The sequence below is a fragment of the Hymenobacter edaphi genome, from assembly GCF_003258365.1.
Taxonomy (GTDB): Bacteria; Bacteroidota; Bacteroidia; order Cytophagales; family Hymenobacteraceae; genus Solirubrum; species Solirubrum edaphi.
The window spans coordinates 55128-111008 of record NZ_QHKM01000006.1 but is presented as its reverse complement, the minus strand read 5'-3'; the positions used below and the strand labels follow the sequence as shown (position 1 = coordinate 111008).

50 protein-coding genes and 3 tRNA genes (2 of these 53 running past the window's edge) are annotated in these 55881 nt (G+C 66.4%); 15 read left to right on the top strand and 38 right to left on the bottom strand.

Annotated features, from left to right (window positions below):
- The 4 genes from DLM85_RS18010 to DLM85_RS17995 all read right to left on the bottom strand — a co-directional run.
- On the bottom strand, window positions 1–411 hold the 5' end (the start) of the coding sequence (locus DLM85_RS18010) for a copper chaperone (RefSeq protein WP_111479535.1). Its footprint begins 414 nt before the window's first position; the window shows 411 of its 825 coding nt (coding positions 1–411); it begins with the start codon at window positions 409–411; the stop codon falls past the left edge of the window.
- Window positions 412–434: 23 nt separating this feature from the next.
- Window positions 435–2054, bottom strand: a complete 1620-nt coding sequence (locus tag DLM85_RS18005) for a tyrosinase family protein (protein WP_111479533.1) — start codon at window positions 2052–2054, stop codon at window positions 435–437.
- A gap of 307 nt (window positions 2055–2361) precedes the next feature.
- Window positions 2362–5169, bottom strand: coding sequence for an RICIN domain-containing protein (locus tag DLM85_RS18000; protein ID WP_111479532.1), 2808 nt, complete (start codon window positions 5167–5169; stop codon window positions 2362–2364).
- A gap of 729 nt (window positions 5170–5898) precedes the next feature.
- Complete coding sequence (locus tag DLM85_RS17995; protein WP_133257127.1) at window positions 5899–7158, bottom strand: hypothetical protein; 1260 nt, start codon at window positions 7156–7158, stop codon at window positions 5899–5901.
- A 78-nt stretch (window positions 7159–7236) separates the two neighbouring features.
- Between DLM85_RS17995 and DLM85_RS17990 the strand changes: the two genes are divergently transcribed.
- Window positions 7237–8871, top strand: coding sequence for a hypothetical protein (locus tag DLM85_RS17990; RefSeq protein ID WP_111479529.1), 1635 nt, complete (start codon window positions 7237–7239; stop codon window positions 8869–8871).
- Here the strand turns inward: DLM85_RS17990 and coaE are convergent.
- The 8 genes from coaE to DLM85_RS17950 all read right to left on the bottom strand — a co-directional run bounded on the left by coaE (window position 8825) and on the right by DLM85_RS17950 (window position 15863).
- A complete protein-coding gene (gene coaE, locus DLM85_RS17985; protein ID WP_111479528.1) occupies window positions 8825–9466 on the bottom strand; it encodes a dephospho-CoA kinase in 642 nt (213 codons plus the stop codon). The two genes, DLM85_RS17990 and coaE, sit on opposite strands and share 47 nt — an antisense overlap.
- Before the next feature lie 138 nt (window positions 9467–9604).
- Window positions 9605–10585 carry a YbbR-like domain-containing protein gene (locus DLM85_RS17980; RefSeq protein ID WP_111479527.1) on the bottom strand — a complete coding sequence of 327 codons (981 nt, stop codon included), beginning with the start codon at window positions 10583–10585 and terminating at the stop codon, window positions 9605–9607.
- A 36-nt stretch (window positions 10586–10621) separates the two neighbouring features.
- Window positions 10622–10942, bottom strand: a complete 321-nt coding sequence (yajC, locus tag DLM85_RS17975; protein ID WP_111479526.1) for a preprotein translocase subunit YajC — start codon at window positions 10940–10942, stop codon at window positions 10622–10624.
- Between the two features lie 90 nt (window positions 10943–11032).
- A complete protein-coding gene (locus DLM85_RS17970) occupies window positions 11033–11554 on the bottom strand; it encodes a DUF1573 domain-containing protein (protein WP_243636027.1) in 522 nt (173 codons plus the stop codon).
- A gap of 233 nt (window positions 11555–11787) precedes the next feature.
- On the bottom strand, window positions 11788–12789 hold the full coding sequence (locus DLM85_RS17965; RefSeq protein WP_111479525.1) for an isocitrate/isopropylmalate dehydrogenase family protein: 1002 nt from the start codon (window positions 12787–12789) through the stop codon (window positions 11788–11790).
- A gap of 107 nt (window positions 12790–12896) precedes the next feature.
- Entirely contained in the window at window positions 12897–13211 is a 315-nt protein-coding gene (locus DLM85_RS17960; protein WP_111479524.1) for a YtxH domain-containing protein, read from the bottom strand.
- Window positions 13212–13476: 265 nt separating this feature from the next.
- Complete coding sequence (gene nusB / locus DLM85_RS17955; RefSeq protein ID WP_111479523.1) at window positions 13477–14667, bottom strand: transcription antitermination factor NusB; 1191 nt, start codon at window positions 14665–14667, stop codon at window positions 13477–13479.
- Window positions 14668–14771: 104 nt separating this feature from the next.
- Window positions 14772–15863, bottom strand: a complete 1092-nt coding sequence (locus DLM85_RS17950) for a Glu/Leu/Phe/Val dehydrogenase dimerization domain-containing protein (protein ID WP_111479522.1) — start codon at window positions 15861–15863, stop codon at window positions 14772–14774.
- Window positions 15864–16150: 287 nt separating this feature from the next.
- On the opposite strand from DLM85_RS17950, the gene DLM85_RS17945 reads away from it, so the two are divergent.
- Window positions 16151–17935 (top strand): ABC transporter ATP-binding protein, encoded by a 1785-nt coding sequence (locus tag DLM85_RS17945; protein ID WP_111479520.1) that lies wholly within the window; start codon window positions 16151–16153, stop codon window positions 17933–17935.
- 124 nt (window positions 17936–18059) lie between these two features.
- Here the strand turns inward: DLM85_RS17945 and DLM85_RS17940 are convergent, their stop codons facing one another.
- Both DLM85_RS17940 and DLM85_RS17935 read right to left on the bottom strand, forming a co-directional pair.
- Window positions 18060–19199 carry an NAD(P)/FAD-dependent oxidoreductase gene (locus tag DLM85_RS17940; protein WP_111479519.1) on the bottom strand — a complete coding sequence of 380 codons (1140 nt, stop codon included), beginning with the start codon at window positions 19197–19199 and terminating at the stop codon, window positions 18060–18062.
- A gap of 81 nt (window positions 19200–19280) precedes the next feature.
- Window positions 19281–19652 (bottom strand): T9SS type A sorting domain-containing protein, encoded by a 372-nt coding sequence (locus DLM85_RS17935; protein WP_111479517.1) that lies wholly within the window; start codon window positions 19650–19652, stop codon window positions 19281–19283.
- Between the two features lie 216 nt (window positions 19653–19868).
- Between DLM85_RS17935 and DLM85_RS17930 the strand changes: the two genes are divergently transcribed.
- Both DLM85_RS17930 and DLM85_RS17925 read left to right on the top strand, forming a co-directional pair.
- Window positions 19869–19942: transfer RNA gene (locus DLM85_RS17930), tRNA-Pro, on the top strand.
- Window positions 19943–20024: 82 nt separating this feature from the next.
- A tRNA-Pro gene (locus DLM85_RS17925) sits at window positions 20025–20098 on the top strand.
- Between the two features lie 189 nt (window positions 20099–20287).
- Here the strand turns inward: DLM85_RS17925 and thrC are convergent.
- The 3 genes from thrC to DLM85_RS17910 all read right to left on the bottom strand — a co-directional run bounded on the left by thrC (window position 20288) and on the right by DLM85_RS17910 (window position 23668).
- The gene (gene thrC, locus DLM85_RS17920) at window positions 20288–21601 is read right to left on the bottom strand and encodes a threonine synthase (protein ID WP_111479516.1); all 1314 of its coding nucleotides are present in this window, start codon (window positions 21599–21601) and stop codon (window positions 20288–20290) included.
- Window positions 21602–21668: 67 nt separating this feature from the next.
- Window positions 21669–22604, bottom strand: coding sequence for a homoserine kinase (locus DLM85_RS17915; protein ID WP_111479514.1), 936 nt, complete (start codon window positions 22602–22604; stop codon window positions 21669–21671).
- A 95-nt stretch (window positions 22605–22699) separates the two neighbouring features.
- Window positions 22700–23668 carry an HNH endonuclease gene (locus DLM85_RS17910; RefSeq protein ID WP_165822191.1) on the bottom strand — a complete coding sequence of 323 codons (969 nt, stop codon included), beginning with the start codon at window positions 23666–23668 and terminating at the stop codon, window positions 22700–22702.
- 173 nt (window positions 23669–23841) lie between these two features.
- Between DLM85_RS17910 and DLM85_RS17905 the strand changes: the two genes are divergently transcribed.
- Window positions 23842–27060 carry a reprolysin-like metallopeptidase gene (locus DLM85_RS17905; RefSeq protein ID WP_165822190.1) on the top strand — a complete coding sequence of 1073 codons (3219 nt, stop codon included), beginning with the start codon at window positions 23842–23844 and terminating at the stop codon, window positions 27058–27060.
- 118 nt (window positions 27061–27178) lie between these two features.
- On the opposite strand, the gene DLM85_RS17900 is transcribed toward DLM85_RS17905, so the two are convergent.
- Complete coding sequence (locus tag DLM85_RS17900) at window positions 27179–27571, bottom strand: hypothetical protein (protein ID WP_111479510.1); 393 nt, start codon at window positions 27569–27571, stop codon at window positions 27179–27181.
- Window positions 27572–27686: 115 nt separating this feature from the next.
- Window positions 27687–30140, bottom strand: coding sequence for a bifunctional aspartate kinase/homoserine dehydrogenase I (gene thrA, locus DLM85_RS17895; RefSeq protein WP_111479509.1), 2454 nt, complete (start codon window positions 30138–30140; stop codon window positions 27687–27689).
- A 347-nt stretch (window positions 30141–30487) separates the two neighbouring features.
- On the opposite strand from thrA, the gene DLM85_RS17890 reads away from it, so the two are divergent.
- Window positions 30488–31216: a hypothetical protein gene (locus DLM85_RS17890; protein ID WP_111479507.1), complete on the top strand. Its 729-nt coding sequence runs from the start codon at window positions 30488–30490 to the stop codon at window positions 31214–31216.
- 66 nt (window positions 31217–31282) lie between these two features.
- Here the strand turns inward: DLM85_RS17890 and DLM85_RS17885 are convergent, their stop codons facing one another.
- The 5 genes from DLM85_RS17885 to DLM85_RS17865 all read right to left on the bottom strand — a co-directional run bounded on the left by DLM85_RS17885 (window position 31283) and on the right by DLM85_RS17865 (window position 36677).
- Window positions 31283–31813, bottom strand: coding sequence for a hypothetical protein (locus DLM85_RS17885; protein ID WP_111479506.1), 531 nt, complete (start codon window positions 31811–31813; stop codon window positions 31283–31285).
- Between the two features lie 122 nt (window positions 31814–31935).
- Window positions 31936–33639, bottom strand: a complete 1704-nt coding sequence (locus tag DLM85_RS17880; RefSeq protein ID WP_111479694.1) for an ABC transporter ATP-binding protein — start codon at window positions 33637–33639, stop codon at window positions 31936–31938.
- A 341-nt stretch (window positions 33640–33980) separates the two neighbouring features.
- Window positions 33981–34805 (bottom strand): tRNA pseudouridine(38-40) synthase TruA, encoded by an 825-nt coding sequence (gene truA / locus DLM85_RS17875; RefSeq protein WP_111479504.1) that lies wholly within the window; start codon window positions 34803–34805, stop codon window positions 33981–33983.
- Between the two features lie 109 nt (window positions 34806–34914).
- A complete protein-coding gene (locus DLM85_RS17870; RefSeq protein ID WP_111479503.1) occupies window positions 34915–35478 on the bottom strand; it encodes a GNAT family N-acetyltransferase in 564 nt (187 codons plus the stop codon).
- Window positions 35478–36677 (bottom strand): thiolase family protein, encoded by a 1200-nt coding sequence (locus tag DLM85_RS17865; RefSeq protein WP_111479501.1) that lies wholly within the window; start codon window positions 36675–36677, stop codon window positions 35478–35480. Before DLM85_RS17865 ends, DLM85_RS17870 begins: the two co-directional genes overlap by 1 nt.
- 80 nt (window positions 36678–36757) lie before the next feature.
- Between DLM85_RS17865 and DLM85_RS17860 the strand changes: the two genes are divergently transcribed.
- Entirely contained in the window at window positions 36758–37228 is a 471-nt protein-coding gene (locus DLM85_RS17860; RefSeq protein ID WP_111479500.1) for a DUF4293 domain-containing protein, read from the top strand.
- Between the two features lie 114 nt (window positions 37229–37342).
- On the opposite strand, the gene DLM85_RS17855 is transcribed toward DLM85_RS17860, so the two are convergent.
- The 5 genes from DLM85_RS17855 to DLM85_RS17835 form a co-directional block, all read right to left on the bottom strand.
- Window positions 37343–38320, bottom strand: coding sequence for a proline and serine-rich protein 1 family protein (locus DLM85_RS17855; RefSeq protein ID WP_111479499.1), 978 nt, complete (start codon window positions 38318–38320; stop codon window positions 37343–37345).
- Between the two features lie 279 nt (window positions 38321–38599).
- Window positions 38600–40648, bottom strand: a complete 2049-nt coding sequence (locus DLM85_RS17850) for an OmpA family protein (RefSeq protein WP_243636024.1) — start codon at window positions 40646–40648, stop codon at window positions 38600–38602.
- Window positions 40649–40773: 125 nt separating this feature from the next.
- On the bottom strand, window positions 40774–41268 hold the full coding sequence (locus DLM85_RS17845; protein ID WP_111479497.1) for a hypothetical protein: 495 nt from the start codon (window positions 41266–41268) through the stop codon (window positions 40774–40776).
- Between the two features lie 144 nt (window positions 41269–41412).
- Window positions 41413–42270 (bottom strand): (Fe-S)-binding protein, encoded by an 858-nt coding sequence (locus DLM85_RS17840; protein WP_111479495.1) that lies wholly within the window; start codon window positions 42268–42270, stop codon window positions 41413–41415.
- A 117-nt stretch (window positions 42271–42387) separates the two neighbouring features.
- Window positions 42388–43773, bottom strand: a complete 1386-nt coding sequence (locus tag DLM85_RS17835) for a 4Fe-4S dicluster domain-containing protein (protein ID WP_111479494.1) — start codon at window positions 43771–43773, stop codon at window positions 42388–42390.
- 165 nt (window positions 43774–43938) lie between these two features.
- Here DLM85_RS17835 and DLM85_RS17830 point away from each other — a divergent pair.
- A tRNA-Phe gene (locus tag DLM85_RS17830) sits at window positions 43939–44011 on the top strand.
- A gap of 365 nt (window positions 44012–44376) precedes the next feature.
- On the opposite strand, the gene DLM85_RS17825 is transcribed toward DLM85_RS17830, so the two are convergent.
- A complete protein-coding gene (locus DLM85_RS17825; protein WP_111479493.1) occupies window positions 44377–44907 on the bottom strand; it encodes a GNAT family N-acetyltransferase in 531 nt (176 codons plus the stop codon).
- Window positions 44908–45000: 93 nt separating this feature from the next.
- Here DLM85_RS17825 and DLM85_RS17820 point away from each other — a divergent pair, with 93 nt between their 5' ends.
- Entirely contained in the window at window positions 45001–45579 is a 579-nt protein-coding gene (locus DLM85_RS17820; protein WP_111479492.1) for a Crp/Fnr family transcriptional regulator, read from the top strand.
- Here DLM85_RS17820 and DLM85_RS17815 read toward each other — a convergent pair.
- A complete protein-coding gene (locus DLM85_RS17815; RefSeq protein WP_111479491.1) occupies window positions 45576–45902 on the bottom strand; it encodes a DMT family transporter in 327 nt (108 codons plus the stop codon). The two genes, DLM85_RS17820 and DLM85_RS17815, sit on opposite strands and share 4 nt — an antisense overlap.
- A gap of 194 nt (window positions 45903–46096) precedes the next feature.
- Between DLM85_RS17815 and DLM85_RS17810 the strand changes: the two genes are divergently transcribed.
- On the top strand, window positions 46097–47137 hold the full coding sequence (locus DLM85_RS17810) for an NAD(P)-dependent alcohol dehydrogenase (RefSeq protein WP_111479490.1): 1041 nt from the start codon (window positions 46097–46099) through the stop codon (window positions 47135–47137).
- A gap of 98 nt (window positions 47138–47235) precedes the next feature.
- On the opposite strand, the gene DLM85_RS17805 is transcribed toward DLM85_RS17810, so the two are convergent.
- The 5 genes from DLM85_RS17805 to DLM85_RS17785 all read right to left on the bottom strand — a co-directional run bounded on the left by DLM85_RS17805 (window position 47236) and on the right by DLM85_RS17785 (window position 49187).
- Complete coding sequence (locus DLM85_RS17805) at window positions 47236–47577, bottom strand: hypothetical protein (protein ID WP_111479489.1); 342 nt, start codon at window positions 47575–47577, stop codon at window positions 47236–47238.
- An 8-nt stretch (window positions 47578–47585) separates the two neighbouring features.
- On the bottom strand, window positions 47586–47864 hold the full coding sequence (locus tag DLM85_RS17800) for a hypothetical protein (protein ID WP_111479488.1): 279 nt from the start codon (window positions 47862–47864) through the stop codon (window positions 47586–47588).
- Between the two features lie 66 nt (window positions 47865–47930).
- The gene (locus DLM85_RS17795; RefSeq protein ID WP_133257126.1) at window positions 47931–48305 is read right to left on the bottom strand and encodes a hypothetical protein; all 375 of its coding nucleotides are present in this window, start codon (window positions 48303–48305) and stop codon (window positions 47931–47933) included.
- A gap of 269 nt (window positions 48306–48574) precedes the next feature.
- Window positions 48575–48802, bottom strand: coding sequence for a hypothetical protein (locus DLM85_RS17790; RefSeq protein WP_111479486.1), 228 nt, complete (start codon window positions 48800–48802; stop codon window positions 48575–48577).
- A 175-nt stretch (window positions 48803–48977) separates the two neighbouring features.
- Window positions 48978–49187: a hypothetical protein gene (locus tag DLM85_RS17785; protein ID WP_111479484.1), complete on the bottom strand. Its 210-nt coding sequence runs from the start codon at window positions 49185–49187 to the stop codon at window positions 48978–48980.
- 334 nt (window positions 49188–49521) lie between these two features.
- Here DLM85_RS17785 and DLM85_RS17780 point away from each other — a divergent pair, with 334 nt between their 5' ends.
- Window positions 49522–50754, top strand: coding sequence for a sensor histidine kinase (locus DLM85_RS17780; protein ID WP_111479482.1), 1233 nt, complete (start codon window positions 49522–49524; stop codon window positions 50752–50754).
- Window positions 50732–51769 (top strand): response regulator, encoded by a 1038-nt coding sequence (locus DLM85_RS17775; RefSeq protein WP_111479481.1) that lies wholly within the window; start codon window positions 50732–50734, stop codon window positions 51767–51769. Before DLM85_RS17780 ends, DLM85_RS17775 begins: the two co-directional genes overlap by 23 nt.
- Window positions 51770–51784: 15 nt before the next feature.
- On the opposite strand, the gene DLM85_RS17770 is transcribed toward DLM85_RS17775, so the two are convergent.
- Complete coding sequence (locus tag DLM85_RS17770; RefSeq protein ID WP_111479480.1) at window positions 51785–52816, bottom strand: LLM class flavin-dependent oxidoreductase; 1032 nt, start codon at window positions 52814–52816, stop codon at window positions 51785–51787.
- Window positions 52817–52893: 77 nt separating this feature from the next.
- Window positions 52894–54036 carry a J domain-containing protein gene (locus DLM85_RS17765; protein ID WP_165822189.1) on the bottom strand — a complete coding sequence of 381 codons (1143 nt, stop codon included), beginning with the start codon at window positions 54034–54036 and terminating at the stop codon, window positions 52894–52896.
- Between the two features lie 168 nt (window positions 54037–54204).
- On the opposite strand from DLM85_RS17765, the gene DLM85_RS25555 reads away from it, so the two are divergent.
- The 3 genes in view from DLM85_RS25555 to DLM85_RS17755 are tightly spaced (at most 19 nt apart) and all read left to right on the top strand, a layout consistent with a single transcriptional unit that may run on beyond the window.
- The gene (locus tag DLM85_RS25555; protein WP_165822188.1) at window positions 54205–54570 is read left to right on the top strand and encodes a phage holin family protein; all 366 of its coding nucleotides are present in this window, start codon (window positions 54205–54207) and stop codon (window positions 54568–54570) included.
- 19 nt (window positions 54571–54589) lie between these two features.
- On the top strand, window positions 54590–55321 hold the full coding sequence (locus DLM85_RS17760) for a hypothetical protein (RefSeq protein WP_111479478.1): 732 nt from the start codon (window positions 54590–54592) through the stop codon (window positions 55319–55321).
- On the top strand, window positions 55296–55881 hold the 5' portion of the coding sequence (locus tag DLM85_RS17755) for a phosphoglycerol geranylgeranyltransferase (RefSeq protein WP_111479476.1). The gene runs 191 nt beyond the window's last position; the window shows 586 of its 777 coding nt (coding positions 1–586); its start codon is at window positions 55296–55298; its stop codon lies beyond the right edge, outside the window. The genes DLM85_RS17760 and DLM85_RS17755 overlap by 26 nt, the downstream gene beginning before the upstream one ends.

Below are 55881 nucleotides of genomic sequence, written 5' to 3'. Positions count from 1 at the left end.
GGCCAGCTCTAGCGCGAGCAGAAAGGCGCCGCCCACCAGCCAGCCGCCACCATAGCCGGCGACAAACAACGTGGTGGAACGGGCCCGCCGCCGGGCAAAGCTGGTGGCTCGGATGTGGTAGATGGGCTGAATCAGCAGGGGCGCCATCATGGCCACAAGCATCAGGGCCCAGCCCCCAAACAGGGACTGGGCCACGGTGAGCTGAGTGGTCCAAGACGCCGGGCTGCTCGCAGCCGGTGCCGTCAGGGCCAGGGCCGCCGGGCTGGCCGAGCAGTACGACATCACGGGCGGCGCGGCGGCCCCGTAGGCGACGGGTGCGGCGGCCGGCCGCAGCAGCACCAGCCACGCCAGCAGGCTCACGACCAGCACGCTGTTGCGGAGCCGCGCGTACTCCCGAGGGTTGTAAATCATGGGCCCGGCAGCAAATTGGGTTTTTAGAATGCCTGGCGGTACACGCTCACGCGGCCGACCTCGACAACGCCGCCATCAGGCAGCGGGCGGTTAGGCACGATGTCGACCTGCAGGGCATCAGCCGTCAGGCCCCCGGCCAGGTGCAGCTGATCCAGGATGTGGGTGATGTCCAGCACCAGGGTCAGCCCCTCCCCGCCGTGCTGCCCGTCGGCGGCACTGGCCCGGCGCAGGCCAAACAGCGCAACCGTGTCAGCCAGCAGGGCTTTGTCGCCGCCCGCGGCCCCGGTGGCCGCCTGCACGTACACTTGCAGCACCGTGGCGTCGAAGGTGCCCCGCACATTTTCCAGCTTGAGGAAGGCGCTGTCGGGCTGGGCGGTTTCGGCTGCGCGGGCCAGGCTTACCTCCGTTTTGTGGCGCACGCTCGGGTCCATTTTCACCAGCGTCTGCGTGCCCCCGGTCTGGATACGCAGCGCCCCCCGGTTGGCGCCGAGCAGCTCGGGCTGCCGCGGGGCAACCGGGGCAGCCGGCTCGCTGGCTACTTTGGCGGCGGCGGCTGCAGCCCCCAGCAGCACCAGCCGCGTGGCCAGCGCCGGCTCGACGGCCGGCTGGCTCAGCAGCTCCTGATAGTGGTAATCAAGGGCGCCGAGGTCCGACATCTGGCCCGGCGTGTAGTACCACGGCTGGCCGTTGGGGTCGGGCATGGCAAACTGTTGGGCCGGGCCGTCCAACCAGCTCGGGGCGGTTGGGTTGGCGTTGCCGCTGGCGTTCCAGACGGCCCACAGGCGGTCGATGTTGCAGTGGTGCAGGTAGAAAATCGGGTCGAGCGCGGCCGTGCCGGGGTCGGCCATCAGGCCATAGAGGGCCGTGTTGCTCGGCGTGCCGCCGACGTACACGTGCACCTTATTGTGCGGATTGCTTTCCAGGCGCCCGAAGTGCCCGCCGTCGTGGGAGAAGCCCGTGTCCGGCCCTCCAAAGCCGTACAGCGGGTCGGCCTTCGAAAACTGGGTTTCGCTCAGCGCCGGCTGCTCGGTGACTTCGTTGGCTACCGGGGGCAGTTTGGGGTCGTTGGGGTGGGCGGCTTCGCCGGCGGCCGTGGGCACGTAGATGTTAGCGTCGCCATCGGGGCCGTAGCGCATGGCCAGGTACAGCGGGTTCGGGCTTCCGTCGGGCAGCGTCTGCGCGGCAAAAGCGGGCGGCATCTGAAACTGGCTGCCGGCTTCTCCCCCGAAGTAGTTCCAGTAGGGCAGCGCCCAGGTTTCGGGGCCGCCCTGAGCCACGATGTCCTGCCGCAGCTGCGTTTCCAGCGCCATCAGGTAGCCCCGGTGCCAGGGCAGAAAATACCAGCTGCCGTGCTGGCACTGGTTCCAGTACAACTCCTGCATGGCCGGCGAAGGCAGCGGCGAGGTCGGTACGCTGGGCGGGGAGGTGATGTAGCCCCAGGCCGGGAAGGCAGCCGGGCTGGGGTACCACGCCGTGGCGGGATTCACGTACTCGCCGTGGATGGCGGCGTAAAACCACCAGCTGGTCGGGTCATTGAGGGCGCGGCGCATCATCTGGCCGACGCCCTTCGCGTACCACAGCACATCGGGATTGTCGAACGTACCGCCGTTGTTCCAGGCGTTGTTACGGGTGTATTGGGGCATGGGTATGGCTGCTAGTGGTGAAGAAAAACGGGACCGTGGCGGGGCTGGCGCCGGCCGGTCAGTAGCGCGGGACCGGCCGAAAGAGGCGGCGACAAATGTTCAAAACCGGGGCGGCGTTCCTTAGCGTAGAAACACCTGATTGCCCAGGGCAGGTAGTTTTACCTGGAGCCCTGCCGGCCAAGGCACGCCCCCGGCCGCGAGTACCCGACCGTAGGCATGTTTGGCGGCCCTCGGCCCTGCTGAGCCGGCACAAAGGCCCCGACGCACGCTGCGCCGGGGCCTTGCCGATCAAGCCGGTAGCGGGGCGTTAGTCCTTGGCAAACTTCTGCCGGTAGGTGCGCGTGCCGTCGCTGACGGTAACGAAGTAGAGGCCGCGCTTAAGCTTGCTGATGTCCAGCTTGCCGCTGGCATCGGGGCGGCCGGTCAGCAACACGGCGCCGCGGGCGTCGGTGATGGTGGCGGTGCTCAGCTGGCCGGTGCCGGCGACGGCCAGCGTCAGCTGGTTGCTGGCCGGGTTCGGATACAGCGCCAGCGTGTTGGTAAGCGGGGCCTGCGTCACGTCGGCCGTGCTCCCCGCCGGCCGCGGGATGTAGTCGCGGTAGATGCTCTGGATGTACCATTTCTGGTGGTCGGTGCCCTGGTAGGGCCACTGGTTTATGGTAGCGCCGTCGGCGGTGCTGGCGCCGCCCACTTCCAGCACTTGCCCGCTGTGCACGGCGATGATGCGGAACGCGCCGCCGCCCACGCTTTCGATTTCAAACTGCTGGTTGGTGCCGCCCCAGTAGGGCCACTGGTTGGCCAGGGCGCCGGGGTTGGTGTTGGCCGCGCCAATTTCCAGGGCCTGCCCGCTGTGCTGCACAATCAGCTTGTAGCGCCCGTTGCCCACGCTCTGGATTTCCCAGTACTGGTTGGACGTGTTCGGATCGAAGGGCCACTGGATGGCGCCGGCCCCGCCCGTCTGGCTGGCCTGGCGGATGTCCAGCGCCTGGCCGCTGTGCTTGTTGACAATCTTGTAGACGCCGACCTGCGCGAGGTTCCATTTCTGGTGGTCGGTGCCCTGGTAGGGCCACTGGTTCACCGTGGCCCGGTCGTCCTGGCTGGCGCCGCCCACTTCCAGGGCCTGCCCGCTGTGCTGGGCCACGATGCGGAAATCATTGCCGCCCACGTTTTCGATTCGGAACTGCTGGTTGGCGCCGCCCACGTAAGGCCACTGGTTGGCCAGGGCCCCGGCGTTGGTGTTGCTGCCGCCGATTTCCAGCGCCTGCCCGCTGTGGGCGGCGGTCAGCTTATAGGCGTTGCTGCTTACCGGCTGAATGTACCAGAACTGGTTGAGCGTGTAGGGGTCGAAGGGCCACTGAATAGCGGCGGCGCCGGGGCTCTGGCTGGCCTTGTTGATATCGAGGGCCTTGCCGCTGTGCTTGGCCAGAATCTGGTGGGTACTGAAGGGCGCGAAGGGCAGGCCGGGGTGCGCGGCCCCAATACCGACGGCAAACCAGGCGTTGGTCACCGCTATTTCCTCGGCCGAGCCGTAGCCGTACAGGTCGATGGCGGCCTGAATGGTGTAGGTGCGCGCGTCCCAGTACTCGCTCCACATGCTCAGGTACTGGCTTTCGGCCCGGAAGGCAATTTTGGCGGCCTCCGCCATGCCAATGCCGTTGACGCGGTACGCATTGCCGCCCTCGTTCACGCCCGCCTTGCCCGTGCTCAGGATGTAAAACCAGTGGTTGAACACGCCGCTGTTGGTGTGAACCTCCTCGAACGGGTCCCAGTACTGGCCCTGGTAGTAGGCCGGCTGCCCGTAGGCGTGGGGGTCGCTCATCGAGCGCAGCGCCCCGCCGCCAATCGTAATTTCCTCCCCGATCAGCCAGTTCTGCTTGTTCGGGGCTTTGTAGTTTTCGATAACGGCGCCCCACACGTCGGAGTAGCCCTCGTTCAGCGCCCCCGACTCGTAGCCGTAGTAGAGGTTGGCCGTGGTTTCGCAGATGCCGTGGCCCATTTCGTGGGCGCACACATCCAGCGAAGTAAGCGGCGTGAAGTAATACGAGCCGTCGCCGTAGTACATGGTCCCGTTGCCGGCCCAGTACGCGTTGTCGACGCCAGTGCCGTAGTGCACGTAGCTGCGCAGCGTGCCGCCCTGCCCGTCGTAGCTGTTCCGGTTGTGGACGTTTTTCCAGTAATCGTACACGGCCTGGGCGCCCCAGTGGGCATCGAGGGCAGCGTTGTCCTTGTCGGCGTTGTCGTACTCGGCAGCCGTCCAGTTGTTATCGTTGTCGGTGAAGATCGAGCCGGCGTTGTAGTCCCACGTTTCGATGCCGCCGCCCCGGGAGTTGTCGCGCAGCTCGTACCCCCAGCCGCCCGGCTCGGTATTGCCGGTCTGGGTGCCGCTGTAGCGCGTTTCGAAGGTGCCGGTGGCGTGCTTGATGATGTCGTTGACCAACACCACCTGCCCCGAATGGGCGTCCACGTACACGTAGGCGCGGCTGACGGGCTCCTGCGCGTAGATGTTGAACTTCCAGGCCAGCACCGTGCGGGCTTCCGCGGCCGGTTTGCGCCGGGCGGGGGCGTGCACCACCACCAGCTCGCCGGTTGGGGCGTAGGTGGCGCGGTCGTTGTGCTCCTGCTCACGCAGCTGGGCTTCCGCCCGGGGGTCCTGCCACATGTAGCGGGTGGCGCCCACGTGCCTGAGCGCGGCCGCCAGCGCCTTGTCGGCCGGCAGGGCCGGCGTGGCCGAGAGGCCCTCGGGAATGCGCTCGAAGTGGCCGCTCAATGATTCCACCACGCCTTCCCGGCTGTGAACCGTGTAGTTGTTGCCCTCGACCCTTACTCCTTTAAAGAACTGCTGAAACTTCTCGTGCGCCACCCCGATGGCATCGGTGGCCGGCGCTTCCTGGCGCAACAGCTGGTCGTGTGGCCCCAGGCGCAGCTCCGAGGCGAACAGGCGCTGCACCTGATCCGTCCGGTACTGCAGCCCCTGGCTGCGAAACTCGACCAATGCCGGCTCGCCGTTGCGGGCCAACGTGCGGTGCGGCTTGGGGCCGGAATCCTGCGCCTGCAGGGCAGCGGGCGCGAGCAGGCCGGCGAACAGCCAGGCGTAACTCAGGTAGCTTTTTTTCATGATAAAAGAAGGGTTGATTATGGCCGGACAGGCGGTGCCCGGTAGTGAAAAGCACAAAATCAGAGGCCGGGCGAGGCACGGGCTAAGGCACTGGCAAGCAGGCTCCCTACGAGGAGCCACCCAGTGAACATAAATTGTATTTTTCCGCACAAGGCGCTGCCCAACCGACTCCAGCGCGGAGCAGTCAGGAGGCGGCCGAAACCCGCAGGGGCGGGGGCGCGGCACAAGCAACGGGGCTAGCTGTTAGGGGCTGGCCGGCGGCGGGCAGAAGTGGCGGGCACGCATAGAATGAGGAGTCGGCTAGGCCTGCCGTGCCGGGCACAGCATGAGGCTAGTGGTGGATAGAATGCGTCCTCCTTCCCGCCTGCCTGCGCAGGACCAGAACAGCTAAAAACGCCGCCAGATAACTGAGACGCGCACCCGCCGCCGAGCTACGGGCGTGGCTCGGCGCTGGTACGCACAGCGTAGCCGGTGCGTAGGCAGGCAGTAAGAAAGCGGAAAGCGTAGAAGCGGCCGCGTGGGGGTGTGACCCTGCGGGTAAGTGTATAGCCGGGGCGCCGTGTAGTAAAAGCCGGGGCCGCCGAAACGTGCGGGATGATGCGGGCAAGGTAGGTGACAAGACTTGCCCAGTCAATAGACGTTGGCCGAATCCAATATGATTTATTTATGAACAACGTCGGTTTGCGCCAGATTCCGGGCCGGGGCGCCCGGCAGCGCACCAGCGGCCGGCTACCGGCGCAGCCGCTGCCAGGTAATCAGCGGAAACAGGACGAAGGCCGGCTCGGCGAACAGGCGCCAGCGGTAGCCCACAAAAAACACCAGGCTTAGCAGCAAGACCACCGCTACCGGCAGCAGCAGCAGGGCATCGGGCCGGTGGAAGCGCAGCCCGCGCCAGCGCAGGGCCGTGGCCAGCACGCTCAGCAGAAAGGCCAGGTGCACGGCGGCCGTCAGCGGGTGGTAGCGGGTGCGGAAGTTGTCGGCCACGAAGTTTTCGGGGCTGAAGAACACCAGCAGCTTACGCGCCAGCAGGCGCAGCTCGGCGGCGGGGTGCCCGCTGATCCACTGCCGGGCCAGGCGGGCGCGGGCCTGGCTTTCCTGGTACTGATTCAGCCCGGAGAGTTGGGGAATCTGCCGGCCCACCCATTGGGCAAACGGCCGGGCGGGCTCGTCCCAATCGAACATAAAGCGGCCCTGCGTAACGGGATTGTGGCCCTGCAGCAGCTCGAAGCCGGGCTGGGTGCTCAAAATGTAAGCCCCGAACAGGCGGTGGTTTTTGACGAAGATGGGCAGGTGCAGCAGCAAGGTCAGGGCCAGCGTGAGCAGGGCCGGGCGCCACGCCACCCGGCGCCGCGCCGCGGGCTGGCGGCAGGCCTGCCAGAGCAGCAGGACAAACAGGCCGCCGTACACGGCCAGCAGGTAGCCGCGCAGCAGGCAAGACCCGGCGACTACCGCGGCCAGCAGCCCTGCCTTGGCCAGGGGCAGCGGCCGCCCGTCGAGCAGGCGCAGCAGCTGGTAGGTGGCCCACACCAGCGCGGGCAGGCACAGGTTTTCGTACCAGAACCACGCCCCGATGTACCAGAGCACCGAGGGGTACAGCGCCAGCAACAGCCCGCCCAGCCACGCGGCGGGCGGCGGCAGGCGGTACCAGCGCAGTAGCCGCTCGGCGTAGCGCAGCGTGACCACGCCGCCCACGGCCGTGAGCAGGTACACGGCCGCCGTGAAGTAGTGCCGGGGCAGGCCGAGCTTAAACCAGGCGGCGTACACCCACACCGGGAAGCTGGCGTGGAAGGCATCGGGCCGGAATTGCTGGCGCACGGCGTCGTAGCTGACGTAGCCGCGGCCCTGCAGCCAGTGCTCGGCAATGCGGGCGTTGCGCACTTCGTCCCAGTTCCACTCCAGGCCGGGGTTGTGGCGCCCGAGCAGCGCCAGGCGTAGCAGCACCAGCCCCAGGGCCAGCATCCAGAACAGCAGGGGCCGACGACGTAGCATAGGCGCGAAGGTATCGGCTGGGCGCCAAAGCGTACGCGGCCGCCGCTACCTTTGCGCCTTCCGCTGTTTCCCCTCCCGATGCCCGCCCCCTCCGCCCCGCTGCTTTCCGCTTTCCGCTCCGGCCGCTGGCTGGTACCGGCGTTTTTTGGGGCGGTGCTGCTGCTGGGCCTGTTGCTGCACCGCGACTACGGCGTGTCGTGGGACGAGCCGGTGGACCGACTCAACGGCATGGTCAATGCCAAGTACGTGGCCGACAAGCTGGCCCCCGCCGTGGCCCGCGGTCAGGACAACTACGCGCTGATTCCGGAGCTGGCCACCTACCCCGACCAGGACCACGGCGTGGTGTTCGAGCTGCCCTCCATCCTGCTGCAGAAGCTGCTGCGCCTGGAGGAGCCCCAGCAGGTGTACTGGACGCGCCACCTGCTCATTTACCTGCTCTACACCGGCGGCCTGCTCGCCTTCTACGGGCTGGCCCGCCTGCGCTTCCGCAACTGGCGGCTGGCCCTGCTGGGCACGGCGGTGCTGTACTGCACGCCCCGCCTCTTCGCCGATGCGTTTTACAACGCCAAGGACGGCCTGTTCCTCGCCTTTTTCACCGTGGGCATGTTCACGCTGGCCCGCCTGCTGCGCCGCCCCACGGCCGGGCGCGGCTTCTGGCACGGCGTGGCTACGGGCGCGGCCATTGCCCTGCGCGTCAACGGCGTGCTGCTCGTGCCGCTGACCCTGCTGGGCCTGACGCTGTGGCTGGGGCGCCGCCGCGGCACGGGCGGCCGCCACCTGCTGCCGGCCGCCGGGCTGTGGCTGCTGCTGAGCGCGGCCACCACGGTGCTGTGCTGGCCGTACCTGTGGGAGCAGCCCTGGGCGCACTTCACGCAGGCGTTCAGCAGCTTCCGGCAATTTTCGCGGGGTGCTTCCACCGTGCTTTACGGCGGCAGCTGGGTGTCGGCGCTCGATTTGCCCTGGCATTACGTGCCGTGGTGGCTGCTCATCACCACCCCGCTGGCCTATACCGCGGCCTTCGGGCTGGGCGCGGCCGCGTGGCTGCTGTGCTACGGCCGCCGCCCGCTGCGGGTGCTGCGCACCTACGCCGGCACCCTCGACGTGCTGACCGGCGCTTGGCTGCTCGGGCCGTTGGTGGCCGTGGTCGTATTCAACTCGGTGCTCTACGACGGCTGGCGCCACTTGTATTTCGTCTACCCGGCCTTCGTGCTGGTGGGGTTGCACGGGCTGCAGGCGCTGTTGCGCGGGCGGCGGCAGTGGCAGCGCCCCCGCCGCCGCCCGGTGGCCATCGGCGTAGCCGCGCTGCTGGCCGCCGGGGCCCTGGAGCCGCTGTGGCGCCTCGTGCGCGACCATCCTCATCAGCAGCTGTATTTCAGCCTATTGTCGCCCGCCACCCTCGAAGCCGGCTACGAGCGGGACTACTGGGGGCTGACGTACCGGCAGGGCCTGCAGTGGATTCTGGACCACGACCCGGCCGCGCAGATTACCGTGCGCTCCTACCGCCCCGAGCCGGTGTACAACAACATGCAGGTGCTGGCCCCCGCCGAGCGGCAGCGCCTGGTGCGCGTGGCGCCGCAAAAGGAGGCCGAATACTTTATCAGCAACTACCGCTGGCACCCCGAGTCCTACGCCGACTCGATGGGCCGGGAAGTGTACCAGCTGCGCGTCAACGGGCTGAAGGCGCTGTCGGTGTTTCGGCGGGCGCGGCGGTAGCGGCCAGGGCCAGCAGCTGCGCGTGCAGGGCCAGCACCTGCGGCAGCACGGGCTCGGCGTCGTCGTTGCGCACCACAAAATCGGCCCGGCGCAGCTTTTCCTCCTCGCTGAGTTGCTTGCCGATGATGTTGAGCACGTCCTGCGGGGTGCGGTGCGGGTCGCGGTGCAGCACGCGCCGCTCGCGAATGGGCTGCGGCGCGTACACCGTGATGATGCGGTCGAGCTGCTGCCACGAACCCGACTCGTAGAGCAGCGCGGCTTCCTTGAGCACGTAGGCGTGGCCGGCGTGCTGCTGCGCCGTGGCCCAGGCCGCAAAGTCGTGGCCCACGCGCGGGTGCACCAGGGCGTTGAGCCGGGCCAGTTGCTCGGGGCTGTTGAAGGCCAGCTGAGCCAGGAAGGTGCGGTTCAGCCCGGCCTCGGTGTAGGTATCGGGCCCGAAGGCTGCTTCCAGACTGGCGCGCAGCACCGGGTCGTGGTTCATTACCCACTTGGCGCGGGTATCGGCGTCGTACACCGGCACGCCGAGCAGGGCGAAGAGGCGGCAGACCACCGTCTTGCCCGAGCCAATGCCGCCGGTAATGCCAATCTTCAACATAGCTGGAAGTCAGTTGTGGCGCGAACTTTCCGTTCGCGTCGCGCAAAACAATACGTTGCGGCAACAGCAACAAACGGGCACAACCACCTCGGACCGGCGGGCACTACGGAGCCGTTGGCCACGCCCGGCGCAGGGCGTTTAGTCCGCGGCGCGGGCCGCGGCCGGCAGCACGCGGGCCGTGGGGGCGCCGCCGATGCGGGCTCCGCGCACGGTGTAGGGCAGCGGCCGAAACAGCAGCTGCACGGTGGAATCCTGGCGGCGCAGCTGCCGGTAATCGGCAAACACCTGCACCTGCTCCAGGTTGAGCCGGGCCGAGTCTTCGGGAAAATACTCCAGAGTCACGCTCACCTGCGCGGGCTGCAGGCGCAGGGCCGAGTCGGCCGGGGCGTTGTGCAGCGTCGGGGTCACCAGCACCTTGCGGGTGCGCACGGCCCGCGGCTGCAGCTTCACCTGCACCTGCTGCACGTCGGTTTCCACCAGCGCCGGCCCGCCGATGGGCACGATGATGGTGCCGTCGGAGCGGCCGGCCGGGGCTTTGGGCAGGTGCACCTGGTAGTAGTTAGGCAGGGCGTTGAGGGTGGTGGCCGGCCCGCGAAACGTCACCGTCGCCGGCTCGAAGCGCGCCGCGTAGGGCAGGGCCGCGCCATCGGCCGCCGGGCTCAGGCGTAGCGGCAGCTGCCGCGTCACCAGCTGGTCGAACTCAAAGTAAACCGTGTCGGTGAGCACCGCGTTGAGCTGCAGGCTTTCCATGGCCCCGATCAGGCCCGGGCGCAGCGTGCTGCCGGCAATGGCGCCGCTGCCCAGCGGCCGCCGCACGATTACCTCGGCCGGCCGGATGTCCAGGCCCAGGGTGTTGCGCAGCAGCTTCCAGCCGCGGCCCGTCACCTGCACGTCCACCAGCGTGGGCAGCGGCCGCACCGGGATAAAGCGCGCCTCGTCGTAGTGCCACTGCAGCGGGTAGCTGATGCGGGTGGTGTAGGTTTTGTTGAGCGCGTTGAGCAGCCACAGAATCACGGCCGCCAGAAAGCACGAGGTTACCACCCGCCAGAAGCTGCGCTCCGGCTCCGACAGCGGCCGGATAAACCAGTGGGCCAGGGAACGGGCGGCTTGCAGGGGCATGGCTTTCTAGTGGGAAGAAAGCACTAATATAAGGACTTAGGCGGCCGGTTCGGCCGTCTTGCCCCCGCCGAGCTGCCGGGCAATGGCCGTGCGGTCGAAGGTCAGGCGCGTGCCCTTGTCGACTTCCAGCGTCACTTTCTCGTCGCTCAGCTCCACCACCCGGCCGTGCAGCCCGCCGATGGTCACCACCTGGCTGCCTTTGCTCAGGTTTTCGCGCAGCTTCTTGGCCTCGGCCGAGCGCTTCTGCTGCGGCCGGATCATGAAGAAGTAAAAGACGCCCAGCAGCAGCAGCGGAAACGCGTACTGCAGGGGGCTGTTCGAGCCCGTCGGGACTTGCAGGAGAAGAGAAAGGAGCATGAGCTGAGTTTAGGAGGGTAAAAAGCAATGAGTTAGAAAGTCGGTGATGTTACTCACAAACTCCCTAACTCATTAACTCACAAACCGGAATTACTGGCGTACCGGGCCGGCTGCGCCGTCGAGCACGGTGCCTTTGATGGTCACCACCGTGGTGCTGGGCTGGGTATTGGCCGTCACGGTCACGGTCTTGTTCTGCACGCCCGCCTTGCCGTGCGAGTCGAACTGCACGTCAATTTTGCCTTTGGCGCCGGGCGCTACCGGGTCTTTGGGCCACTGCGGCACGGTGCACCCGCACGACGCCTGGGCGTTGTCGATGAGCAGCGGGGTCTTGCCGGTGTTGGTGAATTCGAAAGTGTGCTTTACCACCTCGCCTTGCTGAATCGAGCCGAAGTCAAACTCCGATTCGCTGAAGGTCAGCACCGGCGCGTCGGGGTTCGGAGCGGCGGTTTCGGCCGCCACATTGGGGTTGTCCACGGTGGGGTTGGCCGCGTCGGCCGCCTGGGTGGCGGCCTGGTTCATGCCGGCCTCGCCGACTTCGGTTTTCTGCTGGTTGCAGGCGCCCATCGTGAGCAGGCCGGCGGCCAGCAGGGCGGAGAACAAAGTGCGTTTCATGGAATGAGCTAAGTGAAAACGGCGCCGCGGGTCGGGGCGACGCCGCGGGCGTTCAAGGCCAAAGATACGGCAATGAGCAGTACTTGCATGCCGGTCAAAAAGAACGTCATGCTGAGCTGGCTGAAGCCTCCCCACCGCTTCGCCGGATAGAAATTACTACCCGACACCAGCAGTAGAGATGCTTCGGCCAGCTCAGCATGACGGCCGGAACAAGCAGGCGTTAAGTCCGCCGCTTACTTCAGGTTGTTAATCACGTTCTGGGCAAACTGCTGGGTGCTGGCCTGGCCGCCCAGGTCGCCGGTGCACTGCTCCTTGTGGCGCAGTGTCTCGTTCAGCGCGTCTTCGATGCGGGTGGCCGCCTCCTTTTCGCCCAGGTGCTCCAGCATCAGCAGGGCCGAGCGCAGCAGGGCCGTGGGGTTGGCAATGCCGCGGCCGGCAATGTCCGGGGCCGAGCCGTGTACGGCTTCGAAGATGGCCATGTCGTCGCCGATGTTGGCGCCCGACACCACGCCCAGGCCGCCTACCAGACCGGCGCACAGGTCCGAGAGGATGTCGCCGAACAGGTTAGTCGTCACAATCACGTCGAACTGCTCCGGCTTGGTTACCAGCTGCATGCACATGTTGTCGATGATCTTGTCCTCGTACTGCACCTGCGGAAACTCGCGGGCGGCCTCAGCGGCGGCGTCGAGCATAATCTTGCCGGGCACCTTCAGGATGTTGGCCTTGTGGGCCAGCGTCACCTTCTTGCGGCCGTGCTTGGCGGCGTAGGCGAAGGCGGCGCGGCAGATCTTGCGCGCCCCGGCCACCGACACGCGGGCAATGGAGTCGCCGATGCCGTGGTGCTCGTCCCACAGCTCCAGGCCGGCGTACAGGCCCTCGGTGTTTTCGCGGAACAGCACGATGTCGACGCCCGAGTAGCGCGACGAAATGCCTTCCGTGGTCTTGGCCGGGCGCAGGTTCTGGTACAGGTCGTACTTCTGGCGCAGGCTCACGTTGATGGAGCGGAAGCCCTTACCCACCGGCGTGGTGATGGGGCCTTTCAGGGCTACACGGTTCTTTTCCAGCGAGTCGAACAGGGCCTGGGGCAGCAGCTCGCCCGACTGGTCGAAGGTGGTCTGACCGGCGTTCTGCTCTTCCCACTGCACGGGGACTTGAGCGGCGGCGAAGATGTCCTGCACGGCGCGGGTGATTTCGGGGCCGATGCCGTCGCCGGGGATGAGGGTGATGGTATGCATGACGAGGAGAATGAATAAACGAGTGAATGAGCGAATGAGTGATTGAGTGAGGCCTGGGGCTGCCTGTTCCACTCAATCACTCATTCGCTCATTCACTCATTGAAAGCTTACAGCGCCGTCCGGCGCGAGTTGATCTGGTTGATGAGCTGGTCCACGTCGCCGAGCAGCTGCTCGGCCTTGTCCTTGGCGTCGCGGATGACGCGCTGGCCCTCGGCGCGGGCCGAGGAGGGGCCTTCCTCCGTACGGCTGGTCACGAGGCTTTCCGTCAGGTCGGCCAGGATTTCGCGGGTGCGCTCCAGCTGATAGCTCAGCCAGCTGCGGGTTTCGCGGCCTTTTTCGGGGGCGAACAGGAGGGCAACGGCGGCCCCGGCGAGGGCGCCGGTCGTGAAGCACACGATGCCGGTAGTGGTTTTGCTGGCCATGGGGCGGAGCGAAAAGGGAGGAATGGAATGCGCGGGCAAGGTAAGAAACCTACGCGCTCAACGGTAGCCGCGGGCCGGGGGTTTTAAGCGTGAGCTTTATCAGACTGCCAAGCCACCAGAACGTCATGTCGAGCTTGTCGAGACATCTCGCGGGCTGATGCCAGATAGTAGCCCAAACTAGAAGATTACTATCCAGCGAGATTCCTCGGCTTCGCTCGGAATGACGTTCTTTTATAAGCGCCCGGCCGGCCTTGCCCGCCCGGGCTTACTGGTTGTCCAGCAAGCCGCGGCCCGACTTGCGGATGGCGCCGCTGGCCTGCAGGTCCTGGGCCAGCTTGTCGAGGATGCCGTTGACGAACTGCTTGCTTTTGGGCGTGCTGTAGAGCTTGCTGATTTCGATGTACTCGTTGATGGTCACCTTCACCGGAATGCTGCGGAACAGCTGCATCTCGCAGAGGGCCATCTTCAGGATGATCTTGTCGAGCAGGGCCACGCGCTCCACGTCCCAGTTCTGCACGGCCCCGCCGATAAGCTGCTCGGAGCGGGCGTCATCGGCCAGGGTTTGTTTGTAGAGCGTTTCGGCAAACTCCTTGTCTTCCTTCCAGTTGGCCGAGAGGCTGAGCAGCTCCAGGTTTTCGTCGGTGCCCTCTTCCAGCATCTTCAGCGTCTTCACCACCAGGTTCTTGACGATGCTGCGGTTTTCCTCCCAGTTCAGGTCCTGGGCCTCCAGCAGGTTGGGAATGGCTTCGCCCTTGAAGACGTAGGTTTTGTAGATGTGCTTGAGGATTTCCTGATCGGCCGCGTAGTCGCCGGCCGGGGCCGCGAGGTAGCTCAGCAGCTCCGCGTCGGTGCGCATCTCGTTGCGCCAGGCGCTGCGCAGGGCTTCCATCTCGTCTTCGCCGCCCCACTGCAGGGTACGGCGGATGGTTTGCTCCTGCAGCTGCTTGTTGGCTTCGATCTTCAGCGCCACCGGGTTCTGCTCCAGCTTGGTGGTATCGGCCACCTGGTCCTTGTTGGGCGTGAAGCGGCGGGCTTCGCGCTGCCGCTCCTCTTCCAGCACCTGCCGCAGGGCGGCGGGCAGGTTGAGCAGGTGCAGGTACTGGTCGTGGATGCTCTCGGTGGCCTGCAGCATCTGGCCCAGGTAGAAGGTGGTTTCCTTCTGCACCTGCTTCTGGTAGTAATTGATGGCGTCCTTCACGGCATCATTTACTTCCTTGTTGTCCAGCTCTTCGGGGGCCTGCGTACCGCCGGCCTTGTGCCACTCGCGGAAACCCACTTCGGCCATCTTCTGCTGGCCCTGCAGCAGGCGACGGTCCTGGGGAACCATGGAGTTGAGGTCAGGCTGAAAAGCTTCGCCAATGCGGTCCAGGGCCAAGAGGTAGTCAGACGACACGGCCTGGTCGTAGGCGTAAAGGGCCTGCATGACTTTGATGCGAAGCGTACGGCGGTTGAGCATTCTTTTTTGGAAATGGTGAGATGGTGAGATGGTGAAATGGTGAGTGTCGTTCTGAGTTCCTGAACATCAAACTCACCATTTCACCATCTCACCATCTCACCGCTTTAGTAAGTCGATTTCACCCGGCCGATAGCGGCGATGCGCTGCTCGGCCTGGCGGATGGCCGCCTGCTGCGGGTGCAAGCCCTCGGCGGCGGCTTTCTCCAGAACCTGGAGGGTGTAGTCGTAGATTTTTTCAGTCTGGGTGAGGGCGCCCTGGCGGTTGCTGCCCGTCACTTCGGAGTAGACGTTGATCAGGCCGCCGGCGTTGATGAGGAAGTCCGGGGCGTAGAGGATGCCGCGGTCGACCAGGGCCGGGCCGTGCACGTTCTCGTCCTTGAGCTGGTTGTTGGCGCAGCCCGCCACCACCGAGCACTTCAGCCGGTCGATGGTGTCGTCGTTGATAGTGGCCCCCAGCGCGCAGGGCGAGTAGATGTCCACGTCCTGGTCGTAGATGTCGTCGAGGCCGACGACTTTGGCGCCGAACTTGGCCCCGGCTTCCTCGGCGCGCTCCTTGTAGTAGTCAGTCAGCACGATGTGGGCGCCCTCCTTGGTGAGGTGCTCCAGCAGGTAGGTGCCCACGTGGCCCACGCCCTGCACGGCAATGCGCTTGCCGGCGAGGCTATCCGAGCCGAACGCCTTCTTGGCGGCGGCCTTCATGCCCATGTAGGTGCCGTACGCGGTTACCGGCGACGGGTCGCCCGAGCCGCCCATCGATTCGGGCAGGCCGGCTACGTGCTTGGTTTCCATGCGGATGTACTCCATGTCCTTGGTGGTCATGTTCACATCCTCGGCCGTGATGTACTTGCCGTTGAGGTTCTGCACGAAGCGCCCGAACTTGCGCAGCAGGGCTTCGGTCTTGATGGTTTTGGCGTCGCCGATGATGACGGCTTTGCCCCCGCCCAGGTTGAGGCCCGAAATGGCGGCCTTGTAGGTCATGCCGCGCGAGAGGCGCAGCACGTCGTTGAGGGCTTCGGCTTCCGAGGCGTAGTGCCACATGCGCGTGCCGCCGAGGGCGGGCCCGAGCACGGTGTTGTGGATGCCGATGATGGCCTTCAGACCGGTTTCGTGGTCGTGGCAGAACACGACCTGTTCGTGCTGATAGTCAGCAATCTGACCGAAAATGCTCGTCTCGGGCAGGGCTTGAATCTCAACCATGGGGAAAATGATTTGTGGGAATGGGTAGGGATGATTGGGGGGCGGGTCGGTTATCGACTCGGTTACCTACGTTTTTCCGCACAAAAGGGAGTCATGGCCGGCTTGCAGACTACTGACTTCCCGCTGCGCAGTACCTTTGGCCACCGCTCCGAAACCGGCTACAAAGGTAGCCCGTTTTTTCCGACTACGCCCAGCCCGAACGTTCGTAAGGCAGGTGGCCCGTCCGCTTTCTTGCCCCATTTTTTCGCCGCCCGCTCCCCGGCTACCGGCCCCTCTCCCGCCCTCTCGTGAAAGCACTCCGCGCTACCGATAAGTACCTGATTCGCTACAAGTGGCACTTCCTCGGCGGGGTGCTGTTCGTGGCCCTGAGCACCCTGCTGGCTATTTTTCCGGCCCAGGTGGTGCGCTACGCCTTCGACCTGGTGCAGGAGGGCATTGCCCTCTACCACCTCTTCGCCGGCACCCGGGCGCAGCAGGAAGTGTACTCGCTGTTCGGGCGCAACATCGTGCTCTACGGCACGCTCATCATCCTGCTGGCTTTGCTGCGCGGGGTGTTTCTGTTCTTCATGCGCCAGACGCTCATCGTGATGAGCCGGCACATCGAAAACGACCAGAAAAACGAAATCTACCAGCACTACCAGTCCTTGCCGCTGAGCTTCTACCGCCGCCACAGCACCGGCGACCTGATGTCGCGCATTTCGGAGGACGTGGGCCGGGTGCGCATGTACATCGGGCCGGCCATCATGTATTTCATGCAGCTGGTCATTTTGTTCCTGCTCATCGTGCCCCTGATGCTGATTGTCAACGTGAAGCTCACGCTGCTCACGCTGCTGCCACTGCCCATCCTGAGCGTGAGCATCTTCTACGTCAACGGCCTGATTGAGAAGAAATCCGACGACATTCAGAAGGCGCTGGCGGGCATGACGACGTTCGTGCAGGAGGCGTTTTCGGGCGTGCGCGTCATCAAGAGCTTCGTGCGCGAGGAGGACTCGCACCGCAACTTCACCGCCGCCTCCGATGAGTACCGCGGCAAGTCGCTGAGCCTGAACTTCGTCAACTCGCTGTTCTTCCCGCTTATCATGTTCCTTTCGGGCATCAGCACGGTCGTCACGGTCTGGATTGGCGGGCAGGAAGTTATCCGCGGCACCATCACCACCGGCACCATCGCCGAGTTCCTGATTTACGTGAACCTGCTCACCTGGCCGGTTACGGCCCTGGGCTGGACGTCGTCATTGGTGCAGCGCGCCGAAGCCTCGCAGGCCCGCATCAACGAGTTCCTGGATCAGAAGACCGACATCGTCTCCTTGAACAACGTCGAGCGGCCCATCGAGGGCGACATCGTGTTCGAGAACGTGTCGTTCGTGTACCCCGACACCGGCATTCGGGCTCTGCAGGACGTGTCGTTCCGCATTCAGCCGGGCCACACGCTGGCCGTCATCGGCAACACCGGCTCGGGCAAGACGACGGTGGCCAACCTGCTCTGCCGCCTCTACGACGTGTCGAGCGGCCGCATCCTCATCGACGGCGTGGACGTGCGCGACTACACGCTCACGTCCTTGCGCAGCCAGATCGGCTACGTGCCCCAGGACGTGTTTTTGTTCTCCGACACCATCGGCCGCAACATTGCCTTCGGCCTCGACCACAGCACCCAGCAGCAGATCGAACAGGCCGCCAAGGACGCCGACGTGTACGAAAACATCGTGCGCTTCCCCGAGGGCTTCGACACGAAAGTGGGCGAGCGGGGCATCACCCTCTCGGGCGGGCAGAAGCAGCGCGTCAGCATTGCCCGGGCCCTCATCAAGGAGCCCAGCATCCTGATCTTGGACGATTCGCTTTCGGCCGTCGACACTAAGACCGAAAACGCCATCCTGGCCAGCCTGCAGCGCATCATGCTGAACCGCACCAGCCTCATCATCTCCCACCGCGTGTCGTCGGTGAAGCTGGCCGACCACATCTTGGTGCTCGACGACGGCCGCATCGTGCAGCACGGCACCCACGAGGCGCTGATGGCCGAGCCCGAGGGCCTGTACCGCGCCCTCTACGAGCGGCAGCTGCAGAGCGAGGAAGCGTAAGGCAGTAGCGCGGGCTTGGCTACGCCGACCTTCGGTTCAGCCCGCGTCCGCCAGATAGTAATTCTTAGTTGCGCAAACGACACTGTTCTAGCGTCGTCCTCCCATACGCGGGCCAAAGCCCGCGCTACAACGCCAGCAGTTCCGCCGCCCGCAGTCCGCTCTGCGCGCCCATAGCCACGCCCATACCGTTGCAGCGCAGCGCCCCGTAGATGCGCGGCGCCAGCTCCCCGACGAACGGCTCCAGCTCCTGCCCGAAGCCCATGACGCCGCTCCAGCGTTGCTCGATGGCCACGTCGCGGCCCGGCAAAATCACCTCGCGCAGCAGCTGCTCCAGCCGCTGCTGCACCAGCGGCGTGAGGCCGGGCTTGGTGGTGGCTTCGGCGGCGAAGTCGAGGTGGCGGCCGCCGCCGAGCAGCAGGCGCTGGCCGGGCAGCGGGCGGAAGTAGTAGTAGCCCCGGTCGTAGTGGAAGGTGCCGGGCAGGTGCAGGCCGGGCACGGGCGCCGTCACCAGCACCTGCCCGCGGCCGGGCGTCACGTCGAGGTCGGGGAAGAACTGCCGGCTGAAGGCGTTGGTAGCCAGCAGTACCTGCCCGGCTTCGATTTCGGCCAGCGGAGTGCGCAGCGTTACCGCCGCCGGCCCGCTTTCCAGGGCCGTGACAGGCACGCCGTGCAGCACCACCACGCCCTCCTGCCAGGCCAGGCGCAGCAGCGCGTGCATCAGGCGGCCGGTGTCGAGGGCGCCTTCGGCCACGTTTTCGAGGATGCTGTGCACGCCCGCGAATCCGAATTCGGCCCGGCGCTGGTCGGCCACCCGGAAGATTTCCGGCTCGCCGATGACGGGCGCCAGCAACTGGTTGTAGTAGTCGAGCCGGGCGCGGCAGTCGGTGGCCAGCGCGGCTTCGTCGTCGCGAAACAGCTCGTAGCCGCCCAGCGGCTCGTAGGCTATGGCCGCGTCGCCGAGCAGTTCGCGCAGCAGGCGCAGCCCCTCCCAGCGGTAGCGCACCACCGAGAGCAGGGCCGCCGTGCCGCCCTTGCGCTCCTGCTCCACCAGCTCCGACACGCTGCCGAAGCAGGCGAAACCGGCGTTTTTAGTGCTGGCACCGTTGGGCAGCACGCCGCGCTCCAGCACCAGCACCCGGGCCTGGGGCCGGCGCCGCTTGGTAAAGATGGCCGCCGTCAGGCCTACCAGCCCGCCGCCCACCACGGCTACGTCGAAGCCTTGCAGAAAGGAGTGTTTTTCCCAGTAGGACAGTAGATCGGGCATGGTGCAGCAGCCAGCAGAGCAATAAAAAAAGCCTCCCGGCCCAAAAGCCAGGAGGCGCAAAATAACAACGCTGACGCGGGCTTACTGGCCCAGCGTGACGCGGCGCATAAAGGTCTTATCGGCTACGGAGCAGCGCACCACGTAGCTGCCGTTGGGCAGGTTGCCCAGCGGCACCGACATGGCCGCGCCGGTGGCCGACAGCGCCTTGGTCAGCACCGGCCGCCCGTCCGAGTCATTGACTTCCAGCTGCATGGGACCCTTGGCGTTGGTGCGCACGCGCAGGGTGTTGTTCACCGGGTTGGCCTCCACGTTGAACGTAATGCTGGGCCCATCGGCCTTGGCCTGCTCCGAACCGGCCGTAATCAGGGCCGTCGGCTTGTCGGTAGTAGCCGTTTGGGCAAGGCCGAGGGTGGGCAGAGCCAGAAAAAATGCGGAGTAAAGAAACGCTTTCATAAGGTGGAAACGGCGGCGTTTTGACGGCGCTAAGATACGGGTTTCGCGGCGCTTGGCCGTGGTTATCAGTCCGCAACGCGCCGCGCAGCGGTTCAAAACGCCCAACAGCCAATTTTCGTGCCCGAAACCACCTCTTGGCTCGCTGAAAAAAATCTTACGCCGGCATTGCGTCAATGCAAGATTAGCGTGTACATTTGCACCCACATTGTCCGAAAACGGGGTGTAGCGCAGCCCGGTAGCGCGCTACGTTCGGGACGTAGAGGCCGTAGGTTCGAATCCTGCCACCCCGACTACAAAAAGCAGCAGCCCTCATACCAGGCGGTTGTTGCGGAGGACAATGTACCGGCGCCTTTCCCGAAAGGCGCCAACGCTCGGGGTGTAGCGTAGCCTGGTATCGCGCCAGCATGGGGTGCTGGAGGTCGCAGGTTCGAATCCTGCCACTCCGACGAAAGCCCGCCGACTGTCACAGGTCGGCGGGCTTTTTTGCGTCCGGGCCGGGCGCGTCTGCCCGGCGCCGCCTCAGCCGCAGGCGCTAGCAACAAGCCTGCTCGCCCCGGAAAGCAACCGATGCGCATCAGTCTCTCGGGCGCGACGAGCCCCTTCGCGTTGCTGCCAATGACAGGCCAAGGAACTTATCAGGTCTGGCTCAGCAGGTAGCGCTTGAAGGCGTCAAAGTCGGCCGCCAGGGGCGTTTGGTGCTCGGGGCGGCCGGCCAGCGCCGCTGCGGCGGGCGGCACGTCGATGCGGGCCGCCACGTCGGCGGGGAAGACGTCGGGGAACTTGCAGGGGTGGGCTGTGGCCAGGAACACGCCGGTGGCGGCCTCCTGCGGGTGCTCCTGCTGCCACTGCTGCCAGGCCCGCCAGGCAATGGCCGTGTGCGGGCACACCACGTAGCCGAACTGGTCGAATACCTGCCGGATGGCGGCGCGGGTGTCGGCGTCGCTGAAGCTGTAGCCGCTGACGAGGTCGGTCAGCGCGGCGGGGTCGGCGCGGAACAGGTCGGTGATGCGGGCCCAGTTGCTGGGGTTGCCCACGTCCATGGCGTTGGAGAGCGTGGCCACCGAGGGCTTGGGCTGGTACCGGCCGGTGCGCAGGAAGACGGGCACGGTGTCGTTGGCGTTGGTGGCGGCCAGAAACTGGCGCACCGGCAAACCCAGGCGCCAGGCCAGCAGGCCGGCGCCGAGGTTGCCGAAGTTGCCGCTGGGCACCGCAAATACGACTTCGCCCCTGCCCTGCCGCCGCAGCTGGGCGTAGGCATTCACGTAGTAAAACGCCTGCGGAATCAGCCGGGCAATGTTGATGGAGTTGGCCGAGGTCAGCCGGAACCGCTCGTTCAGCGCCGCGTCGCCGAAGGCCTGCTTCACCAGGGCCTGGCAGTCGTCAAAGGTGCCGTCGACTTCGAGGGCGCGGATGTTCTGGCCGTTGGTGGTGAGCTGCTGGCGCTGAATGGGGCTGACCTTGCCGCGCGGGTACAGAATGGTGACGCGCACGCCCGGCACGCCCAGAAAGCCCAGGGCCACGGCCCCGCCGGTGTCGCCGGAGGTGGCCACCAGCACGTCGAGGGGGCGGCCGCCTTCCTGCTGCAGGAAGTAGCCCATCAGCCGGCTCATAAAGCGCGCCCCGAAGTCCTTGAAGGCCAGCGAGGGACCGTGAAACAGCTCCAGCACGTAGGTGTCGGCCGCCAGTGCCACCACGGGCGCCGGAAAGTCGATGGCCTCGTCGATGAGGCGGCGCAGGGCCTCGGCCGGCACGGCGTCCTGCAGCAGGGCGCGGGCCAGCTCGTAGGCCAGCTGCGGCAGGCTCAGTTCGGGCACCCGCTCCCAGAAGTCCGCCGGCAGCCGCGGAATGTCGACGGGCAGGTACAGGCCGCGGTCGGCGGGCAGGCTGTTGAACAGGGCTTCGCGGAAAGGCACGCGCAGGGCGTGGTCGTTGGTGCTGTAGAGGAGCATTGGCGGCTGGTTTAGTCCGTCATATCGAGCGAAGCCGAGACATGACGGACTGATTCTTCATTGTCAATTACAAAACCCGCGGGCCCTGCTGGTTGATGGCCGACACGTAGCCCTGGCTGCCCACGCCCAGCCCGGACAGGTGCCGCCGCAGCTGCTCGGTAATGGCGGCGGCAGTGGCTTCGTCGGGGGCGAAGGCGAAAACCGAGGGCCCCGAGCCGGAGATGCCGAAGCCAATGGCGCCGGCCTGCAGGGCCAGCTCGCGCAGGCGGTAGAAATCGGGGATGAGCATGGCGCGCACCGGCTCTACCAGCACGTCCTGCATGCTGCGGCCGATCAGCCCGACGTCGTTCAGAAACAAGCCGCTGACCAGCCCGGCCACGTTGCCCCACTGCGTGACGGCGTCCTTGAGCGGCACCGTCTGGCGGATGAGCTGGCGGGCGTCGCGGGTGGGCACCTCTACGTGGGGGTACACGATGGCGCAGTGCAGCGCGGGGGCGGGCAGGCGCACCACGTCCAGCGGGGCGTAGCTGCGGATGAGCACCATGCCGCCGAGCAGGGCCGGGGCCACGTTGTCGGCGTGGCCGGCGCCGCAGGCCAGCTCCTCGCCCTGCATGGCAAAGGGCAGCAGCTCCAGGGCGGTGAGCGGGCGGCCCAGCAGCTCGTTGATGGCCCAGAGGCCGGCCACGGTGCTGGCCGCGCTGCTGCCCAGCCCGCTGCCGATGGGCATGTGCTTGTGCAGCTCGATGTCGACGCCCACTTCCTGCTCGCGGCCGAGGTGGCGCAGCAGCATCTGCACGCTGGCGCTGACGGTGTTGCGCTCGGCGGCCAGGGGCAGGCGGCCCTCGTCGCCGCTGATGCGGGTGATGCGCACGCCGGGCGCGGGGCGGCGCGTCATCAGCACCTCGTCGCCGGGCCGCTCGACGGCGAAGCCCAGGATATCGAAGCCGCAGACGACGTTGGCCACGGTGGCGGGGGCGAATACGCGGACGGAATCAGCGGGCATAACAAGTGAGCAAGGCCGGGGCGACGGAGGCTTGGGGTGAATGGGTAAATATAAACGCCGGCGCTTAGCAGCGGCCAGCGGGGGCCGGGGCGGGCTCAGCCCCGCTGTTGCCGGAAGTTCTCCGCCCGCGGCCACCATTCCCGGACCCGGGGCAGCCGGAGCAGCTTGCCGTTGAAGCGCTGCACCCCGTAGTCGTGCCCGTTCAGCTCGCCGAAGCCCGGCGCTACGCGCACCCGGTACTCGTCGTCAATCCAGAACAGCTTCCGGTCGAAGGCGCGGTGCAGGTTGGGGCAGAGCGCGAGGCCGTTGCCGATGGTATCGTCGTGGCTGACGGCCCAGGGCACGATGTGGCAGGCGTCGAGCAGGGGCGCGGCGCCGCTGGTGGCAATGAGCTGCAGCTCCGAGACGGCGCAGGTGGACTGGTAGGCCCGCAGGACTTGCTGCACGAAGGCGCCTTTGCGGAGGAAGACGTCGGTTTCGTCGGTCAGGTCGAGCTGCCGCTGGTAGGTAGCCGGGCTTTCCTGCAGCAGCTGGCGGCCCAGCTCATCGAGCTTCTGCTGCCCGACCTGCGGGCGGAAGTACTGCTGCGTCAGCGGAAAGTAGCGTTGTAGCAGGGCCTGCCGGATGGCTTCGCGCGCGACGGGCTCCTGCAGCAGCGCCCACAGCGCCGGGTCCAGCGACGCGTGGGCGACGACGTCGCGCAGGTGGCCGAAGCTGCGCACCGAGCGGGAGGACGTCAGGACCAGCTCGTGGCCCGGCCGGGCGTGCAGAAACCAGAAGCGCCGGGCGTCGTTGCGGCCCTGCAAGTGGAAGAACGGCAGCTGAAAAGGTGCCGCCCGGTATTCCGGCCCGGGGCTGAGCAGCTCGCAATACGCCTTGAAGGCCGCAATCAGCTCGGGGGTAATGGCAATGCGGTTGTCGGCAATCTGGCCGCCCTCGACGCCATCGAGCACGGCCAGCAGCAGGGCCGGCTTGTAGGGCGACTCCACCCGGACGCCGGCGCGCAGCTGCGAATCGACGTTCAGGCGGGTCAGCCGGTCAATAAAGTGCTGTAGCGAAGTCAAGCGGCGAAAACGGATGGCGGCTCAAACTACGGCCCCGGCCCGGGATGAGCAAACGGCCGCCGCCCGGGCCGGGCGGCGGCCACTCCAGCGTAATTTCTTGCCCGCTATTACGCGGCCGTCAGCAGTGCCAGCGCTTACATTTGACAAATCACACTCATTCAATCCCAACCACCTTGAAACACCGTTACCTATCCGCTTCGGCCCGGCCGCTGCTGAGCGGGCTGGCGCTGCTGCTCTCTTTGGGCGGCGCCGCGGCCCAGCAACCGGCGGCGACGCTGCTGCGCGACGCCGAGCCCGCCGCCTCGCCCCTGGCCGCGGCCCTGCACCACGCCCGGGCGCTGGCGCTGGACCCCGCCGCGGCCCGCGCCGTGCTGGCCACGGCCCCGCCCGAAACCCGCACCGGCGCCCAGCCGCTGGTGCTCAACCTGCCCCTGCCCGAGGGCGGCACCCAGCGCTTCGCCGTGTGGCAGAGCAGCGTAATGGCGCCGGGCCTGGCCACCCGCTACCCCGATATCCAGACCTACGCCGGGCGCGGCCTCGACGACGCGGCCGCCACCGTGCGCCTCGACCTGACACCGGCCGGCTTCCACGCCCAGATTCTCTCGCCCGTCACCGGCACCACCTTTATCGAGCCGGCCCGCCGCGGCGACACCCAGCACTACCTCAGCTTCAGCAAGCACGCCATCAAAGCCGGCGCCATCGAGCAGGGCGGCTGCGACTTTCAGCCCGCGGCCAAGGACGCGGCCCGGGCGGCGGGGGGCGGCTTGGCGCCCACCCTGCCGGCCTACAACGGCACCACGGCCCACATAGCCGCCGGCGGGCAGCTGCGCACCTACCGGGTGGCCGTGGCCACCACGGGCGAGTACGCGGCCTTCCACGGCGGTACCCTGCCGCTGGTGCTGTCGGCCATCGTGACGAGCATCAACCGCGTGGTGGGCGTGTACGAGAAGGAGCTGGCCGTGCGGCTGGTGCTGGTGGGCAACAACGACCAGCTGGTGTACCTGAACGCTGCCACCGACCCGTACACCAACAACAGCGGCTCAACCATGCTGGGGCAGAACCAGACCAACGTGGACAACCTCATCGGCACGGCCAACTACGACATCGGGCACGTGTTCAGCACCGGCGGCGGCGGCGTGGCCGGCTACGCGGTGGTGTGCCGCAACGGCAACAAGGCCCGCGGCGTGACCGGCAGCTCCTCGCCGGTGGCCGACGCCTTCGACATCGACTACGTGGCCCACGAGATGGGGCACCAGTTCAGCGGCTCGCACCCCTTCAACGGCAGCACCGGCAGCTGCGGGGGCGGCAACCGCAGCGCCGGCGCGGCCTGGGAGCCCGGCTCGGGCAGCACCATCATGGGCTACGCCGGCATCTGCGGCGCCCAGAACCTGCAGCCGAACTCCGACGCCTACTTCCACGTGGGCAACTACGAGGAGATGCGCGCCTTCATCGTGTCTACGCCCTGCCCGGTGACCACGGCCACCGGCAACGCGGCGCCGGTGGTGAGCATTCCGGCCGCCCGAACCCTGCCCATCGGCACGCCCTTCCGCCTGACGGCCAGCGCCCTCGACGTGGAAGGCGACGCGCTGACCTACAGCTGGGAGGAAATCGACCGGGGCTCGGCCGGCTCGCCTACGGCCGCCCAGACGGCCAACAACAACGTGCCGCTGTTCCGCTCCTGGGTGCCCACGACCTCGCCCACGCGCTACTTCCCACGCCTCTCCGACCTGGTCAACAACACCGTCGTCATCGGCGAGCGGCTGCCCACCGTCACGCGCCGCCTGACCTTTAAGTGCACCGCCCGCGACCAGCACAACGGCCCGCTGGGCGTTATCGGCGGCGTGGGCAGCAGCGACTCGCTGAAGCTGCCGGTGACGAGCACGGCCGGCCCCTTCGTGGTGACGGCGCCCACCGCGGCCGGCCTGACCTGGGCCGGCGGCAGCACGCAGACCGTGAGCTGGGACGTGGCCAATACCACGGCCGCGCCGGTGAGCTGCGCCACCGTCAACATCCGCCTGAGCACCGACGGCGGCCTGACCTACCCCACCTTCCTGGCCCGCGGCGTGGCCAACAGCGGCACGGCCACGGTGACGACGCCCAGCGTGGCCACCACCACGGCCCGCATCATGGTGGAAGCAGCCGACAACTACTTCTTCGACATTTCCAACGCCGACTTCACCATCAGCACCGCCAGCCCCTGCGCCCCGGCCACGGCCCTGACCATCAGCGGCATTAGCAACACCGGCGCCACGCTCAGCTTCACCACCGTCAGCGGCGCCACCCCGTACGTGGTGACGACCTCGCCCGCCACCGCCACCCAAACGGTGACGGCCGGCCCCGTGACCCTCAGCGGCCTGACGCCCGGCACCAGCTACACGGTGCAGGTGGTGAGCAGCTGCGGCAGCGGCAGCACCTCGGCCGCGGCCACGGTGAGCTTCACCACCACCGCCCCCGCGCCCTGCCTGGCCCCCTCCGAGCTGGCCGTGAGCAACATCGCGCTGACCTCGGCCACGCTGAGCTTCCTGGGCACGCCCGGCGGCGGCAGCTACACCATCACGACGGTGCCCGCCACCACCACCCAAACGGTGACGGCCGGCCCCGTGACGCTGACGGGCCTTGCTTCGGCCACCACCTACGTGGTGCGCGTGACGGGCACCTGCACCGCCGGCGGCACCTTCCCGGCCGCGGCGGTAAGCTTCCGCACCCTGGCCCCGCCCCCGGCCAATGACCTCTGCGCCAACGCCGCAACGCTGACCTGCGGCGCCGCTGCCGTGACGGGCACCACCGAGGGCGCCACCGCCACCGGCGACCCAACGGCCACCTGCACCACCACCGTCGACCAGGGCGGGGTGTTCTACCGCATCGTGGGCACCGGCGGCCTGATCACGCTGACAACCTGCTCGGCCACCACCAACTTCGACACCAAGCTGTTCGTCTTCACCGGCAGCTGCGGCAACTACACCTGCGTGACCGGCAACGACGACGCCAGCGGCCCCAGCTGCAGCGCCAACTCGGTGGCCTCGACGGTGAGCTTCACCTCCACCGCCGGCACCACCTACCTGGTGATGGTATCGGGCTGGGACGACGAAGTGGGCACCTTCGCCCTGAGTTCCACCTGCGCGCCGCTGGCCGCCAAGGAGGCTGCCACCACGGCCTTCCAGGTGTGGCCCAACCCAGCCGGCACCCAGGCCGCCTTCCACGTGACGCTGCCCGCCCCGACGCCGGCCGGCACCGCCACCCTGCGCAACGTGCTGGGCCAGCGCGTGGCCGAGCGTAGCTTCAGCGGCACGGCCACGGAAGTATCGACGGCGGGCCTCGCCCCGGGCACCTACCTGCTCACGGTGCAGGTGGCCGGTCAGGCCCCGGCCGTGCGCCGCGTGGTGGTCGAGTAATTGGAGGGTACGGTTCCGAAAAGGCCCGCGCTACTAAGTAGCGCGGGCCTTTTTGATTTGAGTGGCCAGCGTGCAACCGCCGTTTTCCAGCGGCAAAGAACCCGCCTGGCAGGGTGGGCTACCCGCGCCGGCTGGGCGTTGCCACCGGGCCCATGGCCGCCAGGAGGCGCAGGTAGTACGGCGCTATGGTTTCTTCCAGTTTCCGGAGCTGCACTTTATCGAACCGGTGGAATTTGCGGGGGAACGTCCTGGTAGCCTGCGCGGCCAATTCCAGCAGCAAGGCCTTGATAACAGCCGATTTGTTTTGCCCTCTGGACATGATCCTGAATGTTACCCCGTTCAGCAGTACGGGACGGTCATGAACGGTGGACTCCAGCTTCTGCCCGGAAATCAGAAATACGTGCGCCGGACCAACCCAATCCGCAGGAATGATTTTCAGTACCGTGGCAACGTCCTGCCGGGTCACGGAGTGAAATGGCTCTTGATGCACGTGTTCAATGATAATTTTCATCAGGCCAGGGCGCTAAGGGTCCGTTACCTACGTAGCGGCGGCATGCCAGGCTTCGTCAGCGACGCCGCAACTACTTCTGCCTCCAAACGGGCGGGGAGCTGGCGTTCCGCCTTGCCTACCGCGTGCCCACGTTCACCAGGTCGGCAAATACGCCGGCGGCCGTGACTTCGGCGCCGGCGCCGGGGCCTTTCACCACCAGGGGCCGCTCCTTGTAGCGCTCCGTGGTGAAAGAAATAACGTTGTCGGCGCCGGAAAGCTGGTAGAAGGGGTGCTGCTCGTCGACCATCTGCAGGCTGATGCGGGCCCGGCCGTCTTCGAGCTGCCCGATGTAGCGCAGCACCTGGCCGGCAGCGGCGGCGCGGTCTTTCAGTTCGCTGAAGTAGGCTTCGTGGGCCCGCAGCTGCTCGTAGAAGGCCGCCACCGTGGGCGCCTGCAGGCAGGCGGCGGGCAGCATGGGCTCGATGATGACGTCGTCGGGCTCCAGCGGGTGGCCGGCGTCGCGGGCCAGGATGAGCATCTTGCGCATGAAGTCCCGGCCGTTTAGGTCGTCGCGCGGGTCGGGCTCGGTGTAGCCGCGCTGCTGGGCCTCGCGCACGATGTCGTGGAAGGACGCCTCGCCTCGAAAGTTGTTGAAGATAAACGAGATGGTACCCGACAGAATGGCCTCGATGCGCTCCACCCGGTCGCCGGAGGTGCGCAGGTCGCGCAGGGTGCGAATGATGGGCAGGCCCGCGCCCACGTTGGTTTCGTAGTAGAAGTCGGCCCCGTGCTGGCGGGCGGCGTCGCGCAGCTCGCGGTACTGCTGGTAGGGGCCGGAGTTGGCTATTTTGTTGCACGTCACCACCGAAATGCTGTGGCGCAGCGCGTCGGCGTAGTGCGCGGCCGGCTCGGGGGCGGCAGTGTTGTCGAGAAGCACGCAGTTGGGCAGGTTCAGCTGCTTCATGCGGGCCACGAAGCGGGCGAGGTCGGCCGGCTCGGAGTGGCCGTTATTCAAGGCGGCTTCCCAGCCGTCGAGGGGCAGGCCGCTGGGGTCGATGACCATGCGGCGCGAGTTGCTCAAACCCACCACCCGCACCTGCACGCCGTTTTGCTCGCGCAGGAAGTCCCGGTGGGCGTGCAGCTGCCCGAGCAGGGTGCGGCCGATGTTGCCGGTGCCCAGCGCGAAGACGTGCAGGGTCTTGGTCAGCTCCACGAAGAAGGCATCGTGCACCGCGTTCAGGGCCTTGGCTAGGTCGGCCCGCCCGATGATAACCGAAATGTTGTACTCCGAGGAGCCCTGGGCAATGGCCCGCACGTTGACGCCGTTGCGGCCCAGGGCCTGAAACAGCTTGCCGGCAATACCCGGCGTCTGCTTCATGTTTTCGCCCACAATGGCCAGCACCGCCAGGTCCTGCTCGATGCCGGGCAGCTCCAGCTTGCGGGCCTGCAGCTCCAGCTCAAACTCCTGCCCAATCAGCTCCCGGGCCCGCACCGCGTCGTGGGGCGCCACCGCGAAGGTGATGCTGTGCTCCGACGAGGCCTGGGTGATGAGGATGACATTGATCTGCTCCCGGGCCAGCAAGGAAAACAGCCGCCCGCTGAAGCCCGCCTTGCCCACCATCCCCGAGCCCTCCACGTTGATGACGCTCACGTCGTTGATGCTCGATATGCCCTTGATGGGCAGCGCCGAGGGCTGGCAGTCGTGGCGGATGGTGGTGCCGGCAAAGTCCAGGTCGAAGGTGTTCCGGATGACGATGGGAATCCGCTTCATGAAGGCCGGAATCATCGTGGGCGGGTAGATGACCTTGGCTCCGAAGTACGACAGCTCCATGGCCTCGGTGTAGCTCAGCTCAGGCAGCGAAAACGCCTTTTTCACCATGCGCGGGTCGGCCGTCATCATGCCGTTCACGTCGGTCCAGATCTGGATTTCCTGGGCGCCCAGCGCCGCCCCGAGGATGGCGGCGGTGTAGTCGGAGCCGCCGCGGCCCAGGGTGGTGACGCGGCCCTGGGCGTTGCGGGCGATGAAGCCGGTGACGAACAGCAGCCGGCCCGGGTGCTCCCGCACGAAGCCGCGGATGAGCTGCTCGGTCAGCTCGGTGTCCACCCGCGCCTGCCCATAGTGCGCGTCGGTCCGGATCAGCTCGGTGGCCTCCACGCACAGCGCCTCGGGGAAGCGCCCCGCGGCCAGGGCGCTGACCAGGAAGGTGGCGCACCGCTCGCCGTAGCTCAGCACCCGGTCCAGGGTTTGCGGCGTTAGCTCGCGCAGGCTGCCGATGCCGTGCAGCAAATCTTCCAACTCGTTGAAGAGCAGCTTCAGGCGCGTGAGCACCGGGTTTTGGCGGGCCGCGTCGAGCAGGGACTTTACCACCCCGAAGTGGCGGTTTTCCAGCTCCATCAGCGAGGTGGTGACGGGCCGGCCGGCGGCAGCGTCTTCGGCGGCGGCCAGCAGCAGGTTGGTCACCCCGCTCATGGCCGAGAGGACGACGACGGGCCGCTCGCCGCGGGCCACTTCGCGGGCTACCACGTCGAGCAGGGTGCTGATGCTGGCCACGGAGCCGACGGACGTGCCGCCGAATTTGAGAATGTTCATGAGTGCGGGCATAAAAAAACGCCTTCCCGGGCGGCGGGAAGGCGTTGGCTGAATGATGCGAAACCGGGTTGATTAGCCCCTCGTGCGCGCGCCGCCGACCCACCCGTAGCGGGCGGTTGTGGTCGTGGTGGCGGTTGTGGTCGGGCCGAAGCGCATGGCTGATGGTGAGGGCGTTGGGCTAAAGAAAGGCAGCCGCTGGTGGATACGCAAATTTTTCGCAGTCCGGGGCAACGAATAAATAACAGCGGAACACTATTTGATGCTACCGCGCCGCCCCGGCCGGCGCGGATTACGCGGGCTGCGGGCTTCGGTCCGCCTTTTATCTTTCACTCTTACCTATTAGCTCCATGAAAACAACCCTACTCGCGCTGCTACTGGCCGGCCTGGCCTGGAGTCAGCCCGCCGCCGCCCAGCGCGGCGCCCGCTGCGTGCCCTACGCGGCCGTTTATCCCTGGGTGTACGTGGCCGGCCGCCACCAGCCCTGCGCCGACACCGTGGACCGGCCCTTCGTGCCCAGCCGCTGGGGAGCATTCTTCGGCCTGGCGGTCCTGGCTAGCCCGCGCACCGGCTTCGGTGGGGCCGAGGTGGCCGGCAGCTACCGCGTGGCACCACGCCTGCAGGCCAGCCTGGCCGGCACCGTGGCCCTGCCTACGCGCATCGGCTCCAGCCTGGGCGTAGCCGACGTGGGCAAGCCCATGCTCGGGCTCTACAGCCTGACGGGCCGGGCCCACGCCTTTCTGCTCGACAACGCCCGCTTCCGCGCCGGCCTGCTCGGCGGCCTGGGCGCGGGCGTAGCCACCCTGGCCGACCGCAGCCAACAGGTGGCCGAGCGGGGCCAGCAGGGCTGCGGCTGCGAGCCGGCCACCCACGCCAAAACCGTGGCCACCTCAGTGGGGCTGGTGGGACTGGCCGGGGCCGCGGCCACCTACAAGCTGCGCCCCGACCTGTGGCTGACGGCCCACGCCTACTACCAGCAGTGGGCCGGCGCCACGCGCTTCGGCCGGCAGGCCGATCTGTCGCCCTGGGTGCTGAGCGTGGGCCTCACCATGCCCGACGCGTGGCGGGCCGGCCGCTAAGCCGGCCGGCGGCCCCAGGGGCGGTCCTCGCCCGATGACCGGGTGGGAGCCGCTGGACTTTTCGGGCTATTTCGGCGCGGCTACCACCAGCAGCATCTCGGCCGGGGCATCTTCCGGAAACTGCTCCAAGAAGACGTTGCGCGAGGTGAGCTTGCGCGCCTTCACCGCCTCCTGCAGGGCGGGGTAGAGCCGGCCCGGCGCCAGCATGAAGTTGGCCTTCACGCGGGCCCGCAGCACGCGCTGCCCCGCCGCGAAGCTGCGGTAGCGGTAGCCCACCGGCAGCGCCTGGCTGACGGTATCGGCCACCACTAGGCCCACGAAGGCATCGATTTCCTCGCCTTCGGCCACGGCGTCGTTGTAGTAGATGTTGCCGAGCGTGCCCTTCAGGGTGCCCTTGCGGTACAGTTCGTTGGCCTCAGCGTAAAGCTTGCCGAACTGCTTGTCGGGCAGGCCTTTGTAAGCCTTGCCCGCCAGAAAGACGGGCTGTCCGGTGGTAATCAGGTCAATCTGCGGGGTGCTGAAGCCCCCCAGCCAGGTGTAGACCCCGGCAAAACCCAGCAGCAGTACGCCGCCAATAATGAAAAACCAACGGGCCATGAATGGTGAAATGGTGAAATGGTGAGGTGGTGAGATGGTGAGTTTGATGTTCTGGTGGGGCGAACCGCGCATCCTGCGCAAACGGAACGTCAACTCACCATTTCACCACCTCACCAGCTCACCTATTCGGTTACATATTGCATCTGGTAGAGCTGGGCGTAGTAGCCGCCGGGCAGGCGCAGCAACTCCTCGTGTTGCCCGCTTTCCTTGATTTCGCCGCGGTCGAGCACGATGATGCGGTCAGCTTTCTGGATGGTGCTTAGGCGGTGGGCAATGACCAGGGACGTGCGGCCCAGCATCAGCTTTTCGATGGCCTGCTGAATCATTTCCTCCGTTTCGGAGTCGACCGAGGACGTGGCCTCGTCGAGGATGATAATGCGCGGGTCGTACACCAGGGCGCGCACGAAGCTGATGAGCTGGCGCTGCCCCACCGACAGCGTGGAGCCGCGCTCCATCACCTTGTACTGCAAGCCGCCGGGCAGCCGCTCGATAAACTTATCGGCCCCCACGAGCCGGGCGGCGTGCCAGATCTGGGCCTCGGTGATGTCGTCGTTGCCCAGGGTGATGTTGTCCTGAATCGTGCCGTTGAAGAGGAACACGTCCTGCAGCACCACGCCGATGTGCTTGCGCAGGGCCTTCAGGTCGTACTCGCGCAAATCGTGCCCGTCGACGCAGATTTCGCCCTGCTGAATGTCGTAGAAGCGCGAGAGCAGGTTGATGATGCTGGTCTTGCCCGCGCCGGTGGCGCCCACGAAGGCCACCGTCTGCCCCGGCTTCACCTCGAAGCTGATGTCCTTGAGCACCCATTCCGGCTCGTTGTAGGCAAACCAGACGTGGCGGAAGTCCACCGCGCCTTTCAGGGTCGTCGGCTGGCGCGTGCCCTCGTCGGGAATAAACTCCTGGCTGTCGAGCAGCTTGAGCAGGCGCTCGGTGCTCACCAGGCCCAGTTGCAGGGTGTTGAACCGGTCGGCAATCTGGCGGATGGGCCGGAAAAACAGCGCGTTGTACATGATGAAGGCAATCAGCGCGCCCTTGGAGATGGTGCCTTCGATTTGCCCGTGCGAGGCGTACCACACCAGCAGGCCCACGCCCACCGCGCCCAGCACCTCGGCCACCGGGAAGTACACCGAATAGTAGAGCACCGAGCGGATGTTGGCCGCGGTATGCTCCTTGTTCAGCGCCTCGAACTTGCGGAACTCGCGCTGCTCGTTGTTGAAAATCTGCACGATGTTCATGCCCGTCAGGTGCTCCTGCACGAAGGCGTTAAGGTTGGCCACGGCCGTGCGCACCTCCTGAAACGACTTCTTGACCTTCTCCTTGAACACGTAGGTGCTGAAGAGCAGCGGCGGAATCACCGAGAGGCTCACCAGCGTCAGCCGCCAGTCGATATAGAACATGAAGGCCATGATGAACACCAGCTGCAGAATGTCGCCAATCATGGCCGCCAGCCCCTCGCTGAACACATCCGACAAGGTTTCCACGTCCGAAATGTTGCGCGTGACCAGCACCCCGATGGGCGTGCGGTCGAAGAACTGCAGCCGCAGGTTCAGGATGTGGCGGTAGAGGTCGACGCGGATGTCGCGCACGATGTACTGGCCCAGCCAGCCGCCGTAGTAGGTCTGCAGGTAGCTCACGCCGGTGTGCACCACCAGCAAGCCCAGCAGCAGGGCAAACATGCGGTTCAGCCCCGGCCAGTCGCCGCTGCTGATCTGCACGTCCACCATCTGCTGAATCAGGAAGGGGCGCACCGTGCCCAGCGCGGCCGTGGCAATGGTCAGGACGATGAGCAGCGCAAACACGCCGCGGTAAGGCCGGATATAGACCATCAGGCGCCGCAGCACCTGCCAGTCGAAGATATTGCCGGCTTTGGCGGAGGTAGCGGCGGGCGCAGCGGATTCCACGGGCAGCGGGTGGGGATTAGGTGGGCGGGAGAATGGGTACGGCAGTAAACCGCCCAATGGGGGCGCAAGTTACGGCAAGGACCTCACCCCCCGGCCCCCTCTCCTTAGGGAGAGGGGGAGCCAGAATTCAGCAACAGTAGTCAGGCGGTGCATTAAAAGCAGAAAGCGCGCCCGTTAGGCATTGATAGGTACGCTTCCTGCTACTTAGAAATATCGTTTGGCTCCCCTTCTCTCTCCCTAAGGAGAGGGGGCCGGGGGGGTGAGGTCTACTTCTGCTGCCAGTAAAACGGCTGCAGCTCCGCATCCGTCACGAAAAACGGCTTCTGCTGCGGCTCCGGGCCCGGCAGCAGCACCTCCGGCGGATACTCCACCCGGCTCAGAAACAGCCCGTGTGCCGCCGCCGCCCCGCTGGCCGCAATGCGCTGCTGCCGGTGCAGAATGTCGGCAAACTGCGCGGGCGTGAGGCGGCCCCGTCCCACGTCGAGCAGGGTGCCCACCACCAGCCGCACCATGCCGCGCACGAAGCGGTTGGCCCGGATGCGGAACATCAGCCCGTGGGGCGTGGGGTGCCAGCCGGCCTCGTGCACCCAGCACACGTAGTGCGTTTCGGCCCCTTTCACTTTGGAAAAGGCCGTGAAGTCGCGCTGCCCGACGAGGTACTGGGCCGCCTCGTTCATGGCCGCCACGTCGGGCGCTTTATCCAGCCACAGGGCCTGGTCGCGCCGAAACGGGTCCCGGCGCAGCGCCACGTGGTACTCGTAGGAGCGCGCCACGGCCGAAAAGCGGGCGTGCGCGTCGGGCTGCACCGGCGTGAGGGCGTAGGCCCCGATGTCGGAGGGCAGGGCGCGGTTCAGGCGGTACAGCAGCTGCTCCAGGCTCAGGCCCGCCGGCAGCTCCGCGTCGAAGTGCGCGACCTGGTGGCTGGCGTGCACGCCCGAGTCCGTGCGGCCGCTGCCGAGCGAGTACACCGGCTGCCGCAGAATCTGCGTGAGGCGGCGGTCCAGCTCCTGCTGCACGCTCGGGGCCGCGGGCTGCATCTGCCAGCCTCGGTAAGCCGTGCCGTCGTAGGCGAGTTCGAGGAAGTAGCGCAAGGGCAATTCTGAATTGGGAATGCTGAATTAGGAATCGGGGCGGCCTGATGAGGTTCGGAGGTCTGAACCAGACCACCCAAACCGGCTGGGGTATGGCCGTACCCTCAATTCAGCATTCAGAATGAAGCAACGCGTAGAGCAGGCCGTCGACGGTTTGGCCGTCCTTGGTAATGCTGCGCCGCAGCCGGCCTTCCAGCTCGAAACCGGCTTTTTCCAGCACCCGCGCCGAGGCCGGGTTGTACTCGAACACGGTGGCGTAGAGCCGGCATAGGTCAAAATGCGTCAGCGCGTAGCCGGCCAGGGCCCGCACGGCGGCCGGCACGATGCCACGGCCCCAGTGGGCGCGGCCCAGCCAGTAGCCGATTTCGGCCGAGCGGCGGCTGATATCGTCCTGAAACAGCACGCTGATGCTACCCGCCGCCTCGCCGTCGACTTCGATGCACAGGTGCAGGTCGCGGCTACCATCGGCGTCCACAAACTGCACGTACCACTCGGCGTCAGCCAGGGTGTAGGGGTGCGGAAACCGGTCGCGCAGGTTGCGCCAGATGTCCCGGTCATTGGCGTGGCGGGCCAGCGCGGGCGCGTCGGCAGCTTCGAAAGGCCGCAGGCGCGCCCCGGCCACCGCCAGCGGCAGCACGGGCCGCAGCAGGTCGGGGGCCGGGGCGGCCGCCATTACAGCTTCTCGTAGATGATAGCCGCCCCCTGCCCTACCCCGACGCACATCGTGGCCAGGCCGTAGCGCACGTCGTCGCGGCGCTGCATCTCGTGCAGCAGCGTGGCCGTGATGCGCGCCCCCGAGGCGCCCAGCGGGTGCCCGATGGCAATGGAGCCGCCGTTGACGTTGATTTTGGCCGGGTCCATGTTCAGCTCGCGCATGACGGCAATGACCTGGGCCGCAAAGGCCTCGTTCAGCTCAATCAGATCGATGTCGTTGATGCTCAGCCCAGCGCGCTGCAGGGCTTTCTGCGTGGCCGGAATCGGCCCCACGCCCATGATGGCCGGATCGACGCCCGCCACGGCCGACGATACCACGCGGGCCAGCGGCTTCAGGTTCAGGCGCTTCACTACTTCTTCGCTCACCACCAGCGTGGCGGCGGCGCCGTCGTTGATGCCCGCCGAGTTGCCGGCCGTCACCGAGCCGTTCGGGATAAAAGCCGGCTTCAGCGTCGCCAGTTTCTCCAAAGCCGTGGCGCGCGGGTGCTCGTCGGTGTCGAACATTACGGCCTCAGTCTTGGGCTGAGCCACGAACACCGGCACGATTTCGCGGCGGAAGCGGCCTTTTTCGAAGGCGCGCTGGTACTTGCGCTGCGAGTCGAAGGCCCACTGATCCTGCTCCTCGCGCGTGATGCCGTACTGCTTGGCCACGTTCTCGGCGGTTTCGCCCATGGAATACGGGTGGTGCAGCTTGGCCAGCTTGGGGTTGACGAAGCGCCAGCCCAGCGTGGTGTCGTGGGCGGTGAAGTCGCGCCCGAAGGCCGTTTCCGACTTGGCCATGACGAACGGAGCGCGGGTCATGCTCTCGGCCCCGCCGGCCAGGTACACGTCGCCGTCGCCCGAGCGCACAGCGCGGGTGGCGTCGATGATGCTTTGCAGGCCGGAGGCGCAGAGGCGGTTCACCGTCACGCCGGCTACCGACAGCGGCAGGCCAGCCAGCAGGGCGGCCATGCGGGCCACGTTGCGGTTGTCCTCCCCGGCCTGATTGGCCGCGCCGATGATGACGTCTTCAATGGTTTTGGGGTCGATGGCGGAGTTGCGGCGCAGCAGTTCGCGCAGCACTACGGCGGTCAGGTCGTCGGGGCGCACGGCGCTGAGGGCGCCGCCAAACTTGCCGACGGGTGTACGCACCGCGTCGACGATATAGGCTTCAGGCATTGGAAGAATGCGGGTTAGCGGAGTCTTTTGGCTACTTTTGCCGGCCGTCTTCGGCCAGCCATTCGCTCATAACAACAAAGATGATACAAAGAATTCAAAGCGTTTTTCTGCTGCTGCTCGCCATTTGCATGGTCTGCGTACTGTTTCTGCCGATCTGGGCCAAAACCGATCCGCAAACCAACCAGACCGTTACGCTCACGGCCACGCACCTGACGTCCACTAATCCCGCCCAGGCGCCCCTGGCCACCTACGCCATTGCCGCCCTGGCCGCCATTTCGGCCCTCGTGGCCCTGGCCGAAATCTTCCAGTACCAGAAGCGCATGACCCAGCTCATGCTCGGCTCCCTGAACCTGCTGCTCATCTCGGCCACCATCGGCGCCTGCTGGTACTACGTTACCCAAGTAGGCGAGCAGATGGTCAACGTGAAAATGCCCGGCACCTTCGAAGCCGGCTTCTACCTGCCCACCCTGGCGCTGCTGCTCAACCTGCTGGCCAACCGCTTCATCCGCCGCGACGAAAAGCTGGTCCGCTCCATGGACCGCCTGCGCTAACTACAGTTTATCAACCTGTTGCCCTGACATGCCCGGCAACAACGGAAACAAAAACGCCCCGACGCACGCGTGCGTCGGGGCGTTTTTTCTTGCTCTGAGCGGCTGCCAGCGTAGCTAGGCCCCGCGGTTCTGCTCGATGAACTGCTGCATCTCCCGCACGCTGGCGTCGAAGCTGAACACCTCGTAGATGCGGTAAAAGTTCTGCCGGTCGGCCACCCGGGCGTAGGCGAACTTGGCCAGCTCCAGTTTCCCCTTGTCGAAATCGAAGCCTTGGAGCAGGCGGCGCAGGTCCTCGCTGCGGATGTCGCTTTCGGCCAGGGCCTGCCGGGCCAGCAGCACTTTCTGGTCCTCAAAAGAGCGGGCCCGCACGGCCTGCACCAGCTGCTCGGTTTCCTGTGGGGTCAGCAGGTGGCGCTGATTGGCCGGGTAGCCGCCCGCATTGCCGTAAGCGCCGTTGCCGTAGCTACCGCCATTATTGCCCGGCTGCGGATAACCGTTAGTGCCGTTGCCACCGTTGCCGCCACTATTGCCCGGTTGCGGGTAGTTGCCCCCAGGCGTCTGGTTCGGCTGATTGTACGGCCCGGGCGCATTGCCGCCGTAGTTTCCGTTGCCGTAGCCCCCCTCGTCGCCGCGGCCAAACCAGTCGTCGCGGGTGCCGGGGGCGGGCCAGCTGCTGGGGCCACCGAAGGGCGTGGGCTGGCACTGGTAGCCGTAGTCATCGGGGCGGCCGGGGCCGCGGCCGCCAGCCCAGCCGGGCAGCGGGGCTTCGCTCACGCGCTGCAATACCGGCGGGTAGCCGCGGCGCGTCACCAGCACGAAGCGCGTTTCGCGCCCCGGCACCAGGTCGACGCGGGTGCGGAAAGTGAGCACGCCCCCGTTGGCCGGCAGCTGAAACTCGGCCCAGTGCTGCCCCGGCGCGAGGCGCCCGAAGCGGACGTCGGTCATGCCCGTGCGCCCGCCGATGCGGTAGCCGTCGAGGCGAAGGCGGAAAGGCAGGCCGCGCTCGGAGCGCACGGCCAGGCCCGCCGGAATGGCCAGGGCCACCTGCGCCGTCAGCAGCAGGCTCAGGCCCAGTAGTAAGATATTTTTCATAGCTGAAGAGAGGCAAAACGCCCCCACCACAACGGGGCCGCTGCCCCGCCCTAAGCCAACATCTGTGCCAAAGCATGCGGCGCAGCGGCCAACCAGCCGGCAGAGCAATGTGGCTCCCTCTCAAGCCGCCTGGCACCGGATGCCGGAGCAGCTGATGGCCAACCGTGCTGGGAGAGGCGCACTGCACCAGAGGGCCGGCGTAGCCCAAATTCGGGCCACAAAAAAGCCCCCGCACCGGGTGGTGCGGGGGCTTGGTTCAGCGTTGGCGTCAGCCGCTGCTTAGTTGGTCGTCGAAGGAGCCGCGTTGATTTTGGTCACCTTGAATTCCGTGCGACGGTTCTTCTGGTGCTCCTCCTCGGTCTTCGCAGTCTTGATTACCGGCTTGGTTTCGCCGTAACCCTTGGCCGTGATGCGCGTGGCGGGTACACCTTTGGAAATGATGTAGTCTACGGCCGACTGCGCCCGCTTCTGCGACAGGGTCTGGTTGAAGGCATCCTTACCGCGGGCATCGGTATGCGAGCTAAGCTCGATGTTGATGTCCGGGTTGTCCACCAGCGTCTGCACCAGCTTGTCCAGCTCGGTAGCCGCGTCCGGGCGAATGTCCCACTTGTTGTAGTCGTAGAAGATGTTGTCCACCACGATGGCCTTGTTCACGACGATTTTGTCGAGCGTCAGCGTCACCGGAATGCTGATGTCGTTCTGCTCGTTAGCCAGCTGATCCTGCGCCGGCACTTTGCCCACGGTGCTCACGCTCTGGCGGGCCGTGAAGTAGCCGCCGCGGTCCGCCACGAGGGAGTAGGTCGCGGAAGTGTCCAGCTTCACCTTGAACGAGCCATCGGCACCGGCCTGCACGTCCTGCTTCTGGCCGTTGGCGTTGGTGATGGTTACCGTTTCGTTGGCCAGCGGCTCGGTAGCGCCGGTTTTGGCGTCTTTGCCCAGCACCTTGCCTTCGGCGTAGAAGGTCACGAGCTTAAGCGGCTTCTTGCGGAACATGTACAGGTCGTCCGAACCCTTGCCACCGGCGCGGTTCGACGAGAACACGCCCATGTCGGTGCCCGTCAGGAGCGGGGCGAAATCGTCGCCAGTGCTGTTGATCGGGGCGCCCAGGTTGGTCACCTTGCCGTTTTTCTCCACCCGGAACAGGTCGAGCTTCCCGAAGCCCGGGTGCCCGTCCGACGAGAAGTACAGCATGCCATCCGGCGCTACGGCCGGGAAGTTTTCGTTGCCGGGAGTGTTGATCTGGTCGCCCAGGTTCTCGGGAGCCGAGAAGCGGTTGTTGGCGCCCAGCGTCGACTTGTAGATGTCGTTGCCGCCCTGCCCGCCGGGGCGCGACGAGGCGAAGTACAGCGTCTGCCCATCGGGCGAGAGTACCGGCGAGAAGTCGTCGGCCTTGCTGTTGTTCACGCCGCGCACCAGTTCGGGCTCGGTCCAGGTGCCGCCGCGGAAGTACGACACGAACAGGTCCACGCTCAGCAGGCCTTTCTTCGAGCCGTCGTTCGAGCGGGCGAAAATCATCATTTTGCCGTCGGGCGAGAAAGTCGCCGAGGCCTGGTGCATGTTCGGCTTGTTGAACACCGGCTTGCCGGCGTCCTTGTCGCTCTTGGCCGGAGCAGCCGGGGCCGGCGTGGTGCCGGTAGCGGCCGGGGCCGGAGCAGCAGCAGCGCCACCCATGGCCACCGACTCGTAGGGCATCACCGTTCCACCCGTCATCTTCTCCGCGTCATCGAACTTGATGGCGTAGAGGTGATTAAACCCTTCACCGTTGCCGGCGAACTTCTTCCCGTCGCGGCCCGAGGCAAACACCAGCTCCTTGGTATCGGGCTTGATGGTGGCGCTGAAGTCCGACGAGGCCGTGTTGATCTGGTCCAGCGGCGTTACTTCGTTGTTGTTGCGCATGGCCATCAGGCCGGGTACGGCCTTGGCGTTCTGCGCTTCGCGCTCGGCGCGGGCGACCAGCGTGCGGTTGGTGCCGCTGGTGGAGTACTGCTCCAGCTGCGTGGCGGCTTCCTCGTACTTGCCGTTGGCTTTCAGGGCCAGACCGTAGTAAAACGGCGCATCGGCGTTTTTCACCCCACCGTCCAGCGCAGCCTTGTAGTACTGCTCGGCCTGCTCGATGCGGTTCGACATGCGGTACGCCTCGGCAATTTTGTAGTTGGCCGTGGCAATGTCCTTGCCCTTGGCCACATCGGCCTTGTAGAGTTCAATGGCGGTTTCATACTCGCCACGGGCAAAGCGCTTATCGGCTTTGCTCAGCCCGCCCGACGCGGCGCAGCCGCCCAGGACGGCCACCGAGCCAGCCGCTGCGCAAGCAACGATGAGGTTCTTCATAAGGTGGTAGAAAGAGAGAAGGTGGGGTGGTGGGTGTGGAGGTGGTTCGGGTGGAACCTGCCCAAATTGGGGCTAGCAATAATACTAAGTTTACATAGTATTCCGCCGCTGCTCCGGATTTTTTCCTAGTTGCCAGCAAAATAACGGGCCAGCCAAGTCGTTGCGGCCGGGGCCGGCCAGGCCGTTTCCAGCGCCGCGCGCTGGGCAATAGTGTTGTCGAAATACGGCGAGTCGGGCTGCAGCCGCCCGGCCAGCACGGCCTGCTTCAGTTCGCGGCGCGGCACGAGCTGTACCTGCCCGTCGGGCGCCAGAAACGCCAGTTCTTCCTTGGCCAGCAGCGTCAGGCCCAGCGCCGCTTCCAGCTCGCGCACGAAGCGCACGGAGGCATCGATGGAGCAGCCGCTGGCATCGGCCACGGCTTCGTCGAGGCCGATGACGAGGAACTGGCGGTAGCGAAACTCGGCCGAGGCGCGCAGGGTACGGCCGTGGCTGGTCCAGGCTTCCGAGAACTGCTGCAGGGCGGGCTGCACGGCCGTCAGCTCGGCGTCGGTGAGGGGGCGGCTGGCCTGGTAAATCCAGACGCGGGCCGTGGCGGGGAGTTCGTGAAAAGCGACGAACATATAGATAGAGAGAAAGGCAGGGCGCAGCGCGCGGCCAGGCCCGTAATGAAGCAACTGCGGCCCAAAATGAGAAGGCCCGCGCCCCGGACAAAAGTTCCGGCGGCGCGGGCCTGAAAGGTAGCAGGTTTGGCCTTATGGCCGGGCTTAGGCGTTGAGGCCCTCGGCGGAGGCCACCAGTTCGGCCAGGTCGAATACCTGTACCGAGCTTTCGCGCTCCTTGTTCTTTACCCCGTCGCTCATCATGGTCATGCAGAAGGGGCAGCCCACGGCGATGATGCCGTTGTCGGCCTTGTTCGGCGAAGGTGTAGCCCCCGCGTTGCCGCTTTCCACGCCGTAGAGGGCGTCCAGGGCGGCGGCGTTGCCGTCGAGGGTGGCCAGGGCTTCCTCGGTGCGCTCCACGTTGATGTCCTTTTTGCCGGGCTCGGGCTCTTTCCACATCTGGGCGCCACCGGCGCCGCAGCACAGGCCGTTGGCTTTGCTGCGCTTCATCTCCACCAGGTCGGCATCGAGGGCGGCCAGCACCTCGCGCGGGGCTTCGTAAATGTCGTTGGCGCGGCCCAGGTAGCAGCTGTCGTGGAAGGTGATGCGCCGGCCTTTGTAGGATTCGCCCCCCTGCACTTTCACGCGGCCCTCGTTGATGAGCTGCTGCAGGAAGGTGCTGTGGTGAATGACCTCGTAATTGCCGCCCAGCGCGGGGTACTCGTTCTTGATGGTGTTGAAGCAGTGCGGGCAGGCCGTCACAATCTTCTTGATGCCGTAGCCGTCGAAGGTGGTGATGTTCTGCATGGCCTGCATCTGAAATAGGAACTCGTTGCCGGCGCGCTTGGCCGGGTCACCGGTGCAGGTTTCTTCCATGCCCAGCACGGCGTACTTCACGCCCACGTGCTCCAGAATGCGCACAAAGGCGCGGGTCACGCGCTTGTACCGGTCGTCGAACGCACCGGCGCAGCCAACCCAGAAGAGCACCTCGGGCGATTCGCCGCGGGCTGCGAGGTCGGCCATCAGCGGCACGGAAACTTGTCGTTTGGCTACTTGCTCAGCCATATTTTTTTGAGAAGCTAGAAGTCGGGAGGGAGGAGATAGAATGGGGTTCAGGAATTAGCAGGAGTATTCTGGCTCCTAGCTTCTAATTCCTGTCTCCTTGTCAGCCACGTACAGGTCGTCGGCCCAGTTGAAGCGGTCCGACGGCGAGAAGGCCCAGGGGGCGCCGTTGTTTTCGATGTTGGAGAACATCACGTTCAGCGAGTTCGGCGCGGCCGACTCTTCCAGCACCAGGTAGCGGCGCATCTCGATGATGCTGTCCAGCGGGTTGATGTTGACCGGGCAGGCTTCCACGCAGGCGTTGCAGGTGGTGCAGGCCCACAGCTCCTCGGGCGTCACGTAGCCGCGCACCAGGGAGCCTTCCTCATCCACCTGCATGCGCTCCTCGCCTTGGTACTTGTTGGGCTCGAAAATCAGCGGGGAGTTGAATTTCTCCTCAAGCCGGTCGCGCGTGTCCATGATGATTTTGCGCGGGGAGAGCAGCTTACCGGTGATATTGGCCGGGCACACCGAGGTGCAGCGGCCGCACTCGGTGCAGGAGTAGGCGTTGAGCAGGTTGGTCCAGGGCAAATCGTCGGCGTCCTTGGCCCCGAAACGCTGCACCACCGGGTTGCCGGCGGCGTCGGTGGGCGGGGCGGGTACCTGGTAGCTCGGGTCAAGCATGGCCTTCACCTCGTGGGTGATGCTGTCGACGTTGGAAAACTGGCCCTGCGGGACCAAACGCGAGTAGTACACGTTCGGGAAGGCCATGATGATGTGGAAGTGCTTGGACGAGGGCAGGTAGTTCAGGAACGCCAGGATGCCCACGATGTGAATCCACCAGCCCACGCGCTCCAGCACGTGCAGGGCCGTCACGTTGTCGGGCATCAGGCCCACCAGCAGGGCGCTGACGGGGAAGGTGCCGGGCATTTCTTCGCCGCGCAGCTGGTGCAGCTTCAGGTCGGCCGCGTTCATGGTGAACAGGGCCAGCATCAGCGCCACTTCCACGTACAGAATGATGTTGGCGTCGAGCCTGGGCCAGGCGCGCAGCTCCACGCCGGTCAGGCGGCGCACGGGCTGCGTGCGGTTGCGGCGCCACCAGAAGGCGGCCACGGCCACGATAACCAGCGCGCCGAGCACCTCGTTGGTGGCCATCAGCGCGTCGTAGCCCGGGCCGAGCACCCGCAGAATGCGGTGCGAGCCGGCCAGGCCGTCAATCATGATTTCGATGACCTCGATGTTGATGACGAGGAAGCCCACGTACACCACCAGGTGGAGCAGGGCGGGCGTGATACGCTTGAACATCTTCTGCTGGCCGAAGGCGACGAGCAGGGTTTTGTTGACGCGCTCGGCCACGGAGCCGCCCATCAGGCGGTCCTTGCCCTGCAGAATGTTGGCGCGAATCTTTCGCACCTGCCACGCAAACAGCCCGATGCCCAGGACTGCGACGAGCAGAAAGAGAATTTGTTGAAGCACTTGTACCACGGAACGGGGGGGAATGGTGGGCCGGCAAGATAGTAGGCATGCCGAATACTTTTGCTACGCCTACAAAAGTATTCCGTTTTCGTGGCAAGATTTTTTTTGTTCGAAAACTTGCATTGTGAATCTGCGTTTGTAGTTTTGCGCTCCATTCAGCCACCAAGGCAACCTGGTGATGTAGCTCAGCTGGTAGAGCAAAGGACTGAAAATCCTTGTGTCGGCGGTTCGATTCCGTCCATCACCACAGAAAACCCTCTCTGTACTGCACAGAGAGGGTTTTTGCTTTTCCAGGGCTCGACCCAGACCCCGGACAAACAAACCGCGGCCTGCCGCCCACCCTGTCGCTGAGCCACTTGCCATGACGAAGCTTGCGGGCACTGCTCAAAAAACGCGTTGCCCCGGCGGCAGACGCGTGGCGGCGCGGACCGGCGCCTGGCTCACGGCCAGCATCTGGCTTAGGTCCCGGGTCGGGACCGGTCAGGCGCGGATTTGGGCGCGCTGCCGGGCATTGCGGCTTCGGACCAGCCGGGCCGACTGCCCAGGGCGCCAGTGGCCGCAGCAGCACTGCCGAGGGAGCCACCTCCGCGGCAAAGCGGCCGGGGGCGTCGGTCAGGCCGAGCCCGGCAGGACGCGTTTCATCAGGATATCGGTCTGGGCATCGTCGCCCAGCACGAACACGTGCCGGCCGAACGCGACGAAGCCGTTTTTCTGGTAAAAGCCGATGGCCCGCGGGTTTCCTTCCCACACCCCCAGCCATACGTAATGGGCCCGGGCCTGCGCGGCCAGCTGCAGGGCCCGGTCGTACAGCCGCTGCCCGACGTGCTGCCCCTGATATGCCTGCAACACGTAAATACGCTCGATTTCAAGCGCTTCGACCTCCTGCAACTCGGTTTGGGCCGGTCCCGTGTTGACTTTCAGGTACCCGACGACGGTGTTATCCAGCTCGGCGAAATAAAACGCCGAGTGCGGATTCTGCAGTTCCGTCGCCAGTTTTTCCCGGGCCAACCCTTCTTCCAGGTAGCGCGCCATGTTCTCGGCGGAGTTGCTGGCCGCGAATGTTTCATAAAACGTTTGCCGGCTGATGCGTTGCAGCTGGTCCACGTCCCGCAGCGTGGCTAACTTGATGACCAGTTGATTCATAAGGTTCGTGGGGTGTGGTGCGTTAACTACGCCGCGCGGCCGCATTGCCAGCGCGGCGCCCGATCTTTGCCTGCTGCCCTTCTACTGCTGCGCATGACCCTGCCGGAAATTCTGCAAGCCACGTATCCGCTGCCGCCCGCCTCGCTGGCCCGGGTGCTGGCCCTGGCCGAGTATGTGGAATTGCCGAAAGGCACCTCCTTGTTTCGCGACGACCAGCTCGCCCACCATATCTACGTGCTGCAGCGCGGCCTCGCGCGGGCCTACGCCCGGCGGGCCGACCGGGAGGTCACCTTCTGGTTTTCCGCCGAAGGGGCGGTACTCGCCTCGATTCGCGGCTACACCGAGCAGGCCGTGAGCTACGAAACCATCGAGCTGCTGGAAGACAGCGGGTTGTTCCGGCTCGGCATGCCGGCGCTCCGGCAGCTGTACCGCACCGATGTGCACCTGGCCAACTGGGGCCGGGTGATGGTGGAGCGCGTGTGGCTGCAGACCGAGCAGCAGCTCATTGCCCGCCAGTTTCGCACCGCCGAGGAGCGGTACGCCGATTTGCTGCAGCAGCGGCCCGAGTTGTTGCAGCGCGTGGCGCTGGGCCACATCGCCTCTTACCTGGGCATCACCCAGGTTACGCTGAGCCGCGTACGCGCCCGGCTGAAGCAGGGCCCGCGCCCTTAGTGCGACACCGCCTTCAAGCCCAGCACCGAGCCAATCAGCAGCGTGAGGAAAAACAGGCGCGGGCCGGTGAGCGGGTCGCCAAACGCGACGATGCCCAGCACGGCCGTGCCCACGGCGCCAATGCCCGTCCAGACGGCGTAGGCGGTGCCCAGCGGCAAAAAGGCCAGGCTACGGTTGAGCAGGTAAAAGCTCAGGGCGGCGCAGCCCGCGAAGGCCGCGTACCACCCGCCGGACGCGGGGCCCGCCGCAAGCCGGGCCTTGCCCAGGCAGAAGGCAAAGGCCACTTCGGCCAGCCCGGCCAACATCAACAACAACCACTGCATGGCGAAAACGAAACGTGTGGGGCAAAGGTCCGGGCCGGGCCCCGCGTTTCTTTTTACCGATGTTAAAAACGCCGCGCGGCGCGGTGGGGCGTTGAAAAGTATACTCATCCCGTTGAAAACCGTAGCATTGCCCGGCAAGGCACCCCGTAGCTTTGCGCACTCAACCACGTTTTTCGCATTCAGCACCCTTTCCTATGATTCAGACCAAAGGCTACGCGGCCCAAAGCCCCACCTCGGACCTGGCTCCCTGGAGCTTCGAGCGCCGCGAGGTCGGCCCGCACGACGTGCAGATCGATATTCTTTTCTGCGGCGTGTGCCACAGCGACCTGCACCAGATCAAAAACGAGTGGTTCCCGGGCATTTTCCCGATGGTGCCCGGCCACGAAATCGTCGGCCGCATCAGCCAGGTCGGCGGCCACGTCCGGAAGTTCCAGGTCGGCCAGCTGGCCGGCGTGGGTTGCCTGGTCGACTCCTGCCAGGTGTGTGAGAACTGCCAGGCCGACCTGGAGCAGTACTGCCTGGAAGGCGCCACCCAGACCTACAACGCCCTGGACCGCAGCGGACAGCCCACCTACGGCGGCTACTCCACCACCATCGTGGTGCGCGAGGAATTCGTGGTAGGTGTGTCCGACAAGCTCGACCTGGCCGCCGTGGCTCCGCTGCTCTGCGCCGGCATCACCACGTATTCGCCCCTTAAGTACTGGGGCGTGGGCGCGGGCCACAAGCTGGCCGTCGTGGGCCTGGGCGGGCTGGGCCACATGGGCGTGAAGTGGGGCGTGGCCTTCGGGGCCGAGGTGACCGTGCTCAGCACCTCGCCCGCCAAGGAAGCCGACGCCAAAGCCCTGGGCGCGCACCACTTCGTCGTCACCAAGGACGAGGAGCAGCTCAAGGCCGTGCAGGGCTCGTTTGACTTCATCCTCGACACCGTGGCCGCCGACCACGACGTGCCCATGTACCTGACGCTGCTCAAAACCGGCGGCACGCACATTTTGGTGGGGGCGCCGCCCAAGCCGCTGGAAATTCCGGCCTTCGCCCTGATTCCGGGCCGCAAGAGCGTATCGGGCTCCACCATCGGCGGCATTGCCGAAACCCAGGAAATGCTGGATTTCGCCGCCGAGCACAACATCGTGTCCGACATCGAGCTGATCAACATTCAGGACATCACCCAGGCCTACGAGCGTATGGTCAAGGGCGACGTCCGCTACCGCTTCGTTATCGACATAGCCAGCCTGTAAACCGCTGCCGCTACCCCTAACTGCCGAAACGGCCTCCGATTGCTCGGAGGCCGTTTCGTTTTCAACCAGCCTGGCGGGGGCGGGCCCCGGCGGCCGGGTTAGTGGGGCCGGAAGTAGGGCCGGAACTGATCCGTTGCCACGACGAGCCGCGGCGTGCCCACCCCGCCGTGCGCCTGGTAGAAGGCGGCCAGGGCCGCTTCCAGAGCGGGCCGGTCCTGCAGGGCCATATCCGCAAATACCTCCTCGCTGCGCAGGGGCGCGAGGGTGGCGCTCAGCCGGCAGCGGTCGATGCCCAGCGGGTGCTCGATGAACACGCTCGTCCCGTCGAGGGCCTGCAGGTCGTGCTGGTAGCGCCAGGCGCGGGCAAAGGCCGGGCGGCCCGTGCGGGCGTCTTCGGACAGGGGCGAAAAGCCGAGGCTTCGCAGGTACTGATCGGTCATGGGGAGGGTTATTCGGTTAGGGAGTAAGCGTGGGGCTCGGTGGCCCAGTTGACCTGGCGCAGCAGCACCCGCAGCTCGGCTTCGGACGCGACGCGGCCCTGGAAGCTGTAGAGCAGTTGGCCGTTGACGGCTTCGAGCAGTGCCAGCTCGCCGTCGTCGTAGAGCACTATCGTTTCCTGCCCGCAGGCGCTGGGGCGGCTGTGGCGGGTTTGGCCGGAGGGTGAGCGGTACGGCACGAAGCCCAGGGCTAACAGCAGCGGCGCATCGGGGAGGTACGGAACGGGCATGGGGCGAAGGGGGGGGCGGACGGGCGTGGGCAGGGGAACGAAATGGGAATCAGCAAAGAACCGGCGCTAGGGCGTCGGGGAACCGGTGCGGAGCTGCTTTTTCTGGTCGCGGGTACGCGCCTTTTCGGTGCGCACCTGGTCGCGGGCCAGTTTTTCGCGCGCGTGGTCGTCGTCGGCAGCTAGCTGCTGGTCCTTGAGCTGCCGCTTCTGGGTCTGCAGGTCGCGGCGCTGCTGTTTCAGGGCTGCTTCGGTTTCGGCGGCGGTGGCGCGGCTGGCCGCCGTTTGGCGGCGCTGAGCGGCCAGCACCTGCTCGGCCGCCTGGGTACGCTCCTGCTGGGTTTGCAGGCGCGCCCGAGCCGAATCAACCGGCGTTTGGGCCTGGGTTGGCAGGGCCCAACCGGTGAGCAGGCCCAGCAACGCGCTATACAGACAGACTTTCATAATCAGGGGCCGCAAGGGTGGAAGTGAAAAGGGGAAAGAGCCGCGGGCAATAGGGCGCTGCACGCCCGGAAAGCAGCCCGGAACTGGCCTCGGCCGGGCGCCCACGCTGTGCTGACCAGTACCCGGAGGCTGTAGCCGCCCGCCAGCATCAGAACCGGCCGTTACTACTGTAGCGCCAGGGCTTGGTGGTACTGCTGTAGCAGCCAGATTAAGCACCCGCGCTTTGATTTCGGCGGTAGCGAGGCCGCCCAAAGGCTCGTCCATGGTCGTCAGGAAAACCTGGCGCCAGTGGGCAAGCAGTTCACCTGCTGCGGCAGCAGCAGCACGGTGTGCCCGAAGGCCATGGTGCGGCGGCGCCACTGGGGTCGGGCGGGCGCCGTGGGCAGCCCCCCCTGCCGCAGCACCGGGTCGTGGCGTATGCTGTGGTAAAAAGCCTGCACCCAGATCGGCACGTCGGCGTCGGTGCGCGGGGCTGGCAACGGAGCGTCGGTCGTCATGGGGTGGTCGTGGAAAAGGGGGCGCCGCGCGGCCAAGCAGCCGATTGGCGGGCCGGTGCTGGCCAGGAAAGCCCGCCCGGAGTAAGGGTTGCTGGTAAGATCGGGTATTGCCCCGCGCAGCGCCACGACCCTCGTCACCACAACCGATGACGGTGGTCATCCTCGGCCCGAGCGGCTACGCGGGCAGCAGCGAAAAGCGGGCGTCGAAAGCCGCACGGGTAAACCAGCGGCGGGTGGCGTTGTCGCCGGGGTAGTGCCGGAGCAGGCGCAGCTCCACGCTGTTGGGCGTCAGCGTGAGCACCGAGCTGGGGGCGCAGAGGCGGGAGCGGTCGAATACCAGGCTGCCCACCGTGAGCAGCGCAGAGGCGGAGTACAGGTTGTTCATAATCGATACAAAAAGTGGGCAAGCACAAAGCAGCGCGGCAAAACGGGGCGGCGTATGCCCCGGCGGGCGGGGACGGCTGACTACGCCTAAGCTAGGCCGAGCCGCCCCGGCGCGCCATGACGTTGCGCAGCGCATCGGATGACGACGGCCCGCTTCGGCCGGGGTGGCTATTCCTGTGCCGCGTACGTAATAGCCGTTGAGATACAGTATCTTGCTATGCCAGTCATCAGCAGATAAGACGGCGGGGGGCGGCCCCGCCATCCGCCCTTTCAGCCGGCCGACGCGCGTTTAGCCTTTTCCCAACCGCCGGGCTCAGACGGTACTGCACCGCACCATGAGCACCCCCACCCGCATTTTGCTGGCCGATGCCGGCTCCGCGTTCCACGAGCGGCTGCGCCCCTTGCTGCTGGGCCCGCACCCGCCGTTCTCGCTGGACTGCCCCAGCACGCCCGCCGCCGCCCAGCACGCCATCCGCTACGCCGCCCACGACGTGTACCTGATCGACCAGCGCTGGGGGCCGCGGGGCGGGCTGGCGTTTGTGGGCGAGGCCCTGCGGCAGGGCAGCTGCGGGCCGTTTGTGCTGCTGCTCGACCGGCCCGGCTACGCCCTGGAGCCGCTGGGCAGCCCGGCCGGCCGGGTCTACGGCCTGCCCATCCGGGAGCTGGCGCTGGGGCCGCTGGTGCCGCAGCTGCACGGCGCGGTGCGGCTGGCGCGCGAGCTGCTGCGCCAGGGCCAGCTCGGCGATGCGCTGCTGCGGCAGGTGCAGCGCCAGACGCACGAGCTGGAGCAAAGCGCCCTGCGCGGGCAGGCCCAGGCGGCGCAGGCCCAGCAAACCCTGCTGCGCGAGCGGGAGCTGAACGAGCTGAAGTCGCGCTTTCTGACCATGGCCTCGCACGAGTTTCGCACGCCCATGAGCACGATTCTCTCCTCCGCCGCCCTCATCGAGCGCTACCACGACGGCGCCGACGAGGCCAAGCGCCGCAAGCACGTGCTGCGCATCAAATCGGCCGTGGCCAACCTCGACGGCATTCTGCGCGACTTCCTGGTGCTCGACGGGCTGAACCAGGCCAAGTTGCCCTACCACCCAGTGGCCGTGCCGCTGCCCGCCTTCGTGGCCGACGTGGCCGAGGAAGCCCAGCAGGGCGCCCGCCTGGGCCAGCACGTGCGCTACGCCCACGTGGGCGCGTCCGGCGCGGTGGTCACCGACGCGCAGATTCTGAAGAATATCCTGCTCAACCTGCTCTCCAACGCCAGCAAGTACTCCGACCAGGGCCAGGAAATCCGCCTGACCTCGGAAGTCACTCCCGCCGAGCTGGTGCTCATCGTGCAGGACGAAGGCATGGGCATTCCGCACGAGGAGCAGCCGCGGCTGTTCACCGATTTTTTCCGGGCCCGCAACGCCGAGCACATTCAGGGCACGGGCCTGGGTCTTTACCTCGTCAAGCGCTACGTGGAGCGCCTCGGCGGCCGCATCAGCTACCTGAGCGAGCCGCACGTGGGCTCCACTTTCACCGTACGGCTGCCCGTGCAGCCGCCCCTCAGCCATGAAAACGATCCTGTTGATTGAAGACCACGAGCCCATGCGCGAAAACACGGCCGAGATTCTGGAGCTGGCCGGCTACCGCGTGGTGCAGGCCGCCGATGGCAAGCGCGGCGTGGAGCTGGCCCGCCACGCCGCGCCCGACCTGGTGGTGTGCGACATCATGATGCCCGAGCTCGACGGCTTCGGCGTGCTCCACATCCTGCACCAGGACCCGGCCACCACCGACATTCCCTTCCTGTTTCTGACCGCGAAGGTGGACCGCGAAGACCTGCGCCGCGGCATGAACGCCGGCGCCGACGACTACCTCACCAAGCCCTTCGACGACACGGTGCTGCTCGACGCCATTGCCCTGCGCCTGCGTAAGCACGAAGCCCGGCCGGCCGCCGCGCCGCCGGCTCATCCCCTGCCCGGCCTGCAGCTGCTGCAGGATCTGCTCACGGCCCCGGCCCGCCTCAAGCACTACCGGAAAAAGCACGTGCTCTACCTCGAAGGCGACGCGCCCCACAGCGTGTACTGGCTGCAGCACGGCACGGCCAAAACCTCCAAGACCGACAAAGCCGGCAACGAGTACATCACCGAGCTGAGCACCAATGGCCAGCTGCTGGGCTACCGCGACGTACTCGGCGGCACCGATTACCAGGAAACCACTACCCTGCTCGACGACGCCACCGTGGGCCTGCTGCCCCGCCACGAGTTCGAGGTCCTGCTCAGCCAGCATGCCGACCTGGCCCGCCATTTCAGCCAGCTGCTGGCCCGCACCGCCGCCGCCCGCGACGCCCGCCTGCTGGAGCTGGCCTACCAGCCCGTGCGCCGCCGGCTGGCCCTGGCCCTGGTGCGCTTTGAGGAAACGTTTCAGCCGCTGACTTCTCCGGCTCACGGCACCCATCTTTCCCGCGAGGACCTCGCCGCTTTGGTTGGGGCTTCCAAGGAAACCGTGAGTCGTATGCTCAGCGAGTTTCGCGAGGAAGGCCTGATCGAGCTGGTCGGCTCGGATATCAGCATCCTCGATGCCGCCCGCCTGCGCCGGCAGCGGCCCTGAGTGGGCTGCGGCTCGTCAGGCGCCGCGCAGGATGGGCGCCACCCGCGTGCCGATCAGCCCGATGGAGTGCATGATCCGCTCGTGCGACAAGGCCGCCACGTCCTGCTGAAACGTCACCCGCGAGATGCCGCCCAGCGCCTGGCTGTGCCGCTGAATCTTGGCGGCTACTTCCTCGGGGCTGCCCACCAGCAAGGCGCCCAGCGGCCCGGCTTGCGCATCGAACTGCGGCCGGGTGATGGGGGCGCCGCCCCGCTCCCGGGCCCGGGCCGAAAACGTGCGGGCGTAGCCGGGAAAGAACTCCTCGTGAGCCTGCTCGGTGGTTTCGGCCACGTAGCCCAGGGAGTGCAGCCCCACCTGCTGCTGCTCGGGGGCGTGCCCAGCGCGGCGGCCGGCTTCGCGGTACAGGTCGACGAGCGGGCGGAAGCGGTGCGTTTCGCCGCCGATGATGGCCACCATCAGCGGCAGGCCGAGCGTGCCGGCCCGGGCAAACGACTGCGGCGTGCCCCCCACCCCAATCCAGATGGGCAGCGGCTGCTGCAGGGGCCGCGGGTACACGCCCTGCCCCGTCAGCGCCGGGCGGAACTTGCCGCTCCAGCGCACGTGCTCGTTGTCGCGCACGTTCAGCAGCAGCTCCAGCTTCTCGGCAAACAGCGCGTCGTAGTCGTCGAGGTCGTAGCCGAACAGCGGGAAGGCCTCCACCGACGAGGCGCGGCCCACCACCAGCTCGGCCCGGCCCCGCGAAATCAGGTCGAGGGTAGCAAACTGCTGAAACACCCGCACCGGGTCGGCGGCGCTAAGCACCGTGACGGCACTGGTCAGGCGGATGCGCTGGGTACGGGCAGCCGCGGCGGCCAGAATGACGGCCGTGGCCGAGTCGAGGTACTCGCGGCGGTGATGCTCCCCGATGCCGAACACGTCGAGGCCGACCTGGTCGGCGTACTCAATGCGTTCCAGCAGTTGCTGAATGGCGTCGGCCCCGTTCAGCAGGGTGCCCACGCCGTTGTCTACCACACTCGCCGCGGCGAAGCTGTCGATTCCGATTTGCATAGTCCTGCAATCCGCGACGTCCGGCTTTTGTTTGTGCCTTGGCCCGTCGGCCGACTATCCTGGCGGAAACCGGCCTGCTACCGGCCGCAGGGGCCGCGCCGCTGGGCGTCGGTAGCCGGGAAATAGCCCAGCTGGGAGCCGCGCCGAAACAGCTCGCAGGCCGCCCCGCGGCGGCCCTGCTTCTGCGCCACGCGGCCCAGCAGAAAATAAATCTGCCCGCTGCGGGGGCGCAGCAGCAGCACCTGCTGGTAGTCGGTCAAGGCGGCCGGGTAGTCGCCGGCCTTGAAGTAGGCCAGTCCGCGGTACGTCAGCCACTTGGCCGAAGGCGCCTGCTTGCCCGCCTGCAGGCGCAGGCCCACGCTCAGGTCGCTGGCCGCCGACACGAACAGCCGCTGCTCGAACAGGCGCAGCTCGCCCCGGGCCAGCCACGCCGCGCTCAAGGTCGAATCGAGCACCACGGCGCGGGAAAACTGATCGAGGGCGAGGCGCGTGCGCTTCTGCCCGGCCGCGCACTGCCCGAGCCGGTAGTACAGCTGGGCGGCAGCGCGGTGGTTGCGCGTGTAGTGCAGGGCCGCGGCGTAATCGGCGCTGGCCTGCGGGTAGTTGCGGTACACCAGCTGCTCGATTTCGGCGCGGCGGCGCAGGGCGCCCACGTGCTCGGGCTTGAAGGCCAGCGTCTCGCTGAAGTAGCTGTGGGCCGCGCCCCAGTGCTGCTGGGTGTAGGCGCGCAGGCCGTCCTGGTAGTTGCTGCGGGCGGCCACGCGGTCCATCACCCACTTGGCGCCCAGCCCAAACAGCAGCAGCCCCACCAGCACCCCGATAACCAGCAGCCAGTCGCGGCGGGTGAAGCGCGCCTGCTTGGGGTGGCGCACGTAGTGCCGCTCGGCCGAGGAGGCCGGCGGGCGGGTGCGCAGGGGCTCGGGCGGGGGCATGGGCACGCCGTACACGTGCTGGCTCTGGGGGCGGTACTGCTGGGCCCGCCGGGCTTCCTCGGCCCGCAGCCGGGCCTGGCGCAGCTGGTGGTCGTAGTGGGCGCGGCGGCCGGCATCCGACAGCACCTGGTAGGCAGCGGCCACGGCCTTGAACTGGTCTTCGTAGAGGCGGCTGCCGCCGTGGCGGTCGGGGTGGTAGCGCAGGGCCAGCTGTTTGTAGGCCTGCTTGATGTCGGCCAGCGGGGCCGTAGGCTCGACGCCCAGCACCTGGTAAAGAGTTTGGCTCACGTTGGCAGCAACGGGGGTGAAGGTAAAAGTACGGCGAAGTTCAGACGCGGTCGGTGCTTTTCCGTAGAAACCCTGCGTCCCGCCAAACACCGCTTCTTTGCGCGGGGTTCGGCGGTCCGTCCCGCTCCCCGCCTTATTCCTTGTTCCAACCCCTTTTTTCGCCGCTGCATGGCTACTGAAGATCCTACGCCCCGCAACGACTCGTTGATGAAGAACCTGATGGGCTACATCGACACGCGCATCGATCTGGTGCGCCTGGAAGTGCAGGAAAAAGTCAAAACCATCTTCGTTGGCGTGGCGCAGGGCGCCACCCTGGCCATCCTGGGCCTGCTGTTCGTGGTGTTCCTGAGCATCTTCGCCGGGTTGGCCCTCAACGCGGCCCTCGACAGCCCGTACTGGGGCTTTGGCATCGTGGCCGGCTTCTATTTGCTGCTGCTCATCATCTTTGTGGTGGGCGTCGGCAAGAAGCTCTACCAGGGTTTGGCCGATAAAGTCCTGACCGACACCATCTACAAATCGGACAAGCGCCAATAGTCCCACACTTTTTAGCGCGATGAGCGAACTACACAACCCGCTGTTCGACGACGAACGGGAGTTTCTGGAGCGCCAGAAGCTGGAATACGAGCGCGCCCTGCTGGGCGACGTGGACCACCTCAAAGACCAAACCACCCGCATTGGCAAGTACGTGGCCATCGGCGCGGCCCTGCTGGGCGGCTTCTGGATCGTCAGCAAGGTCATCGGCCGCGGCGACGAGGACGACGAGGACGAAGACTACCGCCCGCGCCGCAAGGTGAAAGGCAACAAGGGCAAGCGCCGTCCGCACCTAGTAGCCCAGTCCGAGGACTACGAGTTCGGCTCGGGCCGCACCGATGAGCACCCGCGCGCCCACCTCGCCCCAGCCGTCTACCACGCTACCGCTCCGGCTGCCGACTCCGACCCGTTCCCGGCTTTCGAGCCCCAGCCTGCCACGAATCCGCAGAGCCTGGCCCCGGTACCGGCCGCCGGCCGCCGCGCGTCGTACCGCGCTCCGGAGCCCGAGGCCGAGCCGCGTAGCTCGGTGGTGTGGGAAGCTGTGCAGCTGTTTGCCGCTTCCAATACTGGCAAGATGCTTATCGGCCAGGTTTCGGGGGTTCTCATTGCCCTCGTTACGCGCAAGCTCAACGACTTGATGGATGTAAGCAAAAATTCGGACCTTGCAGCTTCGGCCCCCGAGCCGGAAACCAAGGATATCGACTTTGTCATCCACCACGACGACGCGCATGCGCCCGACGCCCCTGCTCGATGACCTGTGCCACCGCCGCCATCAGGGCCAGAAGTCTCTGGCCGTGCTGCTCGACCCCGACGACCTCGACGAGGCCGGTACGCGGCGCATTCTGGCGCTGAGCGCGGCGCATGCCGTTGATTACTTTTTCGTAGGGGGCAGCCTGGTGACGTCACAGCACCAGGCTGCCCTGTTGCGTTTGCTCAAGGCGCACTCCGAGGTGCCGGTGGTGCTCTTCCCCAGCAACAGCCTGCACATCGACGCGCAAGCCGATGCCATTCTGCTGCTGAGCCTGATTTCGGGCCGTAACCCGGATTTCCTCATTGGCCAGCACGTGGTGGCGGCCCCGCTGCTGCGCGCCAGCCAGCTCGAAATCCTGCCCACAGGCTACATGCTCGTCGACTCGGGCCGGCAGACTACCGCCAGCTACATGAGCGGCACCATGCCCCTGCCCCACGACAAGCCCACCATTGCGGCCTGCACGGCCCTGGCCGGTGAGCAGCTCGGCTTGCGCCTCACTTATCTCGACGGCGGCAGCGGTGCCCAGCAGCCCGTATCGGCGGCCATGATCAAAGCCGTGCGCC

Coding starts and splice junctions, on each gene's coding strand:
- DLM85_RS17785 (WP_111479484.1), bottom strand. CDS start 49,187: ATGAACAACCTGTACTCCGCCTCTGCGCTGCTCACGGTGGGCAGCCTG.
- DLM85_RS17850 (WP_243636024.1), bottom strand. CDS start 40,648: ATGAAGAACCTCATCGTTGCTTGCGCAGCGGCTGGCTCGGTGGCCGTC.
- DLM85_RS17815 (WP_111479491.1), bottom strand. CDS start 45,902: ATGCAGTGGTTGTTGTTGATGTTGGCCGGGCTGGCCGAAGTGGCCTTT.
- DLM85_RS17860 (WP_111479500.1), top strand. CDS start 36,758: ATGATACAAAGAATTCAAAGCGTTTTTCTGCTGCTGCTCGCCATTTGC.
- DLM85_RS17780 (WP_111479482.1), top strand. CDS start 49,522: ATGAGCACCCCCACCCGCATTTTGCTGGCCGATGCCGGCTCCGCGTTC.
- DLM85_RS17820 (WP_111479492.1), top strand. CDS start 45,001: ATGACCCTGCCGGAAATTCTGCAAGCCACGTATCCGCTGCCGCCCGCC.
- DLM85_RS18005 (WP_111479533.1), bottom strand. CDS start 2,054: ATGCCCCAATACACCCGTAACAACGCCTGGAACAACGGCGGTACGTTC.
- DLM85_RS17980 (WP_111479527.1), bottom strand. CDS start 10,585: ATGCCCCTGCAAGCCGCCCGTTCCCTGGCCCACTGGTTTATCCGGCCG.
- DLM85_RS17775 (WP_111479481.1), top strand. CDS start 50,732: ATGAAAACGATCCTGTTGATTGAAGACCACGAGCCCATGCGCGAAAAC.
- coaE (WP_111479528.1), bottom strand. CDS start 9,466: ATGTTGAAGATTGGCATTACCGGCGGCATTGGCTCGGGCAAGACGGTG.
- DLM85_RS17940 (WP_111479519.1), bottom strand. CDS start 19,199: ATGCCCGATCTACTGTCCTACTGGGAAAAACACTCCTTTCTGCAAGGC.
- DLM85_RS17800 (WP_111479488.1), bottom strand. CDS start 47,864: ATGCCCGTTCCGTACCTCCCCGATGCGCCGCTGCTGTTAGCCCTGGGC.
- DLM85_RS17935 (WP_111479517.1), bottom strand. CDS start 19,652: ATGAAAGCGTTTCTTTACTCCGCATTTTTTCTGGCTCTGCCCACCCTC.
- DLM85_RS17845 (WP_111479497.1), bottom strand. CDS start 41,268: ATGTTCGTCGCTTTTCACGAACTCCCCGCCACGGCCCGCGTCTGGATT.
- DLM85_RS17900 (WP_111479510.1), bottom strand. CDS start 27,571: ATGAAAATTATCATTGAACACGTGCATCAAGAGCCATTTCACTCCGTG.
- DLM85_RS17790 (WP_111479486.1), bottom strand. CDS start 48,802: ATGACGACCGACGCTCCGTTGCCAGCCCCGCGCACCGACGCCGACGTG.
- yajC (WP_111479526.1), bottom strand. CDS start 10,942: ATGCTCCTTTCTCTTCTCCTGCAAGTCCCGACGGGCTCGAACAGCCCC.
- DLM85_RS17990 (WP_111479529.1), top strand. CDS start 7,237: ATGCCCGCCCCCTCCGCCCCGCTGCTTTCCGCTTTCCGCTCCGGCCGC.
- DLM85_RS17880 (WP_111479694.1), bottom strand. CDS start 33,639: ATGGTCTATATCCGGCCTTACCGCGGCGTGTTTGCGCTGCTCATCGTC.
- thrC (WP_111479516.1), bottom strand. CDS start 21,601: ATGCTCCTCTACAGCACCAACGACCACGCCCTGCGCGTGCCTTTCCGC.
- DLM85_RS17760 (WP_111479478.1), top strand. CDS start 54,590: ATGAGCGAACTACACAACCCGCTGTTCGACGACGAACGGGAGTTTCTG.
- DLM85_RS17885 (WP_111479506.1), bottom strand. CDS start 31,813: ATGGCCCGTTGGTTTTTCATTATTGGCGGCGTACTGCTGCTGGGTTTT.
- DLM85_RS17770 (WP_111479480.1), bottom strand. CDS start 52,816: ATGCAAATCGGAATCGACAGCTTCGCCGCGGCGAGTGTGGTAGACAAC.
- DLM85_RS25555 (WP_165822188.1), top strand. CDS start 54,205: ATGGCTACTGAAGATCCTACGCCCCGCAACGACTCGTTGATGAAGAAC.
- DLM85_RS17995 (WP_133257127.1), bottom strand. CDS start 7,158: ATGCTACGTCGTCGGCCCCTGCTGTTCTGGATGCTGGCCCTGGGGCTG.
- nusB (WP_111479523.1), bottom strand. CDS start 14,667: ATGCTCAACCGCCGTACGCTTCGCATCAAAGTCATGCAGGCCCTTTAC.
- DLM85_RS17795 (WP_133257126.1), bottom strand. CDS start 48,305: ATGAAAGTCTGTCTGTATAGCGCGTTGCTGGGCCTGCTCACCGGTTGG.
- DLM85_RS17805 (WP_111479489.1), bottom strand. CDS start 47,577: ATGACCGATCAGTACCTGCGAAGCCTCGGCTTTTCGCCCCTGTCCGAA.
- DLM85_RS17890 (WP_111479507.1), top strand. CDS start 30,488: ATGAAAACAACCCTACTCGCGCTGCTACTGGCCGGCCTGGCCTGGAGT.
- DLM85_RS17950 (WP_111479522.1), bottom strand. CDS start 15,863: ATGGTTGAGATTCAAGCCCTGCCCGAGACGAGCATTTTCGGTCAGATT.
- DLM85_RS17865 (WP_111479501.1), bottom strand. CDS start 36,677: ATGCCTGAAGCCTATATCGTCGACGCGGTGCGTACACCCGTCGGCAAG.
- DLM85_RS18000 (WP_111479532.1), bottom strand. CDS start 5,169: ATGAAAAAAAGCTACCTGAGTTACGCCTGGCTGTTCGCCGGCCTGCTC.
- DLM85_RS17965 (WP_111479525.1), bottom strand. CDS start 12,789: ATGCATACCATCACCCTCATCCCCGGCGACGGCATCGGCCCCGAAATC.
- DLM85_RS17840 (WP_111479495.1), bottom strand. CDS start 42,270: ATGGCCGACCTCGCAGCCCGCGGCGAATCGCCCGAGGTGCTCTTCTGG.
- thrA (WP_111479509.1), bottom strand. CDS start 30,140: ATGAACATTCTCAAATTCGGCGGCACGTCCGTCGGCTCCGTGGCCAGC.
- DLM85_RS17870 (WP_111479503.1), bottom strand. CDS start 35,478: ATGGCGGCCGCCCCGGCCCCCGACCTGCTGCGGCCCGTGCTGCCGCTG.
- DLM85_RS17810 (WP_111479490.1), top strand. CDS start 46,097: ATGATTCAGACCAAAGGCTACGCGGCCCAAAGCCCCACCTCGGACCTG.
- DLM85_RS17825 (WP_111479493.1), bottom strand. CDS start 44,907: ATGAATCAACTGGTCATCAAGTTAGCCACGCTGCGGGACGTGGACCAG.
- DLM85_RS17855 (WP_111479499.1), bottom strand. CDS start 38,320: ATGAAAAATATCTTACTACTGGGCCTGAGCCTGCTGCTGACGGCGCAG.
- DLM85_RS17960 (WP_111479524.1), bottom strand. CDS start 13,211: ATGGCCAGCAAAACCACTACCGGCATCGTGTGCTTCACGACCGGCGCC.
- DLM85_RS17915 (WP_111479514.1), bottom strand. CDS start 22,604: ATGCCCGCTGATTCCGTCCGCGTATTCGCCCCCGCCACCGTGGCCAAC.
- DLM85_RS17970 (WP_243636027.1), bottom strand. CDS start 11,554: ATGAAACGCACTTTGTTCTCCGCCCTGCTGGCCGCCGGCCTGCTCACG.